This window comes from Bradyrhizobium sp. USDA 3650 (genome assembly GCF_054057395.1).
In genome coordinates this window covers 623,622-676,039 of the sequence record NZ_JBSRZG010000001.1, presented here as the reverse complement: position 1 = coordinate 676,039, position 52,418 = coordinate 623,622, and the positions used below count along the sequence as shown (strand labels likewise).

Below are 52,418 nucleotides of genomic sequence, written 5' to 3'. Positions count from 1 at the left end.
GCCCGACGGCATCACCGTTCTCGTGCTCGACCGCCCGCGCCATGCCAGCATCATCGAGAGCGTGCGCTCGACCGGCGCCGCCGTGCGCCTCATCACCGACGGCGACGTCGCCGGTGTGATCCACTGCGCCGACCCCGACAATACCGGCGTCGACATGTATCTCGGCACCGGCGGCGCGCCCGAAGGCGTGCTCGCGGCCGTGGCGCTGCGCTGCATCGGCGGCCAGATGCAGTGCCGTCTCATCCTCGACTCCGACGAGAAGCGCGAACGCGCCGCCAAGATGGGCGTCAACGATCCCAAGATGATCTACGGCATCGAGGACATGGCGCGCGGCGACTGTCTGTTCGCTGCCACCGGCGTCACCACGGGCTCGCTGCTGTCAGGCGTCAAATTCCGCAAGGACGGCGTGATCGAGACCGAAACGGTGGTGATGCGTTCCGTCACCGGCACCGTGCGCTACATCAAGGCCGAGCACCGCGAACTGGCGAAGTTCCATTTGGACTGATCGACGTAATGACGACGGCCGTCATTCCGGGCTTACGCCTCACGGCGCATCCCGGAATGACCAATAATAAGCAGCCTAAAGGGAAGCGCGCATGTCGGATCTCACCGCCGTCAAAGCCCTTGTCTTCGACGTGTTCGGCACCGTCGTCGACTGGCGCACCAGCCTGATCACCGATTTCATGTGGTGGGCGAAGGGCCGCGGCATCAGCGCCGACTGGACCGCCTTGGTCGACGGCTGGCGCGGCATGTACATGGCTTCGATGGATGACGTGCGCAAACATCCCGAGCGCGGCTATGTCATGTTAGATGATCTGCATCGTCGCTCGCTGGAAAAGCTGGTCGCGCAATTTTCGATTCCAGGCCTGACCGAAGCCGATCTCGATCACCTCACCAAGGGGTGGCACCGCCTGCATCCGTGGCCCGACAGCGTCGCGGGCCTGACGCGGCTGAAGACGAAATTCGTGATCTCGCCGCTGTCGAATGGCAATGTCGCGCTGCTGACCAACATGGCGAAGTTCGCAGGGCTTCCCTGGGACCTCGTCATGTCGGCCGAGCTGTTCGAGCACTACAAGCCCGATCCCGAAACCTATCTCGGCGCCGCGCGCCTGCTGTGCCTCAAGCCGGAAGAGGTGATGATGGTCGCCGCCCACAACGGCGATCTCGCCGCCGCCCAGAAGAACGGGCTGAAGACGGCTTTCGTGGCGCGACCGACCGAATACGGTCCGCTCCAGAAGGTCGATTTCGAGGCCACCGGCAATTGGGACATCGTCGCCAGGGATTTTGGCGGGATCGCCGACAAGCTCGGGTGCTAGGGCGGCTGCGACTTTGCAGAGGGCCAAGGCTCAGCCTCGCAGCACGTTCCACGGGGCGAAGGCGTTGTTGACGCCCTCGAGCGCCGGGCCGAGTTGCGGCACATGCCGCAGCAGCACCGATTTCATTCCGTTGTTGTGGATCCAGTCCAGACCGAAATTGGTGTAGACTTCCGCCCGGTAGTCATCGGTGAAGAACCGGTCGCTCTTCAAACGCCGCGATGCCATCAGGATGAAAATGCGGAAGGCGGTATCGCTGAAGCCAAAACCGTCCGGCAGGTCCTCGGCCAATAGTCCGACCATCAGATCAACGCGATCGACATCGCCCTTGTAGATCGCGCGCATCTTCCCGGCGGCACCGGGGATGCTGGTGATTTCCTCGAATGTCTTGACCCGCTTTTTGCCGACCAGTTCGCGGAATCGATTGTAGCGCGGCACGCCGCGCTCGCGATCACGCATGATGTCGATCGCCGCCACGTCGAGCAGCGGCTGGTCGTCTTTCGTGAACTGGCGCAGAAAGTTGGGATAGTTGTGGAGGCGAATGGCGCCGGGATGAGCGGTGCCGAACGAGTACAGCAGGTCGACGAAGCCGTGAGTCTGCATGAACTCGCGGGAGGCGGGGCCCTGCATATCGAGCAGGTCGCTAGGGGTAATCTCTGTGCTATCGAGCCGCCGCACATCAATCGTTTCCGGGATCAGCGGGTGCAGGCGGTACACGGCGGTGAATTCCTCCGTCATCGCGTAGGGCGCGCTGTGCTGGTCCGTCGGAGAGCCGATGATACCAAAGGCGGCTTCGCTGTTCTTGCCGAGCACTGCGCGCAGCACCCGGCACGGGATCCCCGACCAGTTCGCGTGCATGCTGAAGTCCAGTGCGGGATGGCCGAGGATGCCTGGCGTCCATTCGACGGTGTGGATCTTGGCGATCAGGGCCGCGTTGATCAGCCGCGCATGCTGGAATAGCGCCTCGTCGTTCCAGGTCGGATACCGCGTCTTCAAGCCGTCGCAGATGACATTGTGCTCGCGTGCAAAGAGGTTGTGCAGCAGGCTGAGCCCCACCCACCAATTGTCGTTGAAGCCGGTGAGATCGGCGCCCGGATGCACCGGATCGGCTGGAAGCATCCCATCATCGCCGACCGAGATCTTCCCATCTGCCCGGGAACGGATCTGCATCTGCCTCGCGCGGTCGCTGCCGTAGATCTGTCCGGCGTCCCACCAGTGCGAGTTGAGGTTGCGGAACGTGGGGGTCGCGCCGAGCCATGGTTCACGTGGCGTCTCGTCGCAAACGGTCCGACGGATCTTCATGCAGCCGTCGATCCGCTGATCCGCTGGCCATTTGTCGTTTGGCTTCAGCGGAATCTTGAACTCGTTTCCCGACTTAGGGGACCCATGGCTGAACCAATTATGGGTTTCGAACTGGATCCAGGCGGCGGCCAGCAGATTGAGGCTGGTCGCGGGAATGAATTCGCGGCGCGCCAGCAATTCCTCCGAGATCACGCGCGGACTGGGTTCGAGCAGGTCGTCCAGGCTGTCCGGCACGCAGTCGGGTAGCGCGAAATTGCGTCCGAACCGGGCGCCAGCCATACCCATGCGCGGATGGTCGAGGCTGTTGAACGAGCCGTCGGCGGAACGCCAGCGCTCATTGCCCGTGTTCCAGCGAGGCGATGTCGTGCCGTAGCCGGTATGGTGCAGATTGCGCTCCCGAAGCCGGTCGCGGAACGCCGAGAGATTGGCAGCTCCGAGCAGCCTCGGCAGTTTGTCCCATCTGACAAAGAAGTTGATGGCCCGATAGACAACATCCGGGACCCGTTGGAGCCGATCACGATGAAAGACAAAACCATCGTTCTCGCGGGACATTGACGCTCCCAAACAAATTCACGTCAAACAAATTCGATTTGCAATTGGTAGCTGTAGTTCAATAACACCAAAATGTCCGCCTGCCAACGCCGCCGGAGACATTGCGGATTGTAGTTGCTTGCCGGTCAGCCGGACGGCGGTGGTCGTTCGGATGGTCCGGGCAGCGCGTAAGCCGCCCGGACCTGATCCGACGATCTACAACGTCATCTGCATCGGTTCGGGATAATAATGGAATCCTTCACCGGCCTTGGCGACATGGCCATAGCCCGGCCATGCGAAGTGATACGACATCACGGGCGTCTTATTCGCCGCAAGCATAGTCAGCAGCTTGACGCGCGATTCTGCCGCCTGCTTGGGATCGGTGTCGTAGGAGAATTCCATCCGCGGCCGCTCGAGCAGCAGGACGGGATGGTGCGAGAGGTCGCCCATGAAGGCGAAGGACTTGCCGGCCGACGAGACCATGAAGATGGTATGGCCGACGGTGTGACCGGGCGCTGCGATCGCCTGAACGCCCGGCAGGAATTCCTGGCCATCCTTGAAGAACACGATGCGGTCGCGCACCGGCAGCAGGTTCTTGCGGGCGTGAACGACGAAATCCTTGGCGTCGCTGCCAAGCTTGCCTTCGTCGGTCCAGAAGTCGAAATCGGTCTGCGAGATGTAGATCTGCGCGTTCGGAAACAGCGGCTTGCCGCCGTCGTCCACGATGCCGCCGATGTGGTCGATATGGGCATGCGAGCAGACCACTGCGTCGATGTCCCCGGGCTTGATGCCTGCCTCGGTCATGCTCTTCTGCTGCCGGCCGGTGGTGGCGCCGAACATCTTAGAGCTGCCCATGCCGGTATCGAACAGGATGAGCTTGTCGCCGGTGTTGACGATCGGCGAGTTCTGTTCGAGCACGACATTGTCCGGCGACAGGAAATTGTCGGCGAGCATCTTCTTCACCTCTTCCTTGGGAACGCCGGTGAAGGTGCCGGAGGGGTCGCCGAGCGGAAGCGGTCCGTCGGACACGATGGTGACTTCGGCATCGCCGAGAACGAAGCGGTGCCAGTAAGGCGTCTGGGTGCCGAGCTTGGGAGCGCGCGCCATCGCGCTGCTGCCGAGCATTGCGCTGGCACCAAGGCCAGCCCCGAGGGCGATCAAGGACCGACGTGAGACATCGATTGTCATGCGTTTCCTCCGCTTTTGTCTTTTGTTTTGCGCAATTGTTTGCGCGTTACCAACTGTGCGGCTGAATGCAATCAATGATTGTGTCGCGATTGTGTCTCTTGACCGCGCGTTGTAGCGGGACCGCAAGTTTCTTTCTGCGTCGCGAACGCCGTCTCACGCAATCCGCGGCACCAGGTCGCTCCCTTCCGTTTCGGCAAAGCCCGCCTGTAAAACTTCTTCGCGCTTGTGGCGTAGATGCGCGCGCAGGATATGGGCGAGGCCGACGCCATCGCGCCTCTGCAGTGCGTTCAGGATGGCATCGTGCTCCTGCACGGCGACCGCCCAGCGCTCGGGCGTCATCGGCGTGACATAGCGCGCGCGCCGGATGCGCGCGGTCACGGACGCATACAACCCCGCAAGCACCGGGTTTCCGGCCGCAGCGACGATGCCTTCGTGAATGGCGCGGTTGCCGCGATAGTACTGGATCAGGTCGCCCTCGCGATGATGATGCACCATCTCCGCATGCGCGGCGGCGATCGCGGCGATCTCGGCATCGGTGATGCGCTCGCAGGCGAGCTCGCCGGCGAGCGCCTCGAGACCCTGGCAGACCTCGAACAGGTCGCGCATGTCCTTGTCGGTCAGTTTTGCCGCGCGCGAGCCGCGGTGGGGCAGGAGCTGCACGAGCCCTTCGGCGGCGAGCACCTTGAGCGCCTCGCGGAGCGGGGTGCGCGATATCTGCAGCCGCTCGCACAGCTCGCGCTCGGGAATCCGCGCGCCCGGCGGGATTTCGCCGTCGAGCAGGATGGCCCGGATGCGGCCGACGACTTCCTCATGCAGCATGGGTCTGAAGTCCATTTGAATGCAAAAATGGAGCTATACCCGAAATAATGCAAGTTCCCGCTTGTAAATCGGTAATTTTGCATTCAAAAATGTAGAAAAGCAGAAGGACATGAGGAAATGGACCAGCAGGTGGTGGCGGAAGACCTCGTTTTCGAGCGCCAGGACGGCATCGGGCGGATCACCTTCAACCGCCCGCAGGCCCGCAACGCCTTCACCTTCGCGATGTACGAGCGGCTTGCCGCGATCTGCGAGGAGATCAACGACGATCACGCGATCAAGGTGCTGGTGCTGCGCGGGGCCGGCGACAAGGCCTTTGCCGCGGGCACCGACATCAATCAGTTCCGCGATTTCAAGTCGCCGCAGGACGCGATCGACTACGAGAACCGCATCGATCGGGTGCTGACCACGCTCGAGCAGTGCCGCGTGCCGACGATCGCGGCGATCAACGGGTTCTGCACCGGCGGCGGCGCGGGCATTGCCGCGGCCTGTGACCTCCGCATCGGCACCCAAAGCGCGAAAATCGGTTTTCCCATTGCCCGCACGCTCGGCAATTGCCTGTCGATGTCCAATGTCAGTCGTCTCACCGCGCTGATCGGCGCCGCCCGCGTCAAGGATCTGATCTTCACGGCGCGGCTGGTCGACGCGACGGAGGCCGCCAGTGTCGGGCTGCTCGGCGAGGTCGTCGAGGATCTCGCCGCGCTCGACCGGCGCGCGGATGAGGTTGCCAGGCTGCTCGCCAGCCACGCGCCGCTGACGCTGAATGCGACCAAGCAGGCCGTGGCGCGCCTGCAAAGGCGGCTGACGCCGGACGAGGGCGAGGACCTCATCCTGATGTGCTACACGAGCCAGGATTTTCGCGAAGGGCTCGATGCTTTCCTCACCAAGCGCGCGCCGCAATGGCGCGGCCAATAGGACGCCCCGATGCAAAGCGATCGCTCGCAATCAACCTCCGCCCGTTCGGGGCCGCTTGCCGGCCTCAAGGTCATCGACCTCACCCATGTCATGGCGGGGCCGACCTGCACCTTGATGCTGGCCGACATGGGCGCCGACGTGATCAAGATCGAGAAATCGCCGAACGGCGACGACACCCGCCATTCGGTGCCGCCGAAGATTGGCGACGAGGCGGCCTCCTTCCTGATGATGAACCGGAACAAGCGCGGCATCGTGCTGGATCTGAAGACCGAGGGCGGCAAGCAGGTGTTGCGGCGGCTGATCGCGGGCGCCGACGTGCTGGTCGAGAACTTTGCGCCGGGCGCCATGGAGCGCCTCGGCTTCGGCTACGAAGACCTGCACAAGCAGCATCCAGCGCTGATCTATTGCTCGCTGTCGGGCTTCGGCCGCACCGGGCCCTACAAGCATCGCCGCGGCTTCGATCTGGTCGCCCAGGCCATGAGCGGCATCATGAGCTTTACCGGCGAACGTCCCGATGGTCCGCCCGTGAAATGCGGTCCGCCGCTGTCCGACATCACCGCCGGCCTGCTGGCGAGCATGGGCATCCTCGCGGCCTACACGCACCGTCTCAAGACCGGGGAAGGGCAGTGGGTCGAGACCTCGCTCTATGAGGCCGCGCTGGTGCAGACCTATTGGCAGTCGACCATCGCGCTCGCCGCGGGCACCGCGCCGCGCGCGATGGGTTCGGCCCATCCGCTCAACGCGCCATATCAGGCTTTCGAGGCCTCGGACGGCTGGCTGGTGGTCGGCGGCGCCAACAAGAAGCACTGGCTGTTGATGCTCGACGCGCTCGGTGCGAGCGAGCTTGCATCCGATCCGCGTTTCATCAACGGCGCCGACCGCATGGCCAATCTGAAGGAGCTCGAAGCCGTCCTGAGCAAGCGCTTCCGCACCCGGACCCGGGCGCACTGGCTGGCGGCGCTGGACGAGAAGGGCGTGCCGTGCGGACCCGTGCACGACATGCTGGAGGCACTCAGCGATCCGCAGACGCTGGCGCGCGAGATGGTCGTCGAGGTCGAGCATTCCACGCTCGGTCCCGTGAAAACGATCGGCTTGCCGGTCAAGTTTTCGGAGACCCCAGGCAAAGTGCGTACGGGCGCGCCGGTCTACGGTGAGCATACAAGCGAGGTGCTGGTCGAGCACGGGTTCGACCAGAAGCAGATCGAAGCGCTCGAACAAGAAGGCGCAATCGTGCTGGCATCGGGAAGACGCGAGGAACGCGTCGCCTGACCGGACGTCGAAACAACAAGAGACAAAAATCAGCTGGAGGACATCATGGGTCGGACGTCAACATTTCTGCTCTCCGCAGCCGCAATTGTGCTCGCCGGCACGATGCCGGCGCTCTCGGCCTGGCAACCCCAAAAGCCGATCGAGTTCGTTGCGACGGCCGGGCCCGGCGGCGGCACCGACAATCTCGCGCGCGCCGTGCAGAACATCATCACCAAGCACAAGCTGGTGGAGCAGCCGATCGTCGTCGTCAACAAAGGCGGCGGCAGCGGCGCGGAAGGCTATGTCTACGGCAAGGCCTCCGCGGGCGATCCCTACAAGGTGATCTTCGGCACGTCGAATGCCTGGCAGCAGCCGCTCGTCTCCAAGGTCGCTTTCAACTACACCGATCTCACTGCGATTGCGGCAATGGCGCAGGACGAGTTCCTGCTCTGGGTCAAGCAGGACGCGCCCTACAAGACGGCGGGCGACTATCTGAAGGCGGCCGCGTCGGGCGAATTCAAGATGGGCGGCGCGCAGTCGAAGGATACCGACGAGGTGCTGACCCGCATGATCGAGAAGGCCGGCCACATCAAGCTGACCTACATCCCCTTCAAGAGCGGGGCCGAGACCGCCGTGCAGCTCGCCGGCGGACACCTCGACTCCCACGTCAACAATCCCAGCGAAAGTCTCGGGCAATGGCGCGGTGGAACGCAACGGCCGCTTTGCGTTTTCAGCCCGAAGCGGTTGCCGCAGGGCGCCAAGGTCACCGCGACCGAAGGCTGGGGCGACGTTCCGACCTGCGTCGAGCAGGGTCTCGACATCAAGCAATATGAGCAGCCGCGGACAGTGTGGCTCCCCGGCAAGGTCACACCGGACCAGGCCGCGTTCTATGTCGACCTGATGAAGAAGGTGCAGGCGACCCCGGACTGGAAGGACTACATCGAGAAAACCTCCCAGGTCGACACCTTCCTGACCGGCGCCGAGTTCGACAAGTTCATCAAGGAGGACCTCGAGCACCTCAAGCAAGTCGCGGGCGAGCAGGGCTGGTTGGTCAAGTGAGGTGGCGCAGGCCTCAAACTCCGCCGTCGTCCCGGCCTAGTGCGCAATTGCGCACGGGGGGGCCGGGACCCATACCGCGTGATCTATCGAGGAGTGTTGGTCGTCGTACCGATGTGGATTTAACGTCAAGTCGTCGTCAAACGCCTTCCTGGGGTTATGGGTCCCGGCTTTCGCCGGGACGACAGCGAACGCTGGGAAAACACGTGCGTCATAACCGGCCACTGTATCTGGGCTGACCGGAGCTCCTCAATGATATCGCGACGCGCCCTTGAACTTGCGACTGCCATCCTCACGGGTGGTTTTGGCGTTGCAGTTGTGGTCCAGAGTCTCGATAACGGTATCGGCTGGTCGAGCGCGGGCGTGGACGCCGGGACGTTTCCGTTCCTGACCGGCATCATCATCGTGCTTGGAAGTCTCTACAATCTGGTGCGCGCTTTGATGCCGGTTACGTCACTGGCGAACGTCCCCATTGCCATCACGTCGATCGAGTTGCGCCGCCTTGCCGGCCTGTTCGTGCCGGCCGCGATTTTCGTGGCTGCGATTCCGTTGCTCGGGATGTACGTCGCCTCAGCCCTGTACATCTTCGCGGTGCTCGCGATCCCCCGACAACAATCCGTGCCGCGCGCGCTTGGCACGGCGGCGGCGACAGCACTTGCGCTCTACGTCGTGTTCGAGCGCATGTTCCAGGTGAGCTTGCCGCACGGCGCGCTCGCCGCGGCATTCGGCTTCTGACGGAGAGGCCGATGGACAATCTTGGAGAACTCCTTCACGGCTTTGGCATCGCGATCACGCTGCCGCATCTGGCGCTGATGGTGATCGGCGTGCTGCTCGGCATCCTCGTCGGCGTGCTGCCCGGGCTGGGTGCTCCGAACGGGGTGTCGCTGCTGCTGCCGCTGACCTTCGGCATGCAGCCGGTCTCCGCCATCATCCTGCTGTCCAGCATGTATTGGGGCGCGTTGTTCGGGGGGTCGGTGACCTCAATCCTGTTCAACATCCCGGGCGAGCCGTCGTCGGTCGCCACCACCTTCGACGGCTACCCGATGGCGCGCGATGGACGTCCGACCACGGCGCTCGCCACCGCCTTCGGTTCGGCGGCCTTCGGCGCGCTGATCGGCGTCATCCTGATCACCTTCCTCGCGTCATGGGTGGCGCAGGTCGCACTTGCCTTCGGGCCGGCGGAATATTTCGCGGTCTATTTCCTGGCCTTCGCCAGCTTCGTCGGCATGGGCGGGGCGGCCCCGATCAAGACCATCGTTGCACTGGCGATCGGCTTTGCGATCGCCGCCATCGGCATCGACACGGTCTCCGGCAGCGTGCGCCTCACGATGGGCGTCGACGAGCTGGTCAAGGGCGTGAACTTCGTCGTCGCGGTGATGGGGTTGTTCGGCATCGGCGAGCTGCTCGTCGCCGTCGAAGAGGAGTTTCATGCTCGCGCGGTCTCCTCGAAGATCGAGTGGCGCGAGGTATTTCGCGCGATCGGCCGCCTGCCGCGGCATAGCGTGGCACTGCTGCGCAGCGCGGCCATCGGATGCTGGATGGGGATCACGCCAGGCGGCCCGACCGCGGCATCCTTCATGAGCTACGGCATCGCCCGCCGCTTCTCACGCCGCGGCCGATATTTCGGCACCGGAGAGGTCGAAGGCATCATCTCGCCGGAGACGGCCGATCATGCCGCCGGCACCAGCGCGCTTCTGCCCATGCTCTCGCTCGGCATCCCCGGCTCGGCCACTGCGGCCGTCATGATGGGCGGGCTCATGATCTGGGGTCTCAATCCCGGGCCGATGCTGTTCGTCGACCAGAAGGACTTCGTCTGGGGCCTGATTGCCTCGATGTATGTCGGCAACATCGTCGCCGTCGCGCTCGTGCTGCTGACCGTTCCGGTCTTCGCCGCCCTGATGCGGATTCCCTTCGTGATCATCGCGCCGCTGATCGTGATCATCTGCGTCGTCGGCGCCTATTCGGTGTCGAACTCCTATCTCGACGTCGTCATGATGCTCGGCTTCGGCATCGTCGGCTATCTCTTCAAGAAGCTGTTCTATCCGCTGGCGCCACTCGTGCTCGCGATCGTCATCGGCGACAAGGCCGAGGACGCGTTCCGGCAGTCGATGCTGATGTCCAAGGGATCGCTCGGGATCTTCTTCGCCAACAAGCTGGTGACATGTCTGATCGTGGCCGGCATCGCGCTGTTGCTGCTTCCGCTCGTGCTGCAGCTTGCGCGCTTGCTGCGCAAGCCTGCGCCGTCGATCCACGAGACGACAGCCCAGAACACAGCTCAAGAGACCGCTCGGGAGAAAGTGATCATATGACCGCACAGCCGCTCATTGCATTGGCAATGGGAGATCCCGCCGGCATCAGCCCGGAATTGACCGCCAAGCTCGTGGTGCATGACGACATCCGCGCCCGCAGCCGGATCGTCGTGATCGGCGACCGCCGCATCTTCGATGCGGGCGCGCGCATTGCTGGCGTCAAGCCGGAGCTGAAGACAGTAGAGCAGGGGGCGGATTTGCGCGCGGCGGAGGGCGAGACGCTGTTCGTCGATCTCGGCCACCTCGACCCTGGCGACATCAAGCAGGGAGTTGCGAGCCTTGCCGGCGGCAGGTTCGCGCTTGCCAATTACAAGCACGCGCTCGAACTCGGCCGCGACGGCCGGGTCGATGCCGTCTGCTTCACGCCGTTCAACAAGCAGGCGATGCGGCTCGCCCGCGCCGAGTATGACGACGAGATCGCGTTCTCCGCGGAAGTGGTCGGACTCAATACCCCCGCAAGCGAGTTCAACGTGCTGGACCGGCTCTGGAACGCCCGCGTGACGTCCCACATCCCGCTCAAGGACGTTGCCGCGCGACTGTCCAGCGAACGCATCCATCGTGCGCTCAAGCTGACCGATGCCTGCATGCGCAATGCCGGCTTCGCCCGGCCGCGCATCGCGGTCGCCGGTCTCAACCCGCATGCCGGCGACGGCGGCAATTTCGGCCGCGAGGAGATCGATGTCATCGCGCCCGTGGTCGCGGCCGGCCAGCGCGAGGGCATCGCCGCCGAGGGGCCGTTCCCCGCCGACACGGTGTTTTTGCGTGCCAAGGGCGGCGCCTTCGATGCGGTGCTGACGATGTATCACGACCAGGGCCAGATCGCGATGAAGCTGATGGGCTTTGATCGCGGCGTGACGTTGCTCGGCGGCTTTCCATTCCCGATCTGCACGCCCGCGCACGGCACCGCCTACGACATCGCCGGCCAGGGCGTTGCATCGATCGGCGCCAGCCGCGCCGCGGTGTTGCTCGCGGCAGAGATGGCCGCGCGTCGCCTCACATGATCCGTTGCTATTTCGGCAGAGGCATCGTCAGCTCTTTGTCGGCGGTATCCACCACGAACACGGCAAGCAGCTTCGCTGGCTCGGTGTCGCTGGCATTGGCGCTGACGGCATGGCGGTCGCCGGGCTTTTCAGAGAAGTTCTCGCCCTTGTGAAAGACCTTGGCGGGGCCGTCATTGACCTGACTGCGGATCGCGCCTTCCAGGACAGTGGCGTAGATGAAAGCCGAGGGCGCGTGGATGTGGGCCGGTGAGGACCCTCCGGGACCATACTCGACCAGCACGCCCTTCATGCTCTTGCCGGGGACATTGGGCAGCGCCTGGTCGAACACGACCGTCACCTTGGCCGTGGGTGTCGCCGTCTCGGCGGCATGGGCCGTCAGGAATGATGCGGCGTAAACGGCGGTCGCGATCAGCAATCTGCGCATGGGAGTCTCCTCAAAGCCTCGCGAGCCATGTTGCGAGCGGCGTCATCCCGAGCCGCGCCTCGCCAAGAGGGTTCAGCGATGTGTCGTCGATGGGAGCGCCGTAGTACGGCGCCTTTGGGTCTCCCATCACGGGTCGGGCGTCGCCGGACGCCTTCAGGCGCCGTGCGATGAATTCATTGAAGGGCGCCTTCTCGGGTCCTGCGATATCGATCGTGCCGTTGAGCGGCTGGCCCATCGCGACCTCCGCGAGGCGATCGGCGACGTCCTCGGCTGCGATCGGCTGAAACAATGCCGTGGGAACGACGATCCGGCCCTCGGCCGCACCCATGTCACCGATGGCGCTGAGGAATTCGAAGAACTGGGTGGCGCGAACGATCGAGTAGGGGACCGGAGATGCCTTGACGATGGTCTCTTGCGCGAGCTTCGCCCGAAAATAGGCGATGTCGGGCGAGCGCTCGGTCCCGACGATCGAGAGTGCCACATGATGCTTCACGGCCGCAGCCGCCTCGGTCGCAGCGAGGTTTTTGCTCGAACGCTCGAAGAATTCGAGCACGGCGGCAGGCTCCCAGGACGGCGCGTTGGCAACGTCGACGACGACATCCGCGCCCGCCAGCACTGCTGCGAGGCCTTCCCCAGTCACGGCGTTCACGCCTGATTTCGGCGAAGCCGCGACCGCGTCGTGGCCTTGCTGCTTGAGCTTCGCTACGAGCTTGGATCCGATCAATCCGGTCCCGCCGATCACGACGATCTTCATGGCATGCCTCCTCGGCACGTTGCGGGCGCGAGCGTTTCAGGATCGACGGCGCGCGCGTCGCGAAAGCGATGAGGCGACTCTTACCGGGGAAATGGGGCAGGCTCTTGCCTGTAACCGGCCTGCCTTGTCCAAAAATGCTGAAGACGTCTGTCCGATCGCCGATAGATAAAGTCGCGCATCGAAATAGTCCGACGCGCGGAGCGCAACGCTGACGCCGGCATCCCCAGCGGCGCTCGCTAGATTGCAGCACTTCCTTCGTGTCGTCGTTCGGTTACAGACGGCATTCGTACCACGCAGCGGAACCCGACATGGCTGGTCGAGGTATCGACCGGCTCCGCGTGCCGCGCAGCCGGACGATATCGACGGCAATAGTTCGGCGCGCACAGGTGCGAGCCGCCCTTGAGGACCTTGCGCGGAATTTGGATGTCGGGGAGGCGAGGGTCGTAACTTGTGTGCTCACCGCCGCCGCGGGGATTTTTGGGGATGCAGCAGGGCTTTGCAGCGTCGGCGGCGTGTTTTGACGACCACCAGTCGGAGGTCCACTCCCAGACATTGCCGATCATGTCGTAGAGACCGTAGCCGTTCGGCGGGAAGGCCATGACCGGCGAGGTACGCTCGTACCCATCCTCGCCGAGATTCTGGACGGGGAAGTTGCCCTGCCAGATATTGGCCATGTGCTTGCCGCCCGGCATCAGCGCATCGCCCCAGGCGTATTCCTCCGCCTCGAGGCCGCCACGCGCCGCGAACTCCCACTCCGCCTCCGTCGGCAAGTCCTTGTCGGCCCAGCGCGCATACGCTGCCGCATCGCTAAAGGAGACATGGACGACGGGATGGTCGTCGAGGTCCTTGATGTTGCTGCCGGGACCATAGGGATGACGCCAGTTGGCGCCGCGCAGGAAAGTCCACCACTGGCTCCAGTCGGTGAGATCGGTGATGCGCGGCAGCGGGGAGAACACCAGCGATCCCGCGTAGAGCATCTCCGCCAGCGCGCCTGGATAGTCCTTCGGATCGGGAACGACCTGCGCCTCGGTGACATGGCCGGTTGCGTCGACGAACTGCTTGAACTGCCGGTTAGTCACCGGCGTGCGGTCCATCCAGAAGCCGTCGACAGCGACGCGATGGCTCGGCGCTTCCTCGGGATAATGATGGTCGGATCCCATGCGAAAGGTTCCGCCGGGGATGAAGACCATCTCGCCGGTCTTCAAATCATCCGGCAACCACTCGCAGTGATCCAGATCCGCTCGCAACATGGTGGAAGCTCCGATACGCGCATTCCACCCGATGCTACTGCAGCAACTCTGGCAGACTTCGACGATCGCCCTTTGCCGGGCACGTTGGACGCATTGTTTGGTCCCCTCTTTTTTGGTGCTCGGGGGAGAGGAAGACGCCGCATTGCGTCAACATCTCTTTCCTTCGCACGCACGTTTTCGAGTACGCGGCAAATCCATGCCGCGTCCGCTCTGCCATCCGCAGAGCCCGTTCGCTCAATGCCGCTAAGGTTGCAAACGGTACCCGAAGATTGGACGGCTGTGATGTGCAGTTTGTGCCAGTCTGCGCGGGCATTTGGTGAGACCTAATGCCCCCATTTCGCAAACCCTCAATGCAGAGGCATTTCGCTGGCATATCTCGCGACAAATTCGGCGATGATTTGCCTCAAAACGCGAAGTCAGCCTGTAGTACCCACCTCGCGTTGTGGTGGTATTTCGCTATCGCGTGCCGCAGAATTGTCGCGCTTCAGTAACACGGTCCAGCCATGGGGCAATTCCTCCTGGTTGATTCGCGCAAGCTGGATGGTTTCGAAGGTCTTCAGCAGGCCGTCCACGGCTCGCATGTCGATGTGATGCAACTTGGCCGCGGTCGGTTGCGCGGAACGTTATCCCATGTCGGCATCGGAGACTTCTCGCTCAGCATTGGTGCTTTCAACGTCGGCATGCGCACGCAGCGGGTTTCCAGCGACGACAGACTGATCATCGGGATGCTGCTCGCAGCCGAAGAGCGCGTCGCCCACTGGTCGTTCGACATGCAGCTCAATGATGTGCTCGTCATTCCGCCGCGGCTCGAACATGACGGTGTTTTTCACGGCGGCTCCGCCTACGCCGCCATGCGCTTCGACCTCAATGAAGTCGCGACGCTGTTCGGCGGAGAAGCGCGCCTGAGCGACCCCGACACCTGGCGCAGCCGCGGTCATTTCCGCGCGCACATCGAGACCGGCGCGATCGCCTCGCGCCGCCTGGTCCGGATCATGTCGCACCTGCGCGACAACAAACATGGGTTGACGCCATCAACTGCCGATTTCTGGAAGCGATCGATCGCCGAATGCATGGCTGCCAACGTCGCTTCGTCGCTGCCACCCGATGGCAACGGCTGGCTGCCTTCCGCGCGACGTCTGATCCGCAAGGTCGAGGAGTTTCTCGACGACGCCGGCACCCGTCCGGTGCACGTGTCGGAAATTTGCGTGGCGCTCGGCGTTTCGCGGCGCACCCTGCACCGCGCCTTTCAGGAAGTATTCGGTCTCGGCCCGGTCACCTTCCTCAGGCACAAGCGTCTCTGCGCTGTTCATTCGATCCTGCACCGGAGCGCACCCGGCTCGACCACCGTGACGGCCGTCGCCATGCAGCAGGGCTTTTACGAACTCGGCCGGTTTTCGCAATATTACCTCGCAATGTTCGGGGAGCGTCCGTCGCAAACGCTTGGAATTGCGACGGTGCAGGCCGTCGAAGACGATATCACCAGAGCCTGGCGCTCTGAGTCTGGACCGCGAACGAGGCCATGATGGCATGCATGCTGGTGTTTTGCCCGCGTCAAACGGCGAAAAAATACGTCATTAAAACAACGACATGGCTACTGTGCATGGGGTTGTTTTCACGGGTTTGAGTTGGATGGGCAGGCCGCCTCCAGCTTCACGCCCCGCAGACGATCACGCCATACCAGCCCAGGCCGCGATAGGTCTCGTAGCCGGGCGTCGCATGGAACGCGACCAGCGTGCCCGAGCCGTCCTGATAGAAGCCGGAGCGCTGGCCATTGAGCGACAGCGAGATGCGTTCGCTGAGAATGCCTTGTCCGTCAGAAGCGGCGATCACGCGAAGATTGGAGTCGACCAGCAGCACGCGCGCCTTGTCGCTGTCGCCGACGCGCACGCCTTGCACGATGGCGCGGGCCTGGGCCTCCCAGTCGAAATGGATGGCGAGCACCCCGATCGGCGCGCCGTTGGCCTGGCCGCCGGAGCGGATACTGGCGCAATAGGTTGCGACCTGCGCGTTGCCGAGCAGCGGCTGGTTCTCGACGTCGCCGGCGACATAGTCGTCGCCGGAGCGCAGGGTGTTGGCCTCGCGAAACCATTTGGTGTGGGCGACGTTCTGGCCGACGGCGCGAAAGCGGTCGGCGCGGCCGTTGGCGATGACGTTGCCCTCGAGGTCGCAGAGCCAGAGGTCGAGATAGACGGTGTAGGCCCCCAAGATCACGCCGAGACGCTGCGAGGCGTGGGACACGGCCGTGCCGTCGGGCGAGGCCGCGCAATCGACCAACGCTGAATCGGTCGCCCACCAGCGCACGTCGCAGGTCCGTTCATAGAGGTTGCGGTCGATCAGCTCGATGGCGTTGAGCGATAGGTCCACCATGCGCTCGCCGCGCGAGCGCTGGCTCATGCGGTCGATCGAGGAGACGAGATCGCCGGTTCGTTTCGTCAGTTGGCTTTCAAGCTCGCGGGCGATGGTCTCGACCTGCTGGCCGACACCGCGGACCTCCTGCGCCACCACGGCGAAGCCCGCGCCCTGCGCGCCGGCGCGCGAGCTTTCGATCAGTGCGTTCAGCGCCAGCATCTTCATCTGGTTGGTGATCTGCTGGATCGCCTTGGTCTTGTCGACCGCGATCTGGTTGACCTCCGCCGTGAGGCGGTTGATCAGCGCGGAGATGTCGGAATCATCATCAGCGGGTTCATTTGCGATCGGCTTGGCTTTGAGACCCAGCGCAGCAGACATCGGGGGCTTCCCTTGGCAATGAGGTCTGATCTGCAACGAACCCGGAACAATCACTGACAGATCGAATACGATTCTTTTTCGGAGATTCCGCCTAACGCCTGCTTAATTTGCTGTTTTGCGGAATGCTCAAATGATAGTCAGTCCGCGCAGCAAAGCGGCAATCCACCGCTTTGTGCAGCCCAGACATTGCAAATCCCGGGGGATTGCGAGCCAATCGTTCCGTCGGCCGGGCGATGCGATACCTCCGGCTCCCAGGTTCCTCCAACCGACCGCTGTTCATGACGCCGCCCGCCACCGCCTTGCCCGTCGAAGCGCCCCAGGCATTCCTGGGGGTGGCGCGCTCGCTCACCGACAAGCTCTGGCGCGACCGGCTGGATGCGCGCGGGGCGGCGAAAGCGCTTGCCATCGTGCAGCGCCACCAACTGCCCGAACTGCTGGCGCGGGTGCTGGCAGGCCGCGGCGTCGACAGCGATGCCGTCGCCGATTTCCTCGATCCCACCATCCGCAAGCTGCTGCCGGACCCGTTCACGGTGACGGAGATGGAAGCCGCCGCGAAGCGGATCGCGGATGCCGCAGCGAACGGCGAGAAGGTCGCGATCTTCGGCGACTACGATGTCGACGGCGCGACCTCGGCGGCGCTGCTGACCTGGCATCTGCGCCATTGCGGGCTCGATCCGCTGATCCACATTCCCGACCGCATCTTCGAGGGCTACGGGCCCAACACGGAGGCCGTGCGCGCGCTGGCCGAAAAGGGCGCCACGCTGCTCGTCACCGTCGATTGCGGCACCACCAGCATCGAGCCGCTCGCCGAAGCAAAACGTCTTGGTATGTCGGTCGTCGTGATCGACCATCATCAGGCCGGCACGGAGCTGCCGGAGGTCGACGCGCTGGTCAATCCGAACCGGCTCGACGATCTCTCCGGCCTCGGCCATCTCGCCGCCGTGGGCCTCGTGCTGGTGACGCTGGTCGCGGTCAATCGTGAATTGCGCCAACGCGGCTTCTGGAATACGGAGATGCCCGAGCCGGATCTGCTCGGCATGCTGCATCACGTTGCGCTTGGCACGGTTGCCGATGTCGCGCCGCTGATCGGTCTCAACCGCGCGTTCGTCGCCAAGGGCCTGATCGCGATGCGGCGGCGCGACCATGTCGGCCACACCGCGCTGATGGACGTGGCGCGGCTCAACGGCCCGCCGGAGGCCTGGCATCTCGGCTTCATGCTGGGGCCGCGCATCAATGCCGGCGGCCGCATCGGCCGCGCCGATCTCGGCGTGCGGCTGCTTTTGGAGGGTGACAGCGTCGAGGCCGCGCGGATCGCAGCCGAACTCGACCGCCTCAACAGCGAGCGCCGGATCATCGAGCAGGCGGCCGAAGCGCAGGCCGAAGCCGAGGCGCTCGCCTCGATCGGACTCGAAGACAAGATCGGCGTGATCGTCACGGCCTCCGAAGGCTGGCATCCCGGCGTGGTCGGTCTCGTTGCGTCCAGGCTGAAGGAGAAGTTCTCGCGGCCCGCCTTCGCGATCGCGCTGGAGCCCGGCGGAATCGGCACCGGCTCCGGCCGCTCGATTGCCGGCGTCGATCTCGGCAAGGCCGTGCGGCAGGCGGTCGCCGACGGCATTCTGCTCAAGGGCGGCGGCCACGCGATGGCTGCGGGCGTCACGCTGCGGAAGGAAAAGCTCGCCGAATTTCGCGCCTATCTCGAGCATGCCCTGGCGCGCGACGTTGCCGAGGCGCGCCACGTCAACGAGCTCTACATCGACGGCGCGGTCTCCGCGCGCGCGGTGACGACCGAGCTTGCAACGACGCTCAACCGCGCTGGTCCCTTCGGCAGCGGCAATCCGGAGGTCGTGTTGGCGCTGCCGGCGCACCAGCTCGTCTATGCCGACGAGGTGGGACAGGCACATTTGAGGCTACGCTTCAAGTCGGGCGACGGCGCCATCGTCAACGGCATCGCGTTCCGTTCGATCGGACAGAAGCTCGGCAACGCGCTCGTTGCCAATCGCGGCCAGCAATTGCATGTCGCGGGATCATTGTCGGTCGATCGCTATCAGGGCGCCGAGCGTGTGCAATTCCGCGTCATCGACGTCGCGCTACCCGACCAGGGACCATCCATGATTAGATAGGCCGGCAAACAACAAAAAAGCTAACAGAAAAAAAGAAAAAAGGGAGTGAACATGGCAGGGCAGGTTGAGGGCAAGGTCGCGCTGGTGACCGGCGGCGCATCCGGAATTGGCGAGGCAATTGTCGAGCTGTTCGCGCGCGAGGGCGCCACCGTCATCGCCACCGACATCGACGAGCTGCGCGGCCCCGAGCTCGCCAATCGCATCACCAAGGCCGGTGGCAAGGCGATTTTCCTGGAGCAGGACGTCACCAGCGAAGAACGCTGGATCGAGATCGCAGCCGAGATCGCGAAGCGCTTTGGCCGGCTCGATATTCTCGTCTCGAACGCCGGCATCGGCATTGCCGTACCCTCGATCGTCGACATGACGCTAAACGACTGGCGCAAGCAGAACGCGATCAACCTCGATGGCGTCTTTCTCTCGGTCAAGCATTGCCTACCGTTGATGCGGAAGACCGGCGGCGGCTCGATCGTCATGATGTCCTCGCTCGCGGGCCTGCGCGGCGCGCCCGGGCTGTCGGCCTATTCGGCGACCAAGGGCGGCGTGCGGCTGTTCGCAAAGTCGATCGCGATGGAGTGCGCGGCCGTCGGTGACGGCATCCGCGTCAACTCCGTCCATCCTGGGATCATCGACACGCCGATCTGGGGCAAGATTCCGACCGGCGCGACCGGCAACCAGGGCAACGCGCCGATCGACCCAGACGAGCGTGCGCGCGTGGTCACGCCGCTCGGCCGGGCCGGCCAGGCTGCGGAAATTGCCTCCGGCGTGCTGTATCTGGCCTCTGATGCCTCGCGCTACGTCACCGGCAGCGAGCTCGTCATCGACGGCGGCATGAATGCCGGCGGCGTGCCGCGGCGGCAATAGCCCGCCGCGCGGGCTGCGAAGGGCAGGGTGGCGCCCGCGGGGGCTGACGCGCAGGCGTCGGACCTGTACAACGCGGGCGTCTTCCGATCGACAGAGGTGTCCTTCCGCCATGGCGCACAGCCTTCACTCTTCGTCATCCACACCAGCAACGTTTCGCTCGAACCGTCCGGATCTCGCGAGCGACGCGATCCGCAGCGCGCGCGAGGATCTTGCCGCCTGCTTTCGGATGGCTGCGCGCAACGGCTTTGAGGAGGGCATCTGCAACCACTTCTCGGCCGTGGTGCCGGGCCATGACGATCTCTTCCTGGTCAACCCCTACGGCTACGCCTTCCGCGAGCTGACCGCGTCAAAACTGCTGATCTGCGACTTCCACGGCAACGTGCTCGACGGCGAGGGCGTGCCCGAGGCGACCGCGTTCTACATCCACGCCGAGATGCACAAGCGCCTGCCGCGCGCCAAGGTCGCCTTCCACACCCACATGCCCTATGCCACGGCGCTGTCGATGACCGAGGGCGAGCCGCTGATCTGGGCCGGCCAGACCGCGCTGAAATTCTACGGTCGCACGGCCGTGGACCGCGACTACAACGGCCTCGCGCTCGACAACCGCGAAGGCGCGCGCATCGCGTCCAGCGTGGGGAATGCCGACATCATCTTCATGAAGCATCACGGCGTGATGGTGCTGGCCCCGACCATCGCGGAGGCCTGGGACGATCTCTATTATCTCGAACGCGCCGCCGAGGTGCAGGTGCTCGCGATGTCGACCGGGCGACAGGTGCTGCCGGTCGATCCCGCGATTGCGGCCGAGACCTACAGGCAGATGCGCGAGGGCGATTCCGAATCCGCGCGGTTGCACCTGGCCGCAATCCGTCGCCAGCTCGATGCGGAGGAGCCGCAGTATAGGCATTGAAGCGCGTTACGACCCCTGCCGCAGCTTCGCCAGCACCTTCAGCCCGCCATAGCCGTCCGCAGGCGTGATGCCCGCGCGCTGCTGAAAATCCTTGATTGCCTTCATGGTGTCGTTCCCGACGCGACCGTCGGTGCCGCCGGTGTCGAAGCCGGCCTTGGTCAGCCGCGTCTGCATTTCCTGCACCTCCGCGAGGGTCAGCGCGCGCTCGGAGCCGGGGAATGGCTGGATGAAGGGCGGGGCGCCGAGGCAACGGTCGCCGAGATGGCAGATCGCCAGCGCGTAGTTCATCGAGGGGTTGTAGCTCTTCACCGCGTTGAAATTCGGTCCCAGCAGAAACGTCGGCCCGCCCGCAACCGGCGCCCATATCTGCGCCGATGCGGAGGGTTGCGGGAATGGCTGACCGTCGGCGCGGGTGACGCCGGCCGCCTGCCAAGCCGCATAGGTCCGGCTGCCGCTCATCTCACCGGGCGTGCGCACCTCGTAGCCCCAATGCTCGCCGCGGCGCCACTTGCCGCGATTGACGAGATATTTTGCGGTCGAGCCCAGCGCGTCGTCGGGCTTGCCGAACGGCGACACCTTGCCGTCGCCATCGTAGTCGATGCCGACATTAAGCCAGACCTCCGGCATCCATTGCGAATGCCCCATCGCGCCGGCCCAGGATCCCTGCATCTGCTCCGGCGTGCTCCAGCCCTTGTCGACGATGCGTAGCGCGTTGATCAGCTCGGTCTCCCAATAGGTTTTGCGCCGCGGCTCGTTCCAGGCGAGCGCGGCGAGTGAGGGAAACACAGGCGTCATGTGGTTCTGCTGCACCAGCGGATCGCCATAGGCGGACTCGACGCCCCACAGCGCCAGCAGCGTACCGCGCTCGACGCCGAAATCGCGCTCGATGCGTGCGAGCAGCGCCTCGTTGTTCTTCAGCGCGATCTTGCCGTTGATGATGCGCCAGTCGGAGACGCGGCGGTTGATGTATTGCCAGACCTGCTCATGGAATTCGGGCTGGTTGCGCATCTGCTTGAACACGCTCATGTCAGGCTCCACCCGCGCCATCGCGCGCTGCCATGTGGCGGCCGAAATGCCTTTCGCCATGGCACGTGCGCGAAAGCCCTCGCGCCATTCCTCGAAGCCTGGAGGCGCGGCCAGGATGCGCGTTGGGATTGCGACGAGTGCGGCTGCGCCGAACGTGGATCGAAGCAGAGCGCGGCGGCTGCGAGAGGCTATGGAATCAGCGTGTTTCATGGACCCATTCTAGCGGGAAACATGGTGGCTGTGACCAGTTCCTGGAACTGCAGGAACAGACGCGGGCCCCGCGTTCCCCGGAACAAACTGTCGCACTCCCGCATTCCCCCAGCATCACGTTCGAGGAGGAGAAGATGAGGAAATATCTGTTTGCCGCCGCCATGGTCACCGCCATCGCCGCGCCTGCGTTGGCCGACGAAGTCGGCGTTCACGTCGGTCCGGTCGGTGCCGGCGTGACGGTCGGACAGTCTCACGAATATCGTGAGCGGGACCGCGATCGCGACCGCACCACCGTCATTAGGGAGCGCGAACCCGCCGACCGCACTACGGTGATCAAGAAGGAAGATGAGTTCGGCAATCGCAGCAAGACCGTGATTCATCACGACAACGATTGACGGAGTGGGGCCCCGGCCGATCGCCGGGGCCCTCCGTCGCACGCAGTCCGTTCATCGAGAATTCGGGGTGGAATGAAGATACGCGCGCATGCGGAAAGCCATGTCGTCGAGTTGGACGACGGATCGCGATGGCAGATCTTTCCCGGCGATCTCGCGACCACGCTGAGCTGGAAGCCCGAAACCGATCTGCACCTGGAACGAAGCGGCGAGCGGGTGAGTTCGCATGAGCTGGTGAACGACGCCGACCAAAGCCGCGTCCGGGTGATCGCAGCGGGCGAGACCTGGCCTGATGGCGAGGTTAAGAAAGTGTTGAAGGGCGGGTAGGGCGCACCTGCAATAGGTCGGATATCCCCAATTTTGAGCCTGTCACTTTACGGTCGGTTTGCCTCCGTCTGCGCACAATGCGTGAATGCAGGAGCTGTTCGACATTATCCGTGCCAATCCCTGGCCGTTCGGCGCCGGGTTGTTCGTCGTCATCCTGATGATCCTCGCGGAGAACTTTGGCCGCGGTATTCAAGGCGACGGCGCCGTCAGTGACTTCTCGGATTCGGACGGTGGCGGCTGCGGCGATGGAGGAGGCGACTAGGGCCGGTCAGCGGCGAACGCGCTTCGCCTAATCCTCCTGCAAATCGGCTGCGATGCCTGCGAGCCAGCGGCGAATGCTTGCTTCGGCCTTGGCGTCGAGACCGGCGGCAAGGCGCTTCTCCAACGCAATCACCCGTTCCCGACACGCGCTTCAAAAGCGTCGCGCCGCGCGGCGTCAGCGTCCACTGCTGGATGCGGCCGTGGACGGGATGGGGCGTCATCACAATCGCACCGTCACGTTCGAGATTGCGGATGATGACGCCGACCGTCTGGGGCGTCAGAAAGGTGAGGCGGGCAACGTCGGCGCCCGAGAGGCCCGGATAGGCATTGAGCATGGTCAGCACCGCGAATTGCGGCGAGGTGACACCGAGATCGGCCAGCGACCGCTCCATCGTCAGACGGACTGCGGCGTGGGCCTGGCGCAGCAGATAGCCGAGATAACCCTGCTCGCCGCGCTTGCCTTCCCCTGGGGCTGGGACGCGCGCGGCGGTGGCTGCCTGCCGCCGCGGTTGCGATCTCGTGATATCAGGCGGCTTGCGCGTCATGTAAGTGCTCTTATAAGGTATCAGCACTCTTACAATACCACGAGGTGAACGGCAATGTCACACGCCCGCAGCGAATATGAGGATTTCAAGAAGATCGCGCCCGACGCGTATGAGCTGGTGCTGGCGCTCGGCCAGGTCGCGGCCAAGGCCGGCCTCGACAAGCAGCTTCTCGAACTGGTCAAGCTGCGGGCATCGCAGATCAACGGCTGCGCCTTCTGCCTGCAGCATCACATCCTGCTTTCGGAGCGGATCGGCGTGCCCGTCGACAAGCTCAATTTGGTCGTGGTCTGGCGCGAGGCGCCGATCTTTTCCGCCCGGGAACGTGCCGCGCTGGCCTGGGCCGAGGCGCTCACCTGCCTGCCCGACGGAGTCGGCGAAGACGTGTACGCCGAGGCGAGCCGTGAATTCTCCGAGACCGAGCTGACATACCTGACCTCGGCGGTCGCCTCGATCAACGTCTGGAACCGTTTTGGTGCGGCGTTTCGCTGGACGCCGGCGAAGCGGCCGGTCGCAGCGAATGCGGCGGCATCCTGATTGCAACGAAGGGAGATCATGATGACAGCGATGAGTTTGCCCACCACACCGCGCCCGTTGCCATCGCGCTCGATGGCGATCGCCGTTATCGGCGGGTTCGCCTGTGCGCTTGCGATCGGGAAGGCGCCGCCGGTGACGATGGACACCATATCCGGCGCGCTCTCGCCGCTCTGCGCCACAGCCGCCGAAAGCTCGCCGCTCGACAAGGTCGAACCGATCGGCTCCTACGCCCTGCCGAACGTACCGGGCAAACGCGTCACCATCGTGCGCGTGTTCTACGGTCCCGGCGGGTTCTCGCGGCCACATCGTCACGCGGGATCCGTCACCGCCTACATCACCAAGGGCGAGATCCGCTCCCAGCTCGGCGGCGGCCCGGTCGAGACGTTCGGCGTTGGCCAGTCCTTCTTCGAGCCGCCCGGCTCGACGCATCTGGTCTCGGCCAATGCGAGCACCACGGAACCGGCGGAATTGATCGCGGTGTTCGTGGCAGACGAGGGCGCCCAGCTGACGACGTTGCTGGATTGATCCGTAGCCCGGGTGAGCGAAGCGACACCCGGGGCGGTCGTCGCGTGAGTCCCGGATATCGCTTCGCTCATCCGGGCTACGTTACCGGGGTGCTCTCTCGTCAGCCGCCATAGGATGCTGGATCAGGGTTGTCCGACGGGTGCTCGAACGACTTCTTCATCGACACCGGCATGGGCACGTGGAAGTTCAGGCCGCGCGGCGGCACCGGCTCCATGAACCATTTGTTGTAGATCTTCTCGATCTCCGAGCTCTTGTAGAGTTTTGCGGTCGCGCGATCGACCACCGCCTTGAACGGCGCGTCGTCCTTGCGCAGCATGATGCCGTAAGGCTCCGGATCGGAGAACGCGCCGGTGCTGATCGCGTAGAGCGACGGATCCTTCGAGGAGGCGATCATCGCCGCCAGCTGGATGTCGTCCATGACGAAGGCCACGGCGCGGTCGGTCTCGACCATCAGGAACCCTTCGGGGACATCCTTCGCGTTCATCACGGTGATGTCGAGCGAGCGGGCCGCATTGGCCTTGTTGAGCTGCGTGATGTTGGTGGTGCCCGAGACCGAGACGACGGCCTTGCCCTTGAGATCGTCGATTTGGTCGAGCTTCGAAGTCTTCTTGGACACGAAGCGGCTCGCCGTGAGGAAATGCGTGTTGGTGAACCACACTTGTTTCTGGCGATCGGCGTTGTTGGTCGTCGAGCCGCATTCGAGATCGACGGTGCCGTTCGCCATCAGCGGAATGCGGCTGGAGGAGGTGACCAGGTTCTCGTTGACTGCGAGCTTGTCCAGCTTGAGTTCGGCCTTGATCTCCTCGACGATCTTCATGCAGATGTCGATGGCGTAGCCGACGGTCTTCTGCTTTTCGTCGATATAGCTGAAGGGCACCGCACTGTCGCGCACGCCGAGTGTGATCGCGCCGGTGTCCTTGATCTTCTTCAAGGTCCCGCTCAATTCCTGCGCATGAGCCGGCACGCCGAACGTGACGGCCAGAACGGCCGCTATTGTGAGACAACGCATGTGCTTTCCTTCATCCTGTTTGCCCGTTGGGAGGAAAGCAATTCTGAGGCCAGACAATTCTGAGGCCAGACAAGGCTCCGTCATAAGGAGGCCGGGCCGGTCAGGCGGCGTGCGTGCAATTCGCTGTCATAGGACTGTCATCAGACAGTTTGGTTGGCTGTCTAGATGGCGCAAGCAGCGTCAATTCTCCTCGCCGCCCGATCCCTCGCGCAGGTCCGGCTTGAGCACGTCCTCCGGCAGCGCATGCGCCACGGGCTGCGGCGTGCCGGCGATCTCCGGGCCGACCTCGCGGCCGCGGGCGCGGATCAGGCGCTCGTACGCCGAGACCAGCGTGACGTAAGGACTGACCCAGATCCAGCCGTCGCGGGTGAACACCTGCACGTCGAAATGCAGGTGCATCGAGGTGCCGGCGGGATGGTCGAGATAGTTCGAGACCACGCCGATCTTCTCGCCCTCCGATACGATGCGGCCATTGAGCAGGCCATCGGCGTTCAGGGCCTGCGGGTTCATATGCATGTAGCGAAAACGGATGTGCTCGCTCCGGCTGTTGATTTGCAGCGTCACGGCCTGGTCCTTGGAAGCGCGTATGACCCTCGCGTCGCGCACGGCGACGACGGCGCGCTGCTTGGGATCACAGGCTTGGCGGCCCTCACCGGGCGGTGGGCACTCAGCCGCGCGGATGTCCTCGCCCTGATGGCCATAGCCGCCGCCGCATTGCCAGACCTCGAAACTGCGGGACTCGCAGAAATTGTCGCGCCAGGGATAGGCGGTCGTGCTCTCCATCTTGTCGCGCTTGGCATAGGATTGCGAGTGTATGAACGCGGGCGCCTTCTCGAGAGGAAAGCGGATCTGTGCGTAGGCCATCACGTCGGGATGGCCGCCCTGCTTGCGATAACCGGTGTTCGGGATGATGTCGCCGCTCGGCCGGTAGGTGAAATCAGGGGAACGTACCGCAGGACGATCGAGAATGTTGGAAGCGATGTCCGTGAGCGGCCGCATGCGCTGGCCGCCGGCCACGCGCAGCGCCTTCAGGAAGCGTTCGGCGACCGGATAGGCCTCCTTGCAGGCAAGCCGCCGCGGCTTGGCGACGCTGTCGAGGCATTGGATCGACACCACATAGGTGACGCCGAAACGGGTGAAAGCGTAGCGCACATAGCCTTCCCGGATGAACTTGCGCAGGTCCGGGTAGAGCGCCGCGAGCGGTTTGACCGGCTCGCCCTTGCCGCCCGAGGGATCGGCAATGTCATAGACGAGCGCCGAACCCGTAATCTGCACCTCGACCGGCCTTGCGAAGACCCGGCTCGGCATGCCGTCTCCGGTACCAGGCTCGAACGAAAAGGTTGCGCTGTAGCCGGCGGGCCCGGCATCGAACATGTCGACGGAATTGAAGTCGGCCTGGTAGCGCGACAGCACGAGGGGCGCCGGCGCACCATTGCGTTGTGCTTCGAAATACGCGGCAGCGTCGAACGGCAGCAACACGGGCACGGAGCTGCGAGCGATGCCGGTGAAGAATTGCGAGGAGATCGCATTGAGCTGCACCAGCGCCGGCATTGCGCGGGGATCATAGCGCGGCACCGAACGGCGGGGTGCGAAGATGAAATCGTCCGCCGCCCGGGGATGGGCGTTGATTTCGGTGCGGAGCTGGTCGAGCGCCGCGCGCCAATCGACGCGCAGCGCCGTGAGTGAGGGGCTGCGGAACTCATCCGCAGCGAGCGGAGAGGCAATGAACAGCGAAAGCGACGCCAGAAGTTGCAAGACGAAGCGGAAACTTTTCCCAACCACTGTCTCGCCCCCCGGCGGCACCTGTTGCGCTCGCTTTGTCCCCGTCAGTCCTTGGCGCGCTCGGAGTAGGAGCCGTCTTCGGTCATCACGACGATTCGGGTGCCGACGGCGATGTGCGGCGGCACGGTGGTGCGCACGCCGTTGGACAAAATCGCGGGCTTGTAGGACGAGGAGGCGGTCTGGCCCTTGGTCACGGGCTCGGTCTCGACCACTTCGAGCGTCACGCGCTGCGGCAACGCGATCGACACCACATTGACGTCGTGCGTCGACAATTTGACCGTCATGCTCTCCTGAAGATAGGCCGCGGCGTCGCCGATGACGTCCTTCGACACCTGGACCTGGTCATAGGTTTCAGGGTTCATGAAGTGGAAACCGTCACCGTCTTCATAGAGATAGGTGAAGTTGCGTTCTTCGATCGTGGCCTTCTCGACCTGGTCGGTGGTCTTGTAGCGCTCGGAGATCTTTACCCCGTCCGAGATTCGGCGCATTTCGATCTGGCTGACCGGGGTGCCCTTGCCGGGATGGATGTTCTCGGCGGTCACGACGACATATAGCTTGCCGTCTTGCTCGATCACGTTGCCCTTGCGAATAGAACTGGCGATGACTCTCAAAGCTGTATTTCCTGCTTGCTTGGCCCGGCTCGGGCCAGGAGGTGGTCAAATTGATGGGGGACCTGGGGCCCCAAATCAGACCGCGGCACCCGTTTCGGGCCGCAACATACTGGTTTTGCCGTTGGATGCCAGCATTTTGCTGGCCAGCGGAGCAGTCGGGTAATGGCTGGGGACAAGCCGATGTCGCCGTTCTGGTCCCCCTCGCGGCATCTCGACCGCCGGCCGTTCCTTCAGGCCAGGGGAGCCATCACCGGGGCTCTACGGGGATTTTTCGCCGAGCAGGGCTTCATCGAGGTCGAAACCTCCGTTCTCCAGATCTCCCCGGGCAACGAGACCCACCTGCATGCCCCCCGGACCGAGATCATGCGACCCGACGGCAGCCGTGTGAGCCGATATTTGCGGACTTCGCCGGAATTCGCCTGCAAGAAGCTGCTGGCGGCCGGAGAGACCCGGATTTTCGAGTTCGCCCGGGTGTTCCGGGACCGCGAGCGCGGCGACCTGCATTTGCCCGAATTCACCATGCTCGAATGGTACCGGGCAGACGCCCCCTATGACGCCATCATGGCCGATTGCGTCGTCCTCATCGCCCGCGCGGCCCAGGCGACCGGTATCGGCACCTTCGCCTTCCGCGGCCGGACCGCCGATCCCTTCGCCGAGCCGGAGCTTGTGACAGTGGCCGGCGCCTTCGAGCAATTTGCGGGGATGGACCTGCTTGCGACCATTTCCGGCGGCGAGGGCGACCGCGCCTCGCTCGCCCGGGCCGCTGCCGGCAAGGTCCGCGTCGCCGAGGATGACACCTGGTCCGACATCTTCAGCAAGGTCCTGGTCGAGCATGTCGAGCCGCATCTGGGGCATGGGCGTTTGACCATTCTGTTCGAATACCCATCTCCAGAGGCGGCACTGGCGCGCGTGAAGGCGGGCGATCCCCGCGTTGCCGAACGGTTCGAGGTCTATGCCTGCGGTGTCGAGCTCGCCAACGGCTTTGGCGAACTGACCGACGCCGAGGAGCAGCGCAAGCGCTTCAGGCAATCCATGGCGGAGAAGCAACGCCGCTACGGCGAAGCCTATCCGCTGGACGAGGACTTTCTGGACGCGGTCGCGGCGATGCCGGAGGCAAGCGGCGTCGCGCTCGGATTCGACCGGCTGGTGATGCTGGCGAGCGGCGCGCCGCGAATTGATCAGGTGGTCTGGACGCCGCCTGCAAATGAATCGTTAAGCGAGACATGATGAAGAGCAATCTTGCGCGCACATTGCGCGAGCCGGCCGAACTTGTGGCCGAGCAGCTGGTATCAGCCGAAGCGCTGCCGGCGCTCGAACGTGTTGCCGCGCGCTATGCGGTTGCGATCACGCCGGCGCTGGTCGATCTGATCGACAGGTCCGATCCCGACGATCCCATCGCGCGGCAATTCGTTCCGACGGCCGCGGAGCTCGAGATGCAACCGGGCGAGAACGCGGATCCAATCGGCGATCATCCGCACTCGCCGGTTCCCGGGATCGTGCATCGCTATCCCGACCGCGTGCTGTTCAAGCTCGTTCACGTCTGCGCGGTCTATTGCCGCTTCTGCTTCCGCCGCGAGATGGTCGGACCCGGCAAGGAGAACGCGCTCTCGGACGGCGCCTATCGCGCGGCGATCGACTACATCCGCTCGCACGGCGAGATCTGGGAGGTGATCCTGACGGGGGGCGATCCCCTGATGTTGTCGCCGCGGCGGATGAGCGAGATCATGGCGGATCTCGCCGGCATCGATCACGTCAAGATCATCCGCCTTCACACCCGCGTGCCGGTGGCCGAGCCCGCGCGCATCAGTGACGAGATCGTCGCTGCGCTCAAGGCCGAAGGCGCCACCACCTGGGTGGCGCTGCATGCCAACCATGCGCGCGAACTGACGGGGCCGGCGCGTGCCGCCTGCGCGCGGCTGGTCGATGCCGGAATTCCCATGGTAAGCCAGTCCGTGCTTTTGCGCGGCGTCAATGACAATCTGACCGCTCTGTCGGATTTGATGAGAGCTTTCGTCGAATGCCGGATCAAGCCCTATTATCTGCATCACGGCGATCTCGCGCCCGGCACAGCGCACCTGCGAACGACGCTCGCCGAGGGGCAGGATTTGATGCGGCAGCTGCGCGGACGGGTGTCCGGACTGTGTCAGCCCGACTATGTCATCGACATTCCCGGCGGCGCCGGCAAATCGCCGGTGGGACCGAATTACGTGTTGCCGATGCAAAATACCGCACCTGATGCGGGTGATGCGGCATCGGAAACGCGCTATCGTATCGTGGATTATTGCGGCGACATTCATCTCTATCCGCCCGAGACCTGAAGATGCCGGCTTGAGAAATGGAGAGGTAAAATGAGAAGCATCATTTTGGCACTGTCGCTTCTGACGGTGTTCGGCAGCGCCGGCTTCGCGCAGACGGGAAGCAAGGGATCGACGACCTCGGGACAATCGGCGGGTTCTTTGCCGCCTGCGCCCGTCGGTCATCGCCAGCCGCGCGTCGGCGACGTGCCGAACGAGAAGAACCTGAGCGACCCGAACGATCCCCTCAGCAAGGAAAATCAGGCGCTCGACAAGAAGATCAAGAGCATCTGCCGCGGCTGCTAGGCGCCGGGAGCGGCGGGCAGGGTGCGACAGCCTCACCCCGCCCGCGATCGTTCGGTCAGGCGGAGCGCTCGTGCAGCCCTGCGCGCTTGGTGTTGCGCCGGATCTCGACCGCGTCAGCGAGCTGCTTGAGCACGGTTGCCGTGGTCACCCAGTCGATGCATCCGTCCGTGATGCTTTGGCCATAGGTGAGCGGCTTGCCCGGCACCACGTCCTGCCGCCCGGCGACGAGATTGCTCTCGACCATCACCCCCATGATCCGGTTCTCGCCGCCGGAAATCTGCCTGGCGATGTCGGCAGTCACGAGGGGCTGGTTTTCCGGCTTCTTGCTCGAATTGGCGTGGCTCGCATCGACCATCACGAGCGGTGCGACGCTCGCTTTCGCCAGATCGTTGCAGGCCGCTGCGACGCTTGACGCATCGTAGTTCGGCGTGCTGCCGCCGCGCAGGATGATGTGACAATCCTCGTTGCCCGCGGTTGAGGCGATCGCCGAGCGGCCGAGCTTGGTCACCGCCATGAAATGATGCGGATTCGAGGCCGACTTCACCGCGTCCGCCGCGATGCGCACATTGCCGTCGGTGCCGTTCTTGAACCCGACCGGGCAGGACAGCCCCGAGGCCAGCTCGCGATGGATCTGGCTTTCGGTCGTGCGCGCGCCGATCGCGGCCCAGGACACGAGGTCCGCAATGTATTGCGGCGTGGTCATGTCGAGGAATTCGGTGCCGGCGGGCAGGCCGAGATTATTCACTGCCGAGAGCACGTTGCGCGCCAGCCGCAGGCCCTTGTTGATGTCGAAGCTGCCGTCCAGATCAGGATCGTTGATCAGGCCTTTCCAGCCGACCGTTGTGCGCGGCTTCTCGAAATAGACCCGCATCACGATCTCGAGCTGGTCGGAAAGCTCTTCGCGCAAGCTCGCGAGGCGCTCGGCGTAGTCGAGCGCGGCCCTGGGATCATGTACCGAGCAGGGGCCGACCACGACCAGAAGCCGGTCGTCCTGGCCATTGAGGATCGCATGGATGGCGTTGCGTGCCGCCATCACCACGCGCGTCGCCGTGAGCGTGCGCGGGACTTCCCGCGTCACCTCTTCGGGCGTGCTCAGCTCTTTCAGTTCGCGGATACGAAGATCGTCGGTCGTGCTCAGCACGGCGGGCTCCTGTCATTTTCAGACCCTGCCGGCCAATAAAAAAGCCGCCAGGTCTGGCGGCTGTTCGGACTAGATGCTGCAATTTGTCAGATTGAGCGTGATCCTCCCACCGCCAGCGAGCTGTCGTAGCTAAAATACCAATAAAAGCTGGTGGTGGCGGTGATCATGCCCAGTCATATAGCGCGCGATCGGCGGCTTGTCACCCCCAGTAGACGTGACGGCCACGGGGCGCCTCAACTGTTGCTTTTGCGTGCCGCCAGCGCCATCCCGATCAGCGTGGCGCCGCCGAACAGCAGGTTGATGCCGACGAGGATGCCGATCGCCCATTCCGCCGAGCTCGGCAATCCCGTGATCACCATGAACGAGATTGCGATGTCGACGAGGCCCGAGATCAGGAGCCATGACCAGCGGCCGCCCGGCTCGCGGCGATGCTCCAGTGCGTACATGATGGTGGCGACGCCTTCGGCGAGGAAATAGGCGCCGAGCACGATGGTCAGCGTCAGCACGGCCTGCATCGGCCGCGCCAGCAGCAGCAAGCCCGCGAGCACGGCAAGCGCGGCCGAGATCAGCGACCACCAGAAGCCCGGCGTGCTGCGCGCCCAATAGGTGGCGATCAATCCGCCGATGCCGCTGATCAGGAACATCCAGCCGAGGAAGATCGCAATCGCAAGGCTTGCGAGCGGCGGCAGGATCAGCGCGGCAACGCCGAGCACCGCAAGCAGGATGCCTTCGAACAGGAAGGCCTTCCAATGCGCCTTGACCGTCCGGCTCATGGCGGATTGCAGCCGGGAAAAATCCTCGGGCGATGTCATGGGCAGGCTCCGGATCGAGACGTGTGTGCTCGATCTAGTCTAGTACGTGCGCACTGCGCTCGCCACCCCGCGGTTCAGCCGCCGCCGTGTGCCGACGAAAAACCTTCGCTGCTGGTGCGGATGCGGTTGCGGCCAAGAACATAGATCGCGGTCGTGACGATCAGAAGTGCGAGGCCGAGCAGGATCGAGACCAGGCCGATCGGGATCAGGGCCAGCGTCAGATTGCGCTCAGGGTTGATGAGCCAGTGATGGATCGAGGTCAGCACGAAGGCGAGCCCGAGAAAGCCGACGCCGCCACCGGCAAGCAGCAGCGCCCACATCCGGCGGAGCTGGCTGAGGCGCTCCCGCGCGACGTCGGTTCGGGGTGCGTGATGGCGCGCGACGCGCCGTACCAGTCGGATGGCGAAGGCGATCGAGCTGAAGCCGATCAGCAGGCTCGCGCCGCCCAACCACATCCGCAGCGTCGGATCGAGATCCGGCATGCGCTGAAGTGTGAGCAGGGGGAAGTCGAAGGCCGAATGCAGGGCGAGCGGGCCTGCGAAGATCAGCAGGCGGCTGGAGAGACGGGCCCAGTCGCGATGATGGCGGTTCGCACCCAGCGCCGTGCCGGCGCGCGCGATGGTCAGATACGCGCCGGCGATAATGCCGAGCGCGCCGTGGAACGGCACGGTCAGCACGCTGCGCAAGGCGGCCAGCGAGCGCCACATCTCGGCGTGCTGGACCAGATAGGCGAGGTTCTCGTAGGCGGCGAAGCCCAGTCCGACCGCGGCGCCATAGACCACGGTGTCCATCGGATTGGCGAAGGTCCGCCGCTTGGTCGAGGCGACCAGCACGATGGCGATCACCTTGACCGCTTCCTCCGGCAGCGCGACGCCGAAGATCGAGTGCATGGCCAGCGCCGCCCACGGGTTGTCCGGGGCCGCGACCATTTTGGCGAAAGGGGCGCGGGCCAGGCCCAGCAGCGAAATGCTGGCCGCGCCGAGCAGGAACGCGGTCCAGACCTGGGCCGGCGGTCCCGGGCGTTCCTCGGCGGCGATGACAAGCCACAGCATCAGCAGCGCCGGGGCAATGGCGGCCGTTCCGATGACGGTGGGCAACGCTTCAATCAGGTACATCGGCGCCGAAAATAGGTTCCCTTGATCCGCTTATCTACAATGACCGATGCGACCTTGTGTCATGCGCTTGCTGTCGCGTCTCTTAACAAGCGTGACAGCCTACGTTCATCAGGACGGTCGCCGAGGGGTAGAATATGGAGTGCAATCAATCGCATGACAGAACCACCTCGTCATCCCTGACAACGGTCGCGCGCCTGTCGTCGGATCGCGATTGGTAAGTGAGATCAAGGCAATGTGCAGGTTTCTTCGATTCACGATGAACGTGTCGCCGCGGCAAGTCCAGAGCCGGGATAGCCCCCTCCGGGCGAGGCATGGCTTGGCAAGCCGGCCTAGTCACGCTTCGTCGCGCGAGAGGGTGACGAGATCCGGCGTGTCCGGATCTGCTCCAGCTCCCAAAAGGCACGTATGAGGCACGTGCCGAGACAGAGCACGATGAGCAACAGCAGGAAGGCTTGGTCGACGGCGGGGATGTGAGTGGGGATGGGAGTCATGGCAATGATAAAGCAACGCCCGTGCCACGCGTTCCGCCGCGGCCTGTGCTATCTGCAAGGGCCGCCGATCCCAAGCCCGCTTTGACTGTCTCAATGCGTGGTGAAAGGCGGCGGTGCGTCGGGCGCGACGTCGAAGGCGCCGAGATGGAATTCCTCGCCGATGGACGCGTCCGGTTCGGAATGCTGCGCCATCAGCGTGAACGCGGCCTGCGGGTATTGCTTCCAGATGTCGAGATCGCCGGCGGTGATGGTGAGCCAGCCGAAGGTGTACATGTAGCGTCCGGGCTCGGTGACCCGGCCGACCCTGTCCCAGGTAATCTTATCGACTCTGATCTTGTCGACTGCCATTCGGTCCCCCGATCGCAAGTCTGCAGATGATCCACGGCACAAGACGCGGACCTTCAAAAGCTTATCTCGAAATAGGGCTGCGATAGGGCGGCGCGGCCGGAGGATCAGGCCGATTGCAGCATGGGCGAGCGGACGATCAGCCGGACGACGTCATCCCGCGACTGCTTTTCGGCGAATTTGACCGCAAAGCCGTTTTCGAATTTGCGGATCACGCGCCCGACGCAAGCGCCGACCGCAAGCGGAGTTCCCACTGGCGGATCGTATTCGCAGGATATCGCGACACCGGCCGTGGAGACGTCGATGATGAAGCAGGCATGGGTGCTGCCGTCGGCGAGCGTCAGGAAGGTGTGCGCGACCTGCGGCACGAAGCGCGCGTCATTCCGCAGCTCCTGGACGCTGGCGTCCTTCTGCTTCTTCTCGAGCCAGGTCAGCTTTTCCGACATCCAGGCGCGCCGGGCCCGCGTCATGTCGAGCTCCATCAGGAAGCCCGATTTCAGCGTCGCGCTGATGGTGCACTGGAATTCGCCGAAGTCCTGGAAGTAGGAGGTCACGCGCTCGCCGACCTTCCCGACCACGGGAACGTCGACCATCATGCGGAACGGTGAAACGCGGCTGGTGCGGCAGGCGAAGGTCCGGAGCTTGCCCTCGCAATCGTACCAACGCGGCAGCGAGTAGCTGCCACTCACGGTGACTTGTACGGCACGCTGTCTGAGGAACTCTGCGACGGACATGGGCGCCAATCGTGTTTCGGAGGTTTTCCGTAATTCCACGGTAGCAATCAAATTCTAAGCAAATGATACCGGCGCTCACGAGCAGGGGTAAATTTTTGGTAAATGCGCCGACCGGGACGGGCGGCATAGCGCCGCGATTATCGGGCCCGCGACCTCACGATCGCGTCATCCGAGCAGCACCAGCAGGGCCAGCACGCCAAGGGCCATGACGAGCTTGATCGTCGCGCAGGCCAGGCTGCTGGGTCTTCTCTCAAATCCGAACCACGGCAACGCATGCTGCATCGCGCGCGTTGCGAATGCTTCGACGATGGCGAACAAAAGAGCGATTCCGACGAGGAAGAACCATGATGTGTCCGGAAGCATCCATGTCGCGAGCCACGCGGGGACGGACGCTTTCAACGACGCTAGCAGCGCGAACCATCCGAACAGGGATACGAAGCCCTTGATGACGTCGGGTCCGATCGTGCCGGGCTCGAGACGGATGCCGATCTTTCCAAGAGCGAGTTCGATGCGCTCGCCATCGCTGAAGAAGAGGAAGGCGCCGAGGTAGAGCGGAACGCGCGACTGAAACAGGAGCGCGATGATTCCGAACAAAACGGCGTAGCCGTACGCGTCCGCAAGAATGTTCGTGCCGGCCGCCTGCGACGGCGCCGGTGCAGCAGTGGCCCGAGGCAGCGATCTGGCGCGCACCATGTGTTCCAGCATTCTGGCGCGCCGTTCCGGCACGTAGGCTGCCGAACGGTGGATCCATGGTGGCGGCGCCGGCGAGGCAATCGCGGCCTGGTCGTCCGAGGGGGATTCATGCTGCGCCATGGGCCTGCATCCGGTTCCATCAGGACATTGGTCGGAGGCGAGGGGCAGGCAGGTTCATGCGGAGCGGCAGATTTCGCCGTATGTCGTCAGCCCCTGGACCTCGCGCCTCGAAACCGGAGCTATCACGAGCTCCTGGGAGCAGCATCCGCGGGAGGCACGTGCGGCGCCGCAGTCGAATTCTCGGGCACTGGAACGGCCTGTGCTGCAGATGATTCCTGCGGAGTTGTGTTTCGCTCTGGCTGTGCTTTGGCGGGCGCAGGCGGAGGCGCTGGGTCAGCCGATCGCGCTGATCCGAATATATACCCAATGATAGACCCGAGCAGCGCCGTTACCGCCTCAGGCTTCAAGTTGGTAGCCACGGCTATGATCAGGATCGTGGGCAGGATGAAGGTCAGTCCCAGTATCTGAAGGGTGTATTGCCCCAATCTCTCACCCCAAGCGTTCAGGGGCTTTTCCTGATCGCTTCGCAGTATGTTCAAAATGACGAAGAAGCCAAAGCCTAGGATGCCAGCCGCCAGGGCGACTACTGCGAGGAGATTGGGATCAGACATCTGGGAAGGATCCTCTTCGTCTGTTTGGGGGGATTTACGCTGCTTGGTCGTCTCGGTCGATGTGAGGGGCTCGGTCGATGTGGGCGTCGCACACGGTGTCGGCGACGCCGTGAGCTTCGGGCAGGCCGTTGAGGCCGTGGGACAATCCTCTTTGATTGTCAGGGGGGCGCATTTGGCCTGGCTGTCCCGGCCGTCTTTGCCGTCGCGACCGGGTTTGCCGTCTTTTCCGTCGTTGCCGTCTCGACCGTCACGACCGTTTTTGCCATCACGACCGTCTTTGCCGTCTCGACTGGCTGCGACGGGTTGCGCATTCCTGTCTCGGCTGGGGTCGCCGTCTCTGCCATCGCGACCGGGGTTGCCATCTTTGCCGTCGCGGCCCGGGGCGCCGTCCTTGCCGTCGCGGCCGGGGTTGCCATCTTTGCCGTCGCGCCCCGGAGCGCCGTCCTTGCCGTCGCGGCCGGGCTCGCCGTCCTTGCCGTCTCGACCTGGACTACCGTCCTTGCCGTCGCGGCCGGGTTGGCCGTCTCTGGCCGGGTCAGACGTCTTGTCCGGCCCGTTCTGCGGCTGCGTCGAGACCACCGTGATCAATATTGAAGGAGGCGGATCGGACGTCTGTGGCTTCACGCACCGGTCGCTCGGCGGAGGCTTCGGGTGACCGGGGCGCCGCACGAGTGGAGTGCACAGGCGACGGGGGACGACGGTCCGGCTAGCGGTGTGGCTTCGACGTTGCCGGGCGTCGGCCTTCGGAGTCCGCGCCCTCGTGGTGCCGGCTTCGCAGCGCATCATTTCGCAGGGGCGGATTATCAGGAAATCGTTCCGCGCCGTTGCGAGCGCTCCTTGAACGGCGGGCTCACCGCTGCGCTTGTCGAACGGAGAGGCAAATGCGCCGCTGCAGGCTGTTATCGCGATGGACACATACCCAACGACATAAAACAAATGTCTGGCGGCGTGATGCAACATGCCGGGCACAACAGGGAGCTGAAGCAAACTTTGGCGACGCTCTAATGGCTCAAGTCGATCATCAACCACGCCGAGAAGCAAGCTCGGTGCAAAACTTCAGGTAAAGGAGACGTGATCAGACGCGACGGCGCAAGACGTGACGGCGCAAGACATCATGCCGCATGGTCGCGAGACCTTCGCAGGGCGCGGTGATCGAATTTCGGATGATGGCGCTCCCTAGCGGAATCGAACCGCTCTCTCCACCGTGAAAGGGTGGCGTCCTAACCGATAGACGAAGGGAGCAAACCCAGGGCCCCGCCGCTTTTCGCGGCACGGCCGCTGGCCGCCCGAGTCATGCCCGGCGGCTGCAGCGGGCGAACCTATAATGGCCTTTGGCGCCCTCGGCAAGCCGTTCGGGAACGGTCTTTTGGCGCCGGTGGATAGCATCCCGCCCCAGGATCAGTCGGGGCGAATTCAACGGTTTCTTAGGTTCCCTGAGCTAGCGCTGGACTGGGAGAATTTGAGCCGATGCCACCGCCCAAGAAGCGTGCAGCCCGCAAGTCGCTGTCGCAGCGAGCCTGGATCACGCTCGAGGGCGGGTTCGCGGCGCGGCAATGCCTGGTCCAGGACATCTCCGCCACGGGCGCCAAGATCACGCTGGACGAGGATGCGAGCCAGCTGCCGGGCGTGATCCGGATGGCATTCGCGCGCGATGCGCGGACCGGGCGGAGCTGCCAGGTGGTGTGGCGCCGCGGCAAATCGGCCGGCATCAAGTTCATCTGAAGCGCCCCGATAGCGCGCGACACCGGTCCGGGCTAGAACGGCCCGCATGCGTGCGCCGCTCCTCATCCTGATCTCGTTGCTGACCATGTCCGCGGCCGCGGCGGAAGCCTTGCGTCTGCCGCCTGCGGAGCGTCCACAGGCCGGCAAGGCCTTGCCGCTCAAGGGTGCCGGCGGGAGCGCGAAAGCGGGCTCCTGCGCCGCCTATGGCCGCGGCTTCCATCTGGTCGAGAGCACCGGCACCTGCGTCAAGATCGGCGGCTCGATCAGCGTCGAGACCACGATCAGGCGCTGACGCCCCATGCCACCTGATATCATGCGGCCCGAAATCATCGTCCCGTTCGTGATGTATTGCGCGCTGCTGTGGTGGGTCGGCCGCGGCCTGAGCTGGACCGCGCGGCTCGCCACCGCGGCCGTGACGCTCGTGCTGATTTTCTGCGTGCTGCTGTTCGAGCGCGGCTGGCCCTAAACAAAAAAACGCGAAAACAACCCCATGCACAGTAGCCGCCACCTCCCGGCGGCACGCGGCGAAATGCCGATTCATCGTGCTCTCAACGGACTTTAAGCCGCGTCACCGCTCACGACATCGGCGGTGCCACAAATTGCGCAAAACCGGGCCGTTTGCCGAGCTCGGCGAGCCAGCGCGTCAGATGCGGCTGCGCGGGCCGGGTGATGCCCTCGACGCCGAGCCAGCGCCGCGCATAGGCGCCGATCGCGATGTCGGCGAGGGTGAACGCATCGCCGTCCATGAACGGACGCGTGGAGAGCAGACGGTCGGCGATGGCCCAGACCTCGGCGGCAGCATCCGCATCCTTCTGCAGCTGGATCATGTCGCGCTCGGCGGGCGGCGTGCGCACGAGGCCCCAGAACACCGGGCGGTCGACCGGCTGCACCATCGACAGCGTCCAGTCGAGCCAGCGGTCGACGCTGGCGCGCAGTTTCGGCGCCTCGGGATAAATGGGCGTGCCGCGCCCGTGCGCGAGGCAGAGATAGCGCATGATCGAATTAGATTCCCACAGCGTGAAGTCGCCCTCGACCAGCGTCGGGATCCGCGCATTGGGATTCATCGCGAGGTAGTCGGCCTCTCGGGTCTTACCGAACGCCATGCCGGCGTCGATGCGCTCGTAAGCCAGGCCGAGCTCGGCGAGGCACCACAGCACTTTCTGCACGTTGACCGAATTGGCGCGGCCCCAGATCGTCAGCTTTTGGTCCGGCAAATCATCCTCCCCAGGCGTTTCTTTCGGCGCGGGTAATAGCGGAATTCACTGCGGCGAGCGACGCGCGATTGCGCCGATCCTCTCATGCAAAAAGCTCCGCCTGAGGCGGAGCTTTCATTGCAAGGTAAAGCCTGGTCAGGCGATCAGCGGCCGAAGAACAGCCACAGCAGAATGATCACCGGAATCGGCACACCCAACATCCACAACAAAATTCCGCGTCCCATCGCGTCCTCCTCCAATTGCATTGTCGGGGAGAGAACGCCGCAGGTACGGGCTGGTTCCCGCAAAAAGGCTCTACCAATGGCCGATGTTGGGCATCGACGACCACGGCTCCTGCGGTGGCTTCGGATCGCCCTTCTGCAAGATCTCGATCGAGTGCAGATCGGGCGAGCGGACGAAGGCCATGTTGCCGTCGCGCGGCGGCCGGTTGATGGTGACGCCCGCCTTCATCAGCTTCTCGCAGGTGGCGTAGATGTCGTCGACCTCATAGGCGAGATGCCCGAAGAAGCGGTCCTCGCCATACTTCTCCTCGTCCCAATTCCAGGTGAGCTCGACCAGCGGCGCGCCGCGCGTCTGCGGCTGCTTCTTCAGCGCTTCGAGATCGTCCGACGAGCACAGGAACACCAGCGTGAAACGCCCCTTGTCGTTCTCGATCCGCCGCACCTCCGTCAAGCCCAGCGCATCCTGGTAAAACTTCAGCGCGACATCGAGATTGCGCACGCGCAGCATGGTGTGGAGGTATCGCATGGTTGTTGCTCCCTTGAACGGATGGGGTTTTGCTTTGGGCCGGGACGGCGGGGGTAGGAGATAGCAGGAAAATCCCGGGAGGGGCAGGGGGCGGGTGCACGTGTGCGTGAGGGCGAAGCCAGCTGATGAAGTAATCAGCCGGCGAATTTCAATGCACTTTCACCGCAAATCCAGTGCAGCACACGCGCCCCTGGCAATATGTGCGGGCCGGTCTGCTGCCGCGGCCTATTGCGCCGGGAGGCGCTTTCCAGCCTGCTCGATCGGCGGCATGAAGAGCGATACTGCGGTGCCTTCGGGGTCACGAAACTGGAACGTCTTGTTGCCCCATGGCATCGTTTTCAGCTCATGCACCAGCGTGACCTTGTCTTTCAGGCGCTCATAATCCGCATCGATGTCTTCAACCTGAAATTCGATCACGGCGGTGCGGTTTGCGCCGGGCTCGGCACTGTTTTCTTTCCAGAGTGCGACCGTCTCGGCTGCGCCGATCGCCAGGTTGGCGCCCGGGGTCACGATCTTGGCGAACACCGGCGCGAGCCATTCGGCGGAAACTCCGGTGACCATTTCGTAGAACGAAACCATGCTTTTGATGTCGGTGGCGATCAGGCGAGTGGAGGCGAACTTCATGGCATGTCCTTTGGTTGACCGCAGATTTGAGCGGCATCGCGGGGCTCGTCGCACACCGCTGCTGCCACCCTGATGTCAGCAGTCACGACGCCGCGCCGAACGCGCGAACTAAGGGCATGAATTGCGATGGCAGGGCTCAAGCGCTAGACTACGAGCCCTTTCACGCGAAGCGCCCCGCAGCGATAACCGGGCCGTCAGAACGGTGACGCAATCCGCAGAATTGGCCACCTCACTCACGGGTGGACAGGATTGTGTAGCCGCTCGCAGATGAACTCCCCGCGGAGATGACGCGACTAACCGCCATGGCCAATATTCTAGGCGAGCTTCTGTTCGCATTGATCCGCTCGATTGTTGCTGGATGGGCGTATGCGCTCTGGGTCAAACTGGCGACATGGCTCGAGCCGAAAATCCAACGGCGTTGGGTGAAAATTGCCGTAGGAGGCCTCCTCGGCCTGGCAGCCTTTTTCATGATTCCGATACTGATGGGGCTGTTGGGCCTTTGAAGACAATGAAATCCGTTCTCATCCCCGCACTGGCAATCGGGGCGCTCGTCTCGACGGTGCTGCTCGTCATGGAGCAGCTCACCGACTACTCCATCACTGTGATGGCATGGGAGATGCCGGGCATATCTGCAGCTTACCTTTTCTGGGGAGCGGTCGGCAGTTCCGTTTTCCTGGGCGTCGCCATCACTTGGGCCGTGAATGCCATCGTTTACGGGGCCCCCGCCTTCGTTGTCCTCACAGTCATCAAGCTGGCAATCCGCGATCTGCCGAAGTGACAGGATTGAGCTCGGCGGCGGAGCCGTTGCTCAGCGTGTCCAAGAAAATGAGCGGCAACAGGCCATGCAAGGCGCCGGACGCGCCTACGTGATCGTCTGAAATTTTCGCCTGCCTGTGAGCGGCCGGACGGCCGACATCATGAACCACGATGGTGTTCGAGGCGACGAATGCCCGTAAACGAAGGTCTCTCGTCGTGAAATGGTTTAGACGATACGCAGTTGGCTGCCTGATCGCGGTGCTCCTTTTCGCGGGCCGGGACAGCTATAAACGGCCGGGCGAAGACATGCGCTACGGGGCCATCCTTATGGTAGCCGCCGGTTGGCCTGTTGTTGCCGCGATGGTCGTGGGAAGCACCATCGGTGACATCGTCCATGACGTGAAGCAAGGCAAAGCGGGATGAGTGCCCGGCTGGCAAAGCGGACAGGCCGCGATCCCGGCAAACAAGTTTTGGAGCCCACCACGTTTCGTGCGCTCAATTGACGCCCCCATGTCCGGCGAAATGCAGCGCGCTTAACGTTTGTGAATGCCGCGTTGCCTCAACGCCTGCACCTTCCCAAATATCGGCGGCACTTCTGATCATCGATGGAGGCATGTTCTTCCGTCTCACGGGGCGGGCGTGCGTGCCCGCATCGGCGTCCGTCCGCCAACGAGAGTAGTCGTGATCATTGTGAGCTGGGGTGGTGATGTTGCTTCTGGAAGAGTTCAACGAACGAACGCTGTCGCACATGGACAAGGCGTTGGAGTGCGTCAGCGAGATGATGCCCGAGGTGATGGAAGCCTACGCCGCGCGCCGGTATGTCGCCGAACGGATCATCCATTGCGCCAAGCACGAGACACGCGAGATCGACGGCCTCGTCGCGGCCGGTCGGCGTGCGGTCGCTGAGCTGGCTGTCCGGGTCGTCGAAAGCGATTAGCTGCCTGGTCGCGAACAGCGGCAGCGTTCCGGTCAGCCGCCGCCTGTCAATCCGTGTTTCGCAATGCCTGAAGCTGTCTATTTCTCGAGCCCGGCCTTCTGTCGCATCGTGTCGATCAGCTCTGACGCCTCTGCCTTGGTGAGATCCTCCTTGGGGAGGGGCTTGTGCGCCTGCTCGGCGAGGGTCTTGAGGTAGGATTCCTGGGCGCCGGTCATCGGGTCGTCCCCGGAGACCCAATCCTTCGGATCCTTTTGGGTGTTGCCTGCGGTGTTGCCAGCCATCTTGTTTTCAGTCACGGCCATCTCTCCTTTTCAGGCTCAATGCCGACTGATGCTTTTTGTTCCTTATTTGTTCATGGCTGGCCCATGACGCGGCTAGGGCGCACTTTGCCCGGATCAGCGTCGGGAGATGATCACGAAACGGCCGGCATCGATCGGCGTCTGCGCATCAGACTTAGCTTGCGCCCCCAATCGAGGATCGGTGCCTCAACGGCGACGTGCGAGGCGGCGGCGAGACCGATGGAGAGCAGGATAGAGTGCCCGCAACTGCGCGGGGTGCACTCATCAGTTGCCGAGCGGAAATCTATCACGATTGAACCCGGGCGAAGCCCGCCGCGACCAACCGCCATGCTGCAAAGCCTGCCCGGCATCGGAATTGGCTTCGCGGCCCATGTGCCGAGACACTAAAGAGGAATGTCGTGAAGGCGATCACGCTGCTCGCGCGGTGGCGGCCATGCTGCTTGTGGAAGTCTTCGGGTCGAAGGCGAGCGTCGGCGGCTCGATGAGCTTCATGCTGATCTTCGTGCTCGTGATGCTGGCTGTCGCGATCTTCGAGGCGTGGTCGAACAAGCGCGGCGCGATGGGATGGATCGTCAATTTGTTCGCTTCGGTGGTTGGCGGGCTGGTTGCGGTTGCCCTGATCGGAATGGCCATGGAGGCGATGCTGCCTTACCTTCACCTCGAAGGTTCGCTCGCGTCCTCGCAGAATCCCCTGAAATACGTCCTGGTCGCAGCCATTGCGATCTGCATGGTGATGGGATCGTGGCTGCCGCTATGGGCCGTCAACCGGCTTCGTCACTGAAGGGCATCCGGCATAGCGCTCCCTAGCGCTTTGCTTCCTGCTTGCCGCGCCGGATATCCTCGGCTTCGTCCACGAGCTTCAAGGCGGTGCCGTCGTAGCTCAGCTTCAGCCCGCGGCCGACGGTCCATATCCATCCCTCCCGGGCGTCCCTGGTTGGCTGGGCATTGAACTGGTCGGATATCGATTTGACTGCAGCGTCTTTGGCCGCAGCGTCTTGGGGCCCCGGATTGTTCAACTCCGCATTGACGCGCCAGATGGGATGTTTGGGGTCCGGATTCTTGGGGTCAACGTCGTCGGCAAAGATCGTGACCTTGGCGCCGTCGACTGCGCATTCGAGGACGTAGGAATCGCGAAGCTGACGGCAGCGGTAGCGACGTTGCGTGATGAGTTTGTTGGTCTCGTCGAATGTCATTCCGGGCGAAAAGCCGAGAATGTCCGACTTCATCACGAGTGCCAGAGACGAAGGCTTCAGAAAGCCGGGCTGTACCGACACGAGAACGGCAGCAGCAACAACGATCAAGCCGGCGATAACAATGGCAATCTTCATCAGCCCCTCATAAGAAACGTCCGACCATACAACAGCCGAAGCGTTCTACCAGCCATTGCGCTGCATGGTTCGAGCCGCCCGCTGTCTTGGTAGGGCCGCAGATTCGGAAGATCGCATGGGCACGTATCGGCTGGTCATGAACGTAGAAAACCGCCCCTGACATGATCAGGGGCGGCTCTCACCAAACGGGTTTTCGAACGCGATCTAGTGACCGGTACCCGGCTTCGCCGTCTTCGGCGGCTTGCCGTCTTCGATCCGGCCTTCGTTGCGCAGGTCTCGACCTTCCTGAGCCTTCTTCTGGCTCTCGGGGGACTTGCCGTGTTCGTTCATCTCTTCTTTGATGAACCCAGCGCCTTCCTTCACTTTGCCTTCAACGCTCATGACGATCTCCCTTGCTGGAGATGGGGGCAACTCGCGGCGAGAGCTAACCGTCCGGTGCGCGCACGATTGTGAGGCGTGCATTCGCGACAGGTTCCAAAGACCCTTGTCCTGAAAGGCCCTGGTCATGAAATGGCCGCGCCGCCTTGTGGGAAGCGACGCGGCCGGGAGCAGCCGTACAGGAAACCGGCTTACTTCATGTTGCTGCGGGTCCTGGTGCCGCCCTGGTCGCTGCCGGGGCCGGAGCCACCCTGGCCGGAGGCGTCGGGCCTCACCGTTCCGCCCTTGCTCATGCCGTCATGGCTCATACCGGTCGTGCCGCTGCTCATCGTGCCCTTGTCCGTGTTGGTCATGCCGGGCTTCTGCATGTTGTCGGACTGCGGGGCAGGGCCCGTCTGGTTCTGCGCAAAGGCGGAGCCGCACATGAGGCCGAGGGCGGCGGTCGCAATGATGAGCTTCTTCATCTCAAACTCCTGGTTGGTTGCGTGGGCCAACGGGAGCGCAGAAGCCGTGTTCCTAAAACTGGGCGTTCCGGAGTGCAAAAATTCTCGTCTGCGCGCGAACCGCTATCGACTTCGCTTGAAACGCTCTAAGCCGCAATGCGCTGGTCGGCCGGGCCCGTCAGGTGCTTGAGCACTTCCGCATGCTCCAGGTCGGGAACCGCGATGGCGGTGTGGCTGTAGCTCGCATGGGTTCGTGATTTTGCAATCTGGTCCAGGATCTCGCCGCCCTTGATGACGTGGAGGCCCATGCCCTCTCCGGATGGGAAGATCGCGAGCACCACGTCATAGGCGGTGATGACGGCGCGAAGCGCTTCGGCCTTGTCTTCGGCAATTTCGACGAACACGCGAACATCGGCTGCGAGTTCACGCAGCTCGTTAAAATCCAGCACTTTGAGTACTCCAACGCAACGATACTGAGAGAAGCTTGGATGCGTTAGGTTACCGAAGTCTCAACGGCGCGTGCCCGGTCACAGCTTTCTCGACCAGGTGCCCCGAGAAGCAGATAGACGCGCGGGCGTTGCCGCCTGCTCGGCAACGCGCCGGCACGGAAAGAACGTCTGGAACGGGGAGGGACGAAGCGCGCCTCATACCCCTAAGGGCGTCACACGATGCGCGCGTGACTTATGCGCGCTTTACTTGGCGTATCCCTGGGAGCGGAGCCACGCGATCTTGCGGTCGCCGTTGATCCAGTCGTCGGCGTCTGCCTTGCTGGTGAAGCCCTTGATTTCGCGCTGTTCGCTGTCCGGGTAATCCGCCAGGATTTTCCAGTCGTTGTCTGCAATGCGGACGGTTTTGAAGGTCACTTTTGTTTTTGCCATGCTGCATTATGCAGGAGATGACCGGAAAAGAGAACCTGCCTTGTGACGGTCACCCGCGTGGCCCGGGCGGAGACCTCGGGGTCCAGCCTGATCGGAATTGCCCGGCCGGGTCGCCTCGGAAAAGGCGAAAGCCCCGCCTGGGGGAAGCGGGGCTCTCTGATGGGGGTGAAGCTTGGGGACTTCAAAGAGTTAGACGCCTCAGGGCGAAAATGGTTCAAGGCGGAAACGGCGCAAGCTGCGGCATCTTTGCCCGGGCGTCCGCCCCTCCCGCCGAACCCCCTGCTTGCGTTTTGGGCGTCGATGGGTTCTAAGCCCCGTCACTTCATGAAAGTTGGCATGAATCAGAAGCGCGTTGCGCGGTTGGACCGCGTCCTGAGCAAAGCCTGCTCGCGCGCACAGAAGGAAATTCAGACATGGCGAAGATGACCAAGACTCAGTTGATTGATGCAATTGCCGAGGGTACGCAGCTGTCGAAGAACGACGTGAAGTCGGTCATCGAGTACATGGCGACCGTTGGCTACAAGGAGCTCAACGAGTCCGGCGAGTTCGTCATTCCCGGCTTCGTGAAGATGTCGGTGGTGAACAAGCCGGCGACCGAAGCCCGCATGGGCGTCAATCCCTTCACCAAGGAGCCGATGCAGTTCGCCGCGAAGCCGGCGAGCAAATCAGTGAAGGCCTCGCCGCTGAAGGTGGCCAAGGACTCCGTCTAAGGGTTCGCATTGCATTGTGGACGCTCCTTTTTCGCGGAGTGCCGCAATGACTGCTTGCTTGTGCTGAACCAATAAGGAACTCTCTTAGGGAACTCTCAGCCGTCGTCAGGCTTTGCTTCCGAAAGGGAGAAATCACATGACTGGTCTCAGCGAAGTAGAGATTCGAAACCGCGCCTATCACCTCTGGAAGGAGGCCGGCGAGCCCGCGGGCACGATGGACACCTTCTGGTACGAGGCCGAAAAGGAGCTTCTCGCCGAGCGGACCAAGCAAAGCGAAGTCCCACCCGGGATGACCGACAATCTGCCGGTCTGACTTTGCCGGTCTAAGAGGCGGACAGAGGCGAGCATCGACAATTCTCAAAGCAGCCACCCGGCGTAACGCCCGGGTGGCTGCTTTGCTGTTCGGGCCACCGCTTGGATGGCGGCCGCCTCAAAGAAAAACCCCGGGCTTAGGGACCGGGGCTCTTCAAGCTGGTCGGCCGCGTCGCGACATGCCGCCAGCACCACTGCATTCGGCTTGACAACGCGAGACGAAAAAATTCGTTCCGGCTGCTACTCCGCCGACACGGACACGTCGATGATCGCCGGCGTATCGACCTGGCGCTCGCGCCAGACGACGAGATCGCATTTGGGATTGAGCCACTGATACTCGGAGCCGCGCGCCTTCAGATGCGCAAGCGCTGCATCATGTGCGGCGGTCTGGTCCGGCGCCTCGACCATGATTTCCACGGTCTCCTCGATGTGACGCACCACCTCGAAGGCGTAGTATTTTCTGGTCACGGTCCCTCGCTCCGGAATGACTAACGGGGAGGGCGATGGCGCGTTCCCCAAAAGAAAAACCCCGCGCTTTCGCACGGGGCCTTCCTGGCTGGCTGCGATGGGATTTCAGCGCCGCGCCGCCGGCCGCGTTCTCGAACTTAAGGTTGAAAACCCAAAAAGCAACCGCGCCGGCGCGCGGAAGGCTCAAGGCGATGTGGCGAGCGAATTTCGCGGGGAGGGGCTGGACTTTTTGTTCCTATTTTGTTCTAGTGGGCGTCTCTTTTGGCGGTGACCAATGTCTTTTGGGAGGTGCCCATGACTGTCGAGAAACAACGCGAAGTGATCAGGCTCTGGAATCAACTCAGGAAGCTCGAAGGTCCGGCCGCGGAAGAACTCCGCATCCAGATCCTCGAATGCTTTTCGGAGAAAGCTCTGTCGGCGAAGGACACGGTGAAGCGAGCGGCGTGATGAGTCGCACTACGTCGATGACAACAGGCAATCGCGCCTGCCTTCACCGATCGTTAGGAATCGTTTTGCGCTGATTCCTCGACTCCGATTCGTTCTTTGCGAACGAAATGGAGTCGGATGCAGAACAAGCCGTGGCTTCTGTGTCGATGCGGGACATGCCTGTCCTGACCAAGCCGGCGTGATGCTTGGCACAGTCCCGTTCGCCTGTCCTCGCTACGAGATCAGGCGAGGGAGACGCGACATGGATGCGTGCTGGTTTCTCGAGATGTTTGCCGAGATCGCAAAAGTGTTTTGGTACGACCGGCACCCGCGCTTGCGCAAAGGCAGGCCGTCGGTGCCGCAGGTGCCACCGCGATCGAAATCCGAAGACGCGATGTGAGCGCGCGATCGTCGGCGATGATGCGATCGTTTGCGCACAAACGAAGTGTTAAGACTTGCTTCGCGACGATTTCTGCGATTCCGATTCGTTCTTCGAGAACGAAAGGCAGGTGAAGCTGGAACAAAGCCGGACGGCGGATCGCCAGAAGCTTCGGCTTCGAGCTTGAAGCGGCTCGCCGAGTTCTGGAGACGCTTCGCGAACTCCTAACGGAAGATTGCCGCGAAGCCGATAACCCTATTCGGTTAGGTTAAAAGCCCAATCGCGTTGCGCTTGCCGCTGCTTGGGATAGGTGTGTCTGGCGACGTCTGGAAACGACTTTGCCAACAAGCGACTTTGGCCAACGAGCATTTTTGCCAAGAACGAATTCATGACACCTTTTTCAGAACCGAGCTTTTATCAGGGCGACCGCCACACCTACCGGCGCGTCGCCATCGTCGGCACGCTCTTTTGCCTGGCTTTCGTGGTGATCAGCATCTCGCTGCGGCCACAGCTCGAGGACACACGTGTCGCGGTCAAGGCCGACAGGCTGATGCGCACGGCGGGCCAGCCACCGCACACGAATTAACGGTCATCGCCGGAGATCTGATGGTCGGCGCAATTCCCTGGGCACGCGGTGCCGTGTGAGGCGAGCGCCACGAAACCGGCATAACCGGACAGGTTGAGCAGGACTTCGAGCCAAACGGGCATGTCGGCCTCTTTTCTCCTTGAAGGCTACGGCAACGTGCGCGCGAAGCGCATGTTCCCGGACAAGACGGACTGGCGCCTCAAAGCGGAGTGGTGGGGTCGAGCCGCCGGCCAAGAGCGCCTACGGACTCGCTCGACGGCTGTTCCTTAAGGAACTCGGCAATGGCCCGCGCCAACTCACCGTCGCTCATCGGCGTCGGCGGCGGGCGCAGCGTGCCGACACCGAAACTGCGGACGATCTCGTCGTAATGCTGATCGCCGGATCTGGGAACCAGCCTGCGGATACGGGCCAGCAATTTGGATATCGGCACTTTATCCTCCTAGGCGCTCCCCGCTGGCAGCAATTGGGCTGCGTTGCCAATTTGCCGTCCGTGAAACTGAAAACCCCGCCAGCATTGATGATGCTGACGGGGTCTTCGTGCTGTTGCCTCAACCGGATGGCGGAGGCGTCCGCACTTGAACAGACAATTCGCGGAACGCGCGCCGGTTCCATGCGTGCGGATTAATCCGAGCTCGGTTCCACAGCATTGCGCGCAACCATCGCAACGCGCCGGCGTTGTCTATGCGAGATACGAAGGAGGAGATTCATGATGAGGAAGACACTGGCAGTTCTGGCTACCGTTGCGGCCGTCGGCGTGACCGCGGTCGCGGCGCCTGCGCCTGCCGAGGCGCGCGGCCGCGGCATCGGTCCGGGCCTCGCATTCGGCCTCGCCGCCGGCGCCATCACCGCGGGCGCCGTCGCCGCGTCCCATCCTTATGGCTACGGCTACGGCCCGGGGTATGGCTACTATGGCGGCCCCGCCTATGCTTACGGCCCCGGTCCGTACGCCTATTACGGCGATGGACCGTACTACCGCCGCCACCATTATTACCGTCACTGGTAACGGCGGACCAAATGAAAAGCCCGGAGCAATGCTCCGGGCTTTTTTCATGCTCGGTGATCTGCTGTCGTTACGGCCAGAGCGAAGGCCGCTCCACCTTGCGCGCGTTGTCGAGCGTCGACACGAAATACTCGTCACGCTCGCGCTTGAATTTTTCCTGGGTGGCACGGAAGGCGGCGACACGGGCGGCGATCTCTTCGCGTTCGCGGATTTTACGTTGTTCGTCCTCGGTCATTTCAAATCCCCTCTGCACGTGAGTATGTGTCCTACTGAACTCAAGCACTGCCGCCGCAATCACGTTGAGTCGCGTCAACACATGCATTGGCGCTTCTGATTGGGGCGTCAATGGGGAGGAGGCATTGCAGGATTGTGATAAGCGAGGGTCGGAAAAAATTGCCGACCACGTCGTGCGCCGCAGTGGATAACCGCGTCAACAATCTTGTCGCTTGCGCATGTTGCAGCTAGCGCAAAAAACAAATCAGCAAAACCGATCGGCCAAGCCAATCGGCAAAGCAAAACGGGAGGCCGCGTTGATTGCATCGGATCTTCGCAGCGGCGTCGAGCGTCTCGGCGACATGATCGCCGAAGCCAAACGGATCGTGCCGTTCACCGGCGCCGGCATCTCGACCGAGTGCGGCATCCCCGACTTCCGCTCGCCGGGCGGAATTTGGACGCGCAACCGCCCGATCCCATTCGACGAGTTCGTCGCCAGCCAGGAGGCGCGCGACGAATCCTGGCGCCGGCGCTTCGCGATGGAGGAGGTCTTTGCGGCGGCCAGGCCCGGCCGCGGCCATCGCGCGCTCGCCTCGCTCTACCGTGCGGGCAAGGTTCCCGCGATCATCACCCAGAACATCGACAATCTGCACCAGGCCTCCGGCGTCGCGAGCGACCACGTGATCGAACTTCACGGCAACACCACGTATGCGCGCTGCATCGGATGCGCTCAGGCCTATCCGCTCGATTGGGTGAAGCGCCGCTTCGACGAGGAGGGCGCCGCGCCCAACTGTACCGTGTGCGACGAGCCGGTGAAGACCGCCACGATCTCCTTCGGCCAGATGATGCCCGAGGACGAGATGCAGCGCGCGACCGCGCTGTCGCAAGCCTGCGACCTCTTCATCGCGATCGGTTCCTCGCTGGTGGTATGGCCGGCCGCGGGCTTTCCGATGATGGCGAAGGAAGCAGGTGCACGTCTGGTGATCGTCAATCGCGAGCCTACCGGGCAGGACGACATCGCCGACCTCGTGATCCGCCACGACATCGGCGAAACGCTCGGGCCCTTTGTCGGTAATTGAGGCAGCAATTTGATTCGCGGCTGTGCAAGCTGTTCATAGGTTCCGCCGAATCTCTTTTTTGTCTATGCGTCGCAACCGGGAGTGTTATCTTTTGAGTCGAAAGATTCGCGTCGCGTCGAGTTGAGAAGATTCTCTAAAGACGCGCGATTCGGCGCCGCCATTCAGGCGGGTTGCATGGCATGTGTGGGGTCCGGGGTTATGGGGTCGTCGGACGGATTTGAGTCCAAGAAGGTCGGAGTTCCCGCGGTGGGCGAACACGGCGGTGGCGGTCGCGACAGCGCACTCAGTCCGTTCACCGGACTTGGTGAGAGCAGCGCCAACCTCGTCGAGGTTCACGGCGTCATCAAATGGTTCGACGCATCAAAGGGCTACGGCTTCATCGTTCCCGACAATGGCTGGCCCGACGTGCTCCTGCACGTTACCGTGCTTAGGCGCGACGGCTTCCAGACCGCCTACGAGGGCGCCCGTATCGTTGTCGAGTGCATCCAGCGTGCCAAGGGCTACCAGGCGTTTCGCGTCGTCTCGATGGACGAGTCGACTGCGATCCATCCGGCGCAGATGCTGCCGCCGCGCACTCATGTCACGGTCACGGCGACCAGCGGGCTGGAACGGGCCCAGGTCAAATGGTTCAACCGGCTCCGCGGTTTCGGCTTCCTGACCTGCGGCGAGGGCACGCCCGACATCTTCGTGCACATGGAGACGCTGCGCCGCTTCGGCATGACCGAGTTGCGGCCCGGCCAGTATGTCCTGGTCCGCTTCGGACCCGGCTCCAAGGGCATGATGGCGGCCGAGATCCATCCCGAGACGGGATCGCCGGTCTCGTCCCACTAACTCCATTCCCGCGATCGTGAGCAGAGGCGCGCTGGCTGGCCGGCGCGCCTCTGGCTTTTCCGGCGACCGCCACGTAAGGACTGGTCCAGTCCCACGCCTCGAGAGCCATCCATGAATTTCGATCGAAAGGCCGTCTTCGCCGTTGCGAAGGGCTGGCTTGCCGCCATCCTCGTCATCGCCAGCTGTGCCGTTGCGAGCGCGCCCGTCCGCGCCGCCAGCTTCCAGCCGCTCGAGATCGTCACCAGGAACGGCGTGCAGGTGTTCTTGGTGGAAATGGCGACCACCGAGGAGGAGAAGCATACCGGCCTGATGTACCGCAAAGAACTGGCGGACGGCAAAGGCATGCTGTTCGACTTCAATCCCGAGCAGGAGGTGTCGATGTGGATGGAGAACACCTATGTCTCGCTAGACATGATCTTCATCCGTGCCGACGGTCGCATCCTGCGCATCGCCGAGAACACCAAGCCGCTGTCGACCAGGATCATCTCGTCCCAAGGGCCAGCGCGGGCTGTTCTGGAGGTGGTGGCGGGAACGGCGCAGAA

Annotated in this window: 68 protein-coding genes, 1 tRNA gene and 1 pseudogene (2 of these 70 cut by a window edge); 36 read left to right on the top strand and 34 right to left on the bottom strand. The window is 63.4% G+C overall.

The annotated features are described in order from the left end of the window. Positions 1-505, top strand: the 3' portion of a protein-coding gene (gene glpX, locus ACVIN2_RS03325) for a class II fructose-bisphosphatase (RefSeq protein WP_007609885.1). Its footprint begins 497 nt before the window's first position; 505 of the gene's 1,002 nt are visible here — the last part of the coding sequence; the start codon falls outside the window, past its left edge; the stop codon is at positions 503-505. 91 nt (positions 506-596) lie between these two features. Next, positions 597-1,316, top strand: a complete 720-nt coding sequence (locus tag ACVIN2_RS03320) for a haloacid dehalogenase type II (RefSeq protein ID WP_456764479.1) — start codon at positions 597-599, stop codon at positions 1,314-1,316. A 30-nt stretch (positions 1,317-1,346) separates the two neighbouring features. Here the strand turns inward: ACVIN2_RS03320 and ACVIN2_RS03315 are convergent, their stop codons facing one another. The 3 genes from ACVIN2_RS03315 to ACVIN2_RS03305 all read right to left on the bottom strand — a co-directional run bounded on the left by ACVIN2_RS03315 (position 1,347) and on the right by ACVIN2_RS03305 (position 5,153). After that, positions 1,347-3,167 (bottom strand): peroxidase family protein, encoded by a 1,821-nt coding sequence (locus ACVIN2_RS03315; protein ID WP_456764478.1) that lies wholly within the window; start codon positions 3,165-3,167, stop codon positions 1,347-1,349. Between the two features lie 195 nt (positions 3,168-3,362). Beyond that, on the bottom strand, positions 3,363-4,334 hold the full coding sequence (locus ACVIN2_RS03310) for an MBL fold metallo-hydrolase (protein WP_456764477.1): 972 nt from the start codon (positions 4,332-4,334) through the stop codon (positions 3,363-3,365). Positions 4,335-4,487: 153 nt separating this feature from the next. Further along, complete coding sequence (locus ACVIN2_RS03305) at positions 4,488-5,153, bottom strand: GntR family transcriptional regulator (protein WP_456764476.1); 666 nt, start codon at positions 5,151-5,153, stop codon at positions 4,488-4,490. Positions 5,154-5,270: 117 nt separating this feature from the next. Between ACVIN2_RS03305 and ACVIN2_RS03300 the strand changes: the two genes are divergently transcribed. The 6 genes from ACVIN2_RS03300 (at position 5,271) to ACVIN2_RS03275 (ending at position 11,679) form a co-directional block, all read left to right on the top strand. Next, positions 5,271-6,065 (top strand): enoyl-CoA hydratase/isomerase family protein, encoded by a 795-nt coding sequence (locus ACVIN2_RS03300; protein WP_456764475.1) that lies wholly within the window; start codon positions 5,271-5,273, stop codon positions 6,063-6,065. A 9-nt stretch (positions 6,066-6,074) separates the two neighbouring features. After that, a complete protein-coding gene (locus tag ACVIN2_RS03295; protein ID WP_456764474.1) occupies positions 6,075-7,334 on the top strand; it encodes a CaiB/BaiF CoA transferase family protein in 1,260 nt (419 codons plus the stop codon). Between the two features lie 45 nt (positions 7,335-7,379). After that, positions 7,380-8,372 carry a Bug family tripartite tricarboxylate transporter substrate binding protein gene (locus tag ACVIN2_RS03290; protein ID WP_456764473.1) on the top strand — a complete coding sequence of 331 codons (993 nt, stop codon included), beginning with the start codon at positions 7,380-7,382 and terminating at the stop codon, positions 8,370-8,372. Between the two features lie 249 nt (positions 8,373-8,621). After that, complete coding sequence (locus ACVIN2_RS03285; RefSeq protein ID WP_456764472.1) at positions 8,622-9,104, top strand: tripartite tricarboxylate transporter TctB family protein; 483 nt, start codon at positions 8,622-8,624, stop codon at positions 9,102-9,104. Between the two features lie 11 nt (positions 9,105-9,115). Continuing rightward, a complete protein-coding gene (locus ACVIN2_RS03280; RefSeq protein WP_456764471.1) occupies positions 9,116-10,678 on the top strand; it encodes a tripartite tricarboxylate transporter permease in 1,563 nt (520 codons plus the stop codon). Then, on the top strand, positions 10,675-11,679 hold the full coding sequence (locus ACVIN2_RS03275) for a 4-hydroxythreonine-4-phosphate dehydrogenase PdxA (RefSeq protein WP_456764470.1): 1,005 nt from the start codon (positions 10,675-10,677) through the stop codon (positions 11,677-11,679). Before ACVIN2_RS03280 ends, ACVIN2_RS03275 begins: the two co-directional genes overlap by 4 nt. 7 nt (positions 11,680-11,686) lie before the next feature. On the opposite strand, the gene ACVIN2_RS03270 is transcribed toward ACVIN2_RS03275, so the two are convergent. The 4 genes from ACVIN2_RS03270 to ACVIN2_RS03255 form a co-directional block, all read right to left on the bottom strand. Then, positions 11,687-12,103 carry a cupin domain-containing protein gene (locus tag ACVIN2_RS03270; protein WP_456764469.1) on the bottom strand — a complete coding sequence of 139 codons (417 nt, stop codon included), beginning with the start codon at positions 12,101-12,103 and terminating at the stop codon, positions 11,687-11,689. Between the two features lie 10 nt (positions 12,104-12,113). Continuing rightward, positions 12,114-12,857, bottom strand: coding sequence for an SDR family oxidoreductase (locus ACVIN2_RS03265; protein ID WP_456764468.1), 744 nt, complete (start codon positions 12,855-12,857; stop codon positions 12,114-12,116). 236 nt (positions 12,858-13,093) lie between these two features. Further along, positions 13,094-14,107: a formylglycine-generating enzyme family protein gene (locus ACVIN2_RS03260; RefSeq protein ID WP_456764467.1), complete on the bottom strand. Its 1,014-nt coding sequence runs from the start codon at positions 14,105-14,107 to the stop codon at positions 13,094-13,096. A 416-nt stretch (positions 14,108-14,523) separates the two neighbouring features. Beyond that, complete coding sequence (locus ACVIN2_RS03255) at positions 14,524-14,679, bottom strand: hypothetical protein (protein WP_456769883.1); 156 nt, start codon at positions 14,677-14,679, stop codon at positions 14,524-14,526. On the opposite strand from ACVIN2_RS03255, the gene ACVIN2_RS03250 reads away from it, so the two are divergent. Next, positions 14,611-15,630 carry a helix-turn-helix domain-containing protein gene (locus ACVIN2_RS03250; protein WP_456764466.1) on the top strand — a complete coding sequence of 340 codons (1,020 nt, stop codon included), beginning with the start codon at positions 14,611-14,613 and terminating at the stop codon, positions 15,628-15,630. The genes ACVIN2_RS03255 and ACVIN2_RS03250 overlap by 69 nt on opposite strands. 127 nt (positions 15,631-15,757) lie before the next feature. Here the strand turns inward: ACVIN2_RS03250 and ACVIN2_RS03245 are convergent, their stop codons facing one another. Next, positions 15,758-16,834: a methyl-accepting chemotaxis protein gene (locus ACVIN2_RS03245; protein ID WP_456764465.1), complete on the bottom strand. Its 1,077-nt coding sequence runs from the start codon at positions 16,832-16,834 to the stop codon at positions 15,758-15,760. 278 nt (positions 16,835-17,112) lie between these two features. On the opposite strand from ACVIN2_RS03245, the gene recJ reads away from it, so the two are divergent. The 3 genes from recJ (at position 17,113) to ACVIN2_RS03230 (ending at position 20,722) form a co-directional block, all read left to right on the top strand. After that, on the top strand, positions 17,113-18,954 hold the full coding sequence (recJ, locus tag ACVIN2_RS03240; protein WP_456764464.1) for a single-stranded-DNA-specific exonuclease RecJ: 1,842 nt from the start codon (positions 17,113-17,115) through the stop codon (positions 18,952-18,954). A gap of 51 nt (positions 18,955-19,005) precedes the next feature. Further along, positions 19,006-19,815, top strand: a complete 810-nt coding sequence (locus ACVIN2_RS03235; RefSeq protein WP_456764463.1) for an SDR family NAD(P)-dependent oxidoreductase — start codon at positions 19,006-19,008, stop codon at positions 19,813-19,815. Positions 19,816-19,924: 109 nt separating this feature from the next. Next, the gene (locus tag ACVIN2_RS03230) at positions 19,925-20,722 is read left to right on the top strand and encodes an aldolase (protein WP_456764462.1); all 798 of its coding nucleotides are present in this window, start codon (positions 19,925-19,927) and stop codon (positions 20,720-20,722) included. 6 nt (positions 20,723-20,728) lie between these two features. Here the strand turns inward: ACVIN2_RS03230 and ACVIN2_RS03225 are convergent, their stop codons facing one another. Further along, complete coding sequence (locus ACVIN2_RS03225; protein ID WP_456764461.1) at positions 20,729-21,958, bottom strand: lytic murein transglycosylase; 1,230 nt, start codon at positions 21,956-21,958, stop codon at positions 20,729-20,731. Positions 21,959-22,092: 134 nt separating this feature from the next. On the opposite strand from ACVIN2_RS03225, the gene ACVIN2_RS03220 reads away from it, so the two are divergent. The 3 genes from ACVIN2_RS03220 to ACVIN2_RS03210 all read left to right on the top strand — a co-directional run bounded on the left by ACVIN2_RS03220 (position 22,093) and on the right by ACVIN2_RS03210 (position 22,939). Beyond that, positions 22,093-22,353: a hypothetical protein gene (locus ACVIN2_RS03220; RefSeq protein WP_027517762.1), complete on the top strand. Its 261-nt coding sequence runs from the start codon at positions 22,093-22,095 to the stop codon at positions 22,351-22,353. A gap of 72 nt (positions 22,354-22,425) precedes the next feature. Beyond that, a complete protein-coding gene (locus ACVIN2_RS03215; RefSeq protein WP_456764460.1) occupies positions 22,426-22,677 on the top strand; it encodes a hypothetical protein in 252 nt (83 codons plus the stop codon). An 85-nt stretch (positions 22,678-22,762) separates the two neighbouring features. Next, positions 22,763-22,939 (top strand): hypothetical protein, encoded by a 177-nt coding sequence (locus ACVIN2_RS03210; RefSeq protein WP_247286161.1) that lies wholly within the window; start codon positions 22,763-22,765, stop codon positions 22,937-22,939. A gap of 27 nt (positions 22,940-22,966) precedes the next feature. On the opposite strand, the pseudogene ACVIN2_RS03205 reads toward ACVIN2_RS03210, so the two are convergent. Then, a pseudogene (locus ACVIN2_RS03205) lies at positions 22,967-23,483 on the bottom strand (MarR family winged helix-turn-helix transcriptional regulator). 54 nt (positions 23,484-23,537) lie between these two features. On the opposite strand from ACVIN2_RS03205, the gene ACVIN2_RS03200 reads away from it, so the two are divergent. Beyond that, positions 23,538-24,017 (top strand): carboxymuconolactone decarboxylase family protein, encoded by a 480-nt coding sequence (locus ACVIN2_RS03200; protein WP_211395952.1) that lies wholly within the window; start codon positions 23,538-23,540, stop codon positions 24,015-24,017. Between the two features lie 21 nt (positions 24,018-24,038). Continuing rightward, positions 24,039-24,542: a cupin domain-containing protein gene (locus tag ACVIN2_RS03195; protein ID WP_456764459.1), complete on the top strand. Its 504-nt coding sequence runs from the start codon at positions 24,039-24,041 to the stop codon at positions 24,540-24,542. A 100-nt stretch (positions 24,543-24,642) separates the two neighbouring features. Here ACVIN2_RS03195 and ACVIN2_RS03190 read toward each other — a convergent pair whose 3' ends face one another. The 3 genes from ACVIN2_RS03190 to efp form a co-directional block, all read right to left on the bottom strand. Then, positions 24,643-25,551, bottom strand: coding sequence for an amino acid ABC transporter substrate-binding protein (locus ACVIN2_RS03190; RefSeq protein WP_456764458.1), 909 nt, complete (start codon positions 25,549-25,551; stop codon positions 24,643-24,645). A 180-nt stretch (positions 25,552-25,731) separates the two neighbouring features. Further along, complete coding sequence (locus tag ACVIN2_RS03185; protein WP_456764457.1) at positions 25,732-27,354, bottom strand: M23 family peptidase; 1,623 nt, start codon at positions 27,352-27,354, stop codon at positions 25,732-25,734. 23 nt (positions 27,355-27,377) lie between these two features. Further along, positions 27,378-27,944, bottom strand: coding sequence for an elongation factor P (gene efp / locus ACVIN2_RS03180; RefSeq protein ID WP_027569909.1), 567 nt, complete (start codon positions 27,942-27,944; stop codon positions 27,378-27,380). A gap of 162 nt (positions 27,945-28,106) precedes the next feature. Here efp and epmA point away from each other — a divergent pair, with 162 nt between their 5' ends. Genes epmA through ACVIN2_RS03165 form a run of 3 tightly spaced genes read left to right on the top strand, consistent with a single transcriptional unit; the run spans position 28,107 to position 30,544 of the window. Beyond that, the gene (gene epmA, locus ACVIN2_RS03175; RefSeq protein WP_456764456.1) at positions 28,107-29,171 is read left to right on the top strand and encodes an EF-P lysine aminoacylase EpmA; all 1,065 of its coding nucleotides are present in this window, start codon (positions 28,107-28,109) and stop codon (positions 29,169-29,171) included. Next, positions 29,168-30,262: a lysine-2,3-aminomutase-like protein gene (locus tag ACVIN2_RS03170; RefSeq protein WP_456764455.1), complete on the top strand. Its 1,095-nt coding sequence runs from the start codon at positions 29,168-29,170 to the stop codon at positions 30,260-30,262. The genes epmA and ACVIN2_RS03170 overlap by 4 nt, the downstream gene beginning before the upstream one ends. A gap of 30 nt (positions 30,263-30,292) precedes the next feature. After that, positions 30,293-30,544: a hypothetical protein gene (locus tag ACVIN2_RS03165; protein WP_027569912.1), complete on the top strand. Its 252-nt coding sequence runs from the start codon at positions 30,293-30,295 to the stop codon at positions 30,542-30,544. Between the two features lie 55 nt (positions 30,545-30,599). Here ACVIN2_RS03165 and ACVIN2_RS03160 read toward each other — a convergent pair whose 3' ends face one another. The 8 genes from ACVIN2_RS03160 to ACVIN2_RS03125 all read right to left on the bottom strand — a co-directional run bounded on the left by ACVIN2_RS03160 (position 30,600) and on the right by ACVIN2_RS03125 (position 37,788). Continuing rightward, positions 30,600-31,685, bottom strand: coding sequence for a 3-deoxy-7-phosphoheptulonate synthase (locus ACVIN2_RS03160; protein ID WP_456764454.1), 1,086 nt, complete (start codon positions 31,683-31,685; stop codon positions 30,600-30,602). Between the two features lie 233 nt (positions 31,686-31,918). Continuing rightward, entirely contained in the window at positions 31,919-32,497 is a 579-nt protein-coding gene (locus ACVIN2_RS03155) for an HdeD family acid-resistance protein (protein WP_456764453.1), read from the bottom strand. A 74-nt stretch (positions 32,498-32,571) separates the two neighbouring features. After that, entirely contained in the window at positions 32,572-33,612 is a 1,041-nt protein-coding gene (locus ACVIN2_RS03150; protein ID WP_456764452.1) for a PrsW family glutamic-type intramembrane protease, read from the bottom strand. Between the two features lie 581 nt (positions 33,613-34,193). Further along, complete coding sequence (locus tag ACVIN2_RS03145; RefSeq protein WP_456764451.1) at positions 34,194-34,451, bottom strand: hypothetical protein; 258 nt, start codon at positions 34,449-34,451, stop codon at positions 34,194-34,196. Between the two features lie 104 nt (positions 34,452-34,555). Next, positions 34,556-35,182, bottom strand: a complete 627-nt coding sequence (locus ACVIN2_RS03140; RefSeq protein ID WP_456764450.1) for a PilZ domain-containing protein — start codon at positions 35,180-35,182, stop codon at positions 34,556-34,558. Between the two features lie 165 nt (positions 35,183-35,347). Further along, positions 35,348-35,908, bottom strand: coding sequence for a hypothetical protein (locus ACVIN2_RS03135; RefSeq protein WP_456764449.1), 561 nt, complete (start codon positions 35,906-35,908; stop codon positions 35,348-35,350). Positions 35,909-36,117: 209 nt separating this feature from the next. Then, the gene (locus ACVIN2_RS03130) at positions 36,118-37,170 is read right to left on the bottom strand and encodes a hypothetical protein (RefSeq protein WP_456764448.1); all 1,053 of its coding nucleotides are present in this window, start codon (positions 37,168-37,170) and stop codon (positions 36,118-36,120) included. Between the two features lie 543 nt (positions 37,171-37,713). Continuing rightward, positions 37,714-37,788 (bottom strand) — tRNA-Glu (locus tag ACVIN2_RS03125). A gap of 225 nt (positions 37,789-38,013) precedes the next feature. Between ACVIN2_RS03125 and ACVIN2_RS03120 the strand changes: the two genes are divergently transcribed. From ACVIN2_RS03120 to ACVIN2_RS03110, 3 genes are read left to right on the top strand one after another with little or no spacing between them, the layout of a single operon-like run. Continuing rightward, the gene (locus ACVIN2_RS03120) at positions 38,014-38,268 is read left to right on the top strand and encodes a PilZ domain-containing protein (RefSeq protein WP_456764447.1); all 255 of its coding nucleotides are present in this window, start codon (positions 38,014-38,016) and stop codon (positions 38,266-38,268) included. A gap of 46 nt (positions 38,269-38,314) precedes the next feature. Continuing rightward, positions 38,315-38,560, top strand: a complete 246-nt coding sequence (locus ACVIN2_RS03115) for a hypothetical protein (protein WP_247462030.1) — start codon at positions 38,315-38,317, stop codon at positions 38,558-38,560. Positions 38,561-38,566: 6 nt separating this feature from the next. Beyond that, complete coding sequence (locus ACVIN2_RS03110; protein ID WP_007591410.1) at positions 38,567-38,734, top strand: hypothetical protein; 168 nt, start codon at positions 38,567-38,569, stop codon at positions 38,732-38,734. A gap of 109 nt (positions 38,735-38,843) precedes the next feature. Here the strand turns inward: ACVIN2_RS03110 and ACVIN2_RS03105 are convergent, their stop codons facing one another. The 3 genes from ACVIN2_RS03105 to ACVIN2_RS03095 form a co-directional block, all read right to left on the bottom strand. Then, on the bottom strand, positions 38,844-39,482 hold the full coding sequence (locus tag ACVIN2_RS03105; RefSeq protein WP_456764446.1) for a glutathione S-transferase family protein: 639 nt from the start codon (positions 39,480-39,482) through the stop codon (positions 38,844-38,846). Between the two features lie 294 nt (positions 39,483-39,776). Further along, a complete protein-coding gene (locus tag ACVIN2_RS03100) occupies positions 39,777-40,229 on the bottom strand; it encodes a VOC family protein (protein ID WP_456764445.1) in 453 nt (150 codons plus the stop codon). Positions 40,230-40,454: 225 nt separating this feature from the next. Continuing rightward, entirely contained in the window at positions 40,455-40,853 is a 399-nt protein-coding gene (locus ACVIN2_RS03095; protein ID WP_456764444.1) for a VOC family protein, read from the bottom strand. 302 nt (positions 40,854-41,155) lie between these two features. Here ACVIN2_RS03095 and ACVIN2_RS03090 point away from each other — a divergent pair, with 302 nt between their 5' ends. The 4 genes from ACVIN2_RS03090 to ACVIN2_RS03075 all read left to right on the top strand — a co-directional run bounded on the left by ACVIN2_RS03090 (position 41,156) and on the right by ACVIN2_RS03075 (position 42,546). Then, the gene (locus ACVIN2_RS03090; protein WP_063994334.1) at positions 41,156-41,356 is read left to right on the top strand and encodes a hypothetical protein; all 201 of its coding nucleotides are present in this window, start codon (positions 41,156-41,158) and stop codon (positions 41,354-41,356) included. 5 nt (positions 41,357-41,361) lie between these two features. Continuing rightward, a complete protein-coding gene (locus ACVIN2_RS03085; RefSeq protein ID WP_456764443.1) occupies positions 41,362-41,631 on the top strand; it encodes a hypothetical protein in 270 nt (89 codons plus the stop codon). Positions 41,632-41,780: 149 nt separating this feature from the next. Continuing rightward, positions 41,781-42,032, top strand: a complete 252-nt coding sequence (locus ACVIN2_RS03080; protein WP_456764442.1) for a hypothetical protein — start codon at positions 41,781-41,783, stop codon at positions 42,030-42,032. A gap of 280 nt (positions 42,033-42,312) precedes the next feature. Beyond that, positions 42,313-42,546: a hypothetical protein gene (locus tag ACVIN2_RS03075; RefSeq protein ID WP_456764441.1), complete on the top strand. Its 234-nt coding sequence runs from the start codon at positions 42,313-42,315 to the stop codon at positions 42,544-42,546. Between the two features lie 77 nt (positions 42,547-42,623). Here ACVIN2_RS03075 and ACVIN2_RS03070 read toward each other — a convergent pair whose 3' ends face one another. Then, positions 42,624-42,848 (bottom strand): DUF3072 domain-containing protein, encoded by a 225-nt coding sequence (locus ACVIN2_RS03070; protein WP_456764440.1) that lies wholly within the window; start codon positions 42,846-42,848, stop codon positions 42,624-42,626. 430 nt (positions 42,849-43,278) lie between these two features. Between ACVIN2_RS03070 and ACVIN2_RS03065 the strand changes: the two genes are divergently transcribed. Further along, on the top strand, positions 43,279-43,626 hold the full coding sequence (locus ACVIN2_RS03065) for a hypothetical protein (protein WP_456764439.1): 348 nt from the start codon (positions 43,279-43,281) through the stop codon (positions 43,624-43,626). 22 nt (positions 43,627-43,648) lie between these two features. Here the strand turns inward: ACVIN2_RS03065 and ACVIN2_RS03060 are convergent, their stop codons facing one another. The 5 genes from ACVIN2_RS03060 to ACVIN2_RS03040 all read right to left on the bottom strand — a co-directional run bounded on the left by ACVIN2_RS03060 (position 43,649) and on the right by ACVIN2_RS03040 (position 45,872). Beyond that, positions 43,649-44,173, bottom strand: coding sequence for a hypothetical protein (locus ACVIN2_RS03060; RefSeq protein ID WP_456764438.1), 525 nt, complete (start codon positions 44,171-44,173; stop codon positions 43,649-43,651). A gap of 204 nt (positions 44,174-44,377) precedes the next feature. Then, entirely contained in the window at positions 44,378-44,554 is a 177-nt protein-coding gene (locus ACVIN2_RS03055) for a hypothetical protein (RefSeq protein WP_456764437.1), read from the bottom strand. Between the two features lie 188 nt (positions 44,555-44,742). Beyond that, a complete protein-coding gene (locus ACVIN2_RS03050) occupies positions 44,743-45,015 on the bottom strand; it encodes a hypothetical protein (RefSeq protein WP_456764436.1) in 273 nt (90 codons plus the stop codon). A 125-nt stretch (positions 45,016-45,140) separates the two neighbouring features. Next, the gene (locus tag ACVIN2_RS03045) at positions 45,141-45,443 is read right to left on the bottom strand and encodes a hypothetical protein (protein WP_007610128.1); all 303 of its coding nucleotides are present in this window, start codon (positions 45,441-45,443) and stop codon (positions 45,141-45,143) included. Between the two features lie 243 nt (positions 45,444-45,686). Then, on the bottom strand, positions 45,687-45,872 hold the full coding sequence (locus ACVIN2_RS03040) for a hypothetical protein (protein WP_007591378.1): 186 nt from the start codon (positions 45,870-45,872) through the stop codon (positions 45,687-45,689). 413 nt (positions 45,873-46,285) lie between these two features. Here ACVIN2_RS03040 and ACVIN2_RS03035 point away from each other — a divergent pair, with 413 nt between their 5' ends. After that, a complete protein-coding gene (locus ACVIN2_RS03035) occupies positions 46,286-46,582 on the top strand; it encodes an HU family DNA-binding protein (protein WP_007591377.1) in 297 nt (98 codons plus the stop codon). A gap of 136 nt (positions 46,583-46,718) precedes the next feature. Further along, a complete protein-coding gene (locus ACVIN2_RS03030) occupies positions 46,719-46,895 on the top strand; it encodes a DUF2934 domain-containing protein (protein WP_084462276.1) in 177 nt (58 codons plus the stop codon). A gap of 239 nt (positions 46,896-47,134) precedes the next feature. Here ACVIN2_RS03030 and ACVIN2_RS03025 read toward each other — a convergent pair whose 3' ends face one another. Beyond that, positions 47,135-47,362, bottom strand: coding sequence for a hypothetical protein (locus ACVIN2_RS03025; protein WP_456764435.1), 228 nt, complete (start codon positions 47,360-47,362; stop codon positions 47,135-47,137). 294 nt (positions 47,363-47,656) lie between these two features. Between ACVIN2_RS03025 and ACVIN2_RS03020 the strand changes: the two genes are divergently transcribed. Beyond that, a complete protein-coding gene (locus tag ACVIN2_RS03020) occupies positions 47,657-47,809 on the top strand; it encodes a hypothetical protein (RefSeq protein WP_456764434.1) in 153 nt (50 codons plus the stop codon). A 746-nt stretch (positions 47,810-48,555) separates the two neighbouring features. Beyond that, the gene (locus ACVIN2_RS03015; protein WP_456764433.1) at positions 48,556-48,753 is read left to right on the top strand and encodes a hypothetical protein; all 198 of its coding nucleotides are present in this window, start codon (positions 48,556-48,558) and stop codon (positions 48,751-48,753) included. Here the strand turns inward: ACVIN2_RS03015 and ACVIN2_RS03010 are convergent. Together ACVIN2_RS03010 and ACVIN2_RS03005 are read right to left on the bottom strand one after the other, a co-directional pair. Further along, entirely contained in the window at positions 48,750-48,875 is a 126-nt protein-coding gene (locus ACVIN2_RS03010; RefSeq protein ID WP_106943514.1) for a hypothetical protein, read from the bottom strand. The two genes, ACVIN2_RS03015 and ACVIN2_RS03010, sit on opposite strands and share 4 nt — an antisense overlap. A gap of 77 nt (positions 48,876-48,952) precedes the next feature. Beyond that, complete coding sequence (locus tag ACVIN2_RS03005) at positions 48,953-49,183, bottom strand: hypothetical protein (RefSeq protein WP_007610151.1); 231 nt, start codon at positions 49,181-49,183, stop codon at positions 48,953-48,955. A gap of 279 nt (positions 49,184-49,462) precedes the next feature. On the opposite strand from ACVIN2_RS03005, the gene ACVIN2_RS03000 reads away from it, so the two are divergent. After that, complete coding sequence (locus tag ACVIN2_RS03000; protein ID WP_247398192.1) at positions 49,463-49,756, top strand: hypothetical protein; 294 nt, start codon at positions 49,463-49,465, stop codon at positions 49,754-49,756. A 67-nt stretch (positions 49,757-49,823) separates the two neighbouring features. On the opposite strand, the gene ACVIN2_RS02995 is transcribed toward ACVIN2_RS03000, so the two are convergent. After that, positions 49,824-49,988: a hypothetical protein gene (locus tag ACVIN2_RS02995; protein WP_007610153.1), complete on the bottom strand. Its 165-nt coding sequence runs from the start codon at positions 49,986-49,988 to the stop codon at positions 49,824-49,826. A gap of 295 nt (positions 49,989-50,283) precedes the next feature. On the opposite strand from ACVIN2_RS02995, the gene ACVIN2_RS02990 reads away from it, so the two are divergent. From ACVIN2_RS02990 to ACVIN2_RS02980, 3 genes are all read left to right on the top strand, one after another. Further along, positions 50,284-51,045 (top strand): SIR2 family NAD-dependent protein deacylase, encoded by a 762-nt coding sequence (locus tag ACVIN2_RS02990; RefSeq protein ID WP_456764432.1) that lies wholly within the window; start codon positions 50,284-50,286, stop codon positions 51,043-51,045. A gap of 198 nt (positions 51,046-51,243) precedes the next feature. Beyond that, positions 51,244-51,876 (top strand): cold-shock protein, encoded by a 633-nt coding sequence (locus ACVIN2_RS02985; RefSeq protein WP_018457757.1) that lies wholly within the window; start codon positions 51,244-51,246, stop codon positions 51,874-51,876. Positions 51,877-51,987: 111 nt separating this feature from the next. Then, positions 51,988-52,418, top strand: the 5' portion of a protein-coding gene (locus ACVIN2_RS02980) for a DUF192 domain-containing protein (protein ID WP_456764431.1). Its footprint extends 55 nt past the window's final position; 431 of the gene's 486 nt are visible here — the first part of the coding sequence; it begins with the start codon at positions 51,988-51,990; the stop codon falls past the right edge of the window.

Coding starts and splice junctions, on each gene's coding strand:
- ACVIN2_RS03225 (WP_456764461.1), bottom strand. CDS start 21,958: ATGAAACACGCTGATTCCATAGCCTCTCGCAGCCGCCGCGCTCTGCTT.
- ACVIN2_RS03000 (WP_247398192.1), top strand. CDS start 49,463: ATGAGGAAGACACTGGCAGTTCTGGCTACCGTTGCGGCCGTCGGCGTG.
- ACVIN2_RS03200 (WP_211395952.1), top strand. CDS start 23,538: ATGTCACACGCCCGCAGCGAATATGAGGATTTCAAGAAGATCGCGCCC.
- ACVIN2_RS02995 (WP_007610153.1), bottom strand. CDS start 49,988: ATGACCGAGGACGAACAACGTAAAATCCGCGAACGCGAAGAGATCGCC.
- ACVIN2_RS03260 (WP_456764467.1), bottom strand. CDS start 14,107: ATGTTGCGAGCGGATCTGGATCACTGCGAGTGGTTGCCGGATGATTTG.
- ACVIN2_RS03235 (WP_456764463.1), top strand. CDS start 19,006: ATGGCAGGGCAGGTTGAGGGCAAGGTCGCGCTGGTGACCGGCGGCGCA.
- ACVIN2_RS02985 (WP_018457757.1), top strand. CDS start 51,244: ATGGGGTCGTCGGACGGATTTGAGTCCAAGAAGGTCGGAGTTCCCGCG.
- ACVIN2_RS03290 (WP_456764473.1), top strand. CDS start 7,380: ATGGGTCGGACGTCAACATTTCTGCTCTCCGCAGCCGCAATTGTGCTC.
- ACVIN2_RS03245 (WP_456764465.1), bottom strand. CDS start 16,834: ATGTCTGCTGCGCTGGGTCTCAAAGCCAAGCCGATCGCAAATGAACCC.
- ACVIN2_RS03015 (WP_456764433.1), top strand. CDS start 48,556: ATGACACCTTTTTCAGAACCGAGCTTTTATCAGGGCGACCGCCACACC.
- ACVIN2_RS03155 (WP_456764453.1), bottom strand. CDS start 32,497: ATGACATCGCCCGAGGATTTTTCCCGGCTGCAATCCGCCATGAGCCGG.
- ACVIN2_RS03220 (WP_027517762.1), top strand. CDS start 22,093: ATGAGGAAATATCTGTTTGCCGCCGCCATGGTCACCGCCATCGCCGCG.
- ACVIN2_RS03285 (WP_456764472.1), top strand. CDS start 8,622: ATGATATCGCGACGCGCCCTTGAACTTGCGACTGCCATCCTCACGGGT.
- ACVIN2_RS03195 (WP_456764459.1), top strand. CDS start 24,039: ATGACAGCGATGAGTTTGCCCACCACACCGCGCCCGTTGCCATCGCGC.
- ACVIN2_RS03295 (WP_456764474.1), top strand. CDS start 6,075: ATGCAAAGCGATCGCTCGCAATCAACCTCCGCCCGTTCGGGGCCGCTT.
- ACVIN2_RS03300 (WP_456764475.1), top strand. CDS start 5,271: ATGGACCAGCAGGTGGTGGCGGAAGACCTCGTTTTCGAGCGCCAGGAC.
- ACVIN2_RS03095 (WP_456764444.1), bottom strand. CDS start 40,853: ATGAAGTTCGCCTCCACTCGCCTGATCGCCACCGACATCAAAAGCATG.
- ACVIN2_RS03250 (WP_456764466.1), top strand. CDS start 14,611: ATGGGGCAATTCCTCCTGGTTGATTCGCGCAAGCTGGATGGTTTCGAA.
- ACVIN2_RS03020 (WP_456764434.1), top strand. CDS start 47,657: ATGACTGTCGAGAAACAACGCGAAGTGATCAGGCTCTGGAATCAACTC.
- ACVIN2_RS03110 (WP_007591410.1), top strand. CDS start 38,567: ATGCCACCTGATATCATGCGGCCCGAAATCATCGTCCCGTTCGTGATG.
- ACVIN2_RS03280 (WP_456764471.1), top strand. CDS start 9,116: ATGGACAATCTTGGAGAACTCCTTCACGGCTTTGGCATCGCGATCACG.
- ACVIN2_RS03140 (WP_456764450.1), bottom strand. CDS start 35,182: ATGTCCGTCGCAGAGTTCCTCAGACAGCGTGCCGTACAAGTCACCGTG.
- recJ (WP_456764464.1), top strand. CDS start 17,113: ATGACGCCGCCCGCCACCGCCTTGCCCGTCGAAGCGCCCCAGGCATTC.
- ACVIN2_RS03265 (WP_456764468.1), bottom strand. CDS start 12,857: ATGAAGATCGTCGTGATCGGCGGGACCGGATTGATCGGATCCAAGCTC.
- ACVIN2_RS03040 (WP_007591378.1), bottom strand. CDS start 45,872: ATGGCAAAAACAAAAGTGACCTTCAAAACCGTCCGCATTGCAGACAAC.
- ACVIN2_RS03320 (WP_456764479.1), top strand. CDS start 597: ATGTCGGATCTCACCGCCGTCAAAGCCCTTGTCTTCGACGTGTTCGGC.
- ACVIN2_RS03275 (WP_456764470.1), top strand. CDS start 10,675: ATGACCGCACAGCCGCTCATTGCATTGGCAATGGGAGATCCCGCCGGC.
- ACVIN2_RS03210 (WP_247286161.1), top strand. CDS start 22,763: ATGCAGGAGCTGTTCGACATTATCCGTGCCAATCCCTGGCCGTTCGGC.
- epmA (WP_456764456.1), top strand. CDS start 28,107: ATGGCTGGGGACAAGCCGATGTCGCCGTTCTGGTCCCCCTCGCGGCAT.
- ACVIN2_RS03010 (WP_106943514.1), bottom strand. CDS start 48,875: ATGCCCGTTTGGCTCGAAGTCCTGCTCAACCTGTCCGGTTATGCCGGT.
- ACVIN2_RS03145 (WP_456764451.1), bottom strand. CDS start 34,451: ATGGCAGTCGACAAGATCAGAGTCGATAAGATTACCTGGGACAGGGTC.
- ACVIN2_RS03170 (WP_456764455.1), top strand. CDS start 29,168: ATGATGAAGAGCAATCTTGCGCGCACATTGCGCGAGCCGGCCGAACTT.
- ACVIN2_RS03305 (WP_456764476.1), bottom strand. CDS start 5,153: ATGCTGCATGAGGAAGTCGTCGGCCGCATCCGGGCCATCCTGCTCGAC.
- ACVIN2_RS03100 (WP_456764445.1), bottom strand. CDS start 40,229: ATGCGATACCTCCACACCATGCTGCGCGTGCGCAATCTCGATGTCGCG.
- ACVIN2_RS03060 (WP_456764438.1), bottom strand. CDS start 44,173: ATGAAGATTGCCATTGTTATCGCCGGCTTGATCGTTGTTGCTGCTGCC.
- ACVIN2_RS03230 (WP_456764462.1), top strand. CDS start 19,925: ATGGCGCACAGCCTTCACTCTTCGTCATCCACACCAGCAACGTTTCGC.
- ACVIN2_RS03080 (WP_456764442.1), top strand. CDS start 41,781: ATGGTGTTCGAGGCGACGAATGCCCGTAAACGAAGGTCTCTCGTCGTG.
- ACVIN2_RS03190 (WP_456764458.1), bottom strand. CDS start 25,551: ATGCGTTGTCTCACAATAGCGGCCGTTCTGGCCGTCACGTTCGGCGTG.
- ACVIN2_RS03065 (WP_456764439.1), top strand. CDS start 43,279: ATGCTGCTTGTGGAAGTCTTCGGGTCGAAGGCGAGCGTCGGCGGCTCG.
- ACVIN2_RS03035 (WP_007591377.1), top strand. CDS start 46,286: ATGGCGAAGATGACCAAGACTCAGTTGATTGATGCAATTGCCGAGGGT.
- ACVIN2_RS03115 (WP_247462030.1), top strand. CDS start 38,315: ATGCGTGCGCCGCTCCTCATCCTGATCTCGTTGCTGACCATGTCCGCG.
- ACVIN2_RS03090 (WP_063994334.1), top strand. CDS start 41,156: ATGGCCAATATTCTAGGCGAGCTTCTGTTCGCATTGATCCGCTCGATT.
- ACVIN2_RS03165 (WP_027569912.1), top strand. CDS start 30,293: ATGAGAAGCATCATTTTGGCACTGTCGCTTCTGACGGTGTTCGGCAGC.
- ACVIN2_RS03030 (WP_084462276.1), top strand. CDS start 46,719: ATGACTGGTCTCAGCGAAGTAGAGATTCGAAACCGCGCCTATCACCTC.
- ACVIN2_RS03310 (WP_456764477.1), bottom strand. CDS start 4,334: ATGACAATCGATGTCTCACGTCGGTCCTTGATCGCCCTCGGGGCTGGC.
- ACVIN2_RS03150 (WP_456764452.1), bottom strand. CDS start 33,612: ATGTACCTGATTGAAGCGTTGCCCACCGTCATCGGAACGGCCGCCATT.
- ACVIN2_RS03120 (WP_456764447.1), top strand. CDS start 38,014: ATGCCACCGCCCAAGAAGCGTGCAGCCCGCAAGTCGCTGTCGCAGCGA.
- ACVIN2_RS03215 (WP_456764460.1), top strand. CDS start 22,426: ATGAAGATACGCGCGCATGCGGAAAGCCATGTCGTCGAGTTGGACGAC.
- ACVIN2_RS03315 (WP_456764478.1), bottom strand. CDS start 3,167: ATGTCCCGCGAGAACGATGGTTTTGTCTTTCATCGTGATCGGCTCCAA.
- ACVIN2_RS03055 (WP_456764437.1), bottom strand. CDS start 44,554: ATGAGCGTTGAAGGCAAAGTGAAGGAAGGCGCTGGGTTCATCAAAGAA.
- ACVIN2_RS03270 (WP_456764469.1), bottom strand. CDS start 12,103: ATGCGCAGATTGCTGATCGCGACCGCCGTTTACGCCGCATCATTCCTG.
- ACVIN2_RS03050 (WP_456764436.1), bottom strand. CDS start 45,015: ATGAAGAAGCTCATCATTGCGACCGCCGCCCTCGGCCTCATGTGCGGC.
- ACVIN2_RS03070 (WP_456764440.1), bottom strand. CDS start 42,848: ATGGCCGTGACTGAAAACAAGATGGCTGGCAACACCGCAGGCAACACC.
- ACVIN2_RS03085 (WP_456764443.1), top strand. CDS start 41,362: ATGAAATCCGTTCTCATCCCCGCACTGGCAATCGGGGCGCTCGTCTCG.